At 65.6% G+C, this 57,671-nt stretch carries 39 protein-coding genes, 1 tRNA gene and 6 pseudogenes; 24 read left to right on the top strand and 22 right to left on the bottom strand.

All coding sequences use genetic code 11. From position 1 onward, the window contains the following. The first annotated feature begins 127 nt into the window (after positions 1 to 127). Positions 128 to 1,255, top strand: coding sequence for a hypothetical protein (locus ACIRU3_RS38450; RefSeq protein ID WP_404066860.1), 1,128 nt, complete (start codon positions 128 to 130; stop codon positions 1,253 to 1,255). Between the two features lie 141 nt (positions 1,256 to 1,396). Continuing rightward, complete coding sequence (locus tag ACIRU3_RS38445) at positions 1,397 to 1,681, top strand: VOC family protein (RefSeq protein ID WP_404066858.1); 285 nt, start codon at positions 1,397 to 1,399, stop codon at positions 1,679 to 1,681. Between the two features lie 43 nt (positions 1,682 to 1,724). Here the strand turns inward: ACIRU3_RS38445 and ACIRU3_RS38440 are convergent, their stop codons facing one another. The 3 genes from ACIRU3_RS38440 to ACIRU3_RS38430 all read right to left on the bottom strand — a co-directional run bounded on the left by ACIRU3_RS38440 (position 1,725) and on the right by ACIRU3_RS38430 (position 3,168). Further along, positions 1,725 to 2,051, bottom strand: a complete 327-nt coding sequence (locus ACIRU3_RS38440) for a nuclear transport factor 2 family protein (RefSeq protein ID WP_404066856.1) — start codon at positions 2,049 to 2,051, stop codon at positions 1,725 to 1,727. Positions 2,052 to 2,311: 260 nt separating this feature from the next. After that, positions 2,312 to 2,629: a hypothetical protein gene (locus tag ACIRU3_RS38435; protein WP_404066854.1), complete on the bottom strand. Its 318-nt coding sequence runs from the start codon at positions 2,627 to 2,629 to the stop codon at positions 2,312 to 2,314. Between the two features lie 212 nt (positions 2,630 to 2,841). Then, positions 2,842 to 3,168 carry an FG-GAP repeat protein gene (locus ACIRU3_RS38430; RefSeq protein WP_404066851.1) on the bottom strand — a complete coding sequence of 109 codons (327 nt, stop codon included), beginning with the start codon at positions 3,166 to 3,168 and terminating at the stop codon, positions 2,842 to 2,844. A 326-nt stretch (positions 3,169 to 3,494) separates the two neighbouring features. Between ACIRU3_RS38430 and ACIRU3_RS38425 the strand changes: the two genes are divergently transcribed. Together ACIRU3_RS38425 and ACIRU3_RS38420 are read left to right on the top strand one after the other, a co-directional pair. After that, the gene (locus ACIRU3_RS38425) at positions 3,495 to 4,568 is read left to right on the top strand and encodes a hypothetical protein (protein ID WP_404066848.1); all 1,074 of its coding nucleotides are present in this window, start codon (positions 3,495 to 3,497) and stop codon (positions 4,566 to 4,568) included. Between the two features lie 466 nt (positions 4,569 to 5,034). Further along, positions 5,035 to 5,223: pseudogene (locus tag ACIRU3_RS38420) on the top strand (transposase family protein); the annotation flags it as partial. A gap of 1,064 nt (positions 5,224 to 6,287) precedes the next feature. Here ACIRU3_RS38420 and ACIRU3_RS38415 read toward each other — a convergent pair. Continuing rightward, positions 6,288 to 6,764 carry an ATP-binding protein gene (locus ACIRU3_RS38415; RefSeq protein WP_404066846.1) on the bottom strand — a complete coding sequence of 159 codons (477 nt, stop codon included), beginning with the start codon at positions 6,762 to 6,764 and terminating at the stop codon, positions 6,288 to 6,290. A 949-nt stretch (positions 6,765 to 7,713) separates the two neighbouring features. Continuing rightward, a complete protein-coding gene (locus ACIRU3_RS38410) occupies positions 7,714 to 9,441 on the bottom strand; it encodes a PP2C family protein-serine/threonine phosphatase (protein WP_404066843.1) in 1,728 nt (575 codons plus the stop codon). 209 nt (positions 9,442 to 9,650) lie between these two features. On the opposite strand from ACIRU3_RS38410, the gene ACIRU3_RS38405 reads away from it, so the two are divergent. From ACIRU3_RS38405 to ACIRU3_RS38390, 4 genes are all read left to right on the top strand, one after another. Then, on the top strand, positions 9,651 to 13,985 hold the full coding sequence (locus tag ACIRU3_RS38405) for a HAMP domain-containing protein (RefSeq protein ID WP_404066840.1): 4,335 nt from the start codon (positions 9,651 to 9,653) through the stop codon (positions 13,983 to 13,985). A 3-nt stretch (positions 13,986 to 13,988) separates the two neighbouring features. Then, entirely contained in the window at positions 13,989 to 14,711 is a 723-nt protein-coding gene (locus tag ACIRU3_RS38400) for a two-component system response regulator (protein WP_404066837.1), read from the top strand. Positions 14,712 to 14,943: 232 nt separating this feature from the next. Then, positions 14,944 to 18,531 carry an urea carboxylase gene (gene uca, locus ACIRU3_RS38395; protein ID WP_404066834.1) on the top strand — a complete coding sequence of 1,196 codons (3,588 nt, stop codon included), beginning with the start codon at positions 14,944 to 14,946 and terminating at the stop codon, positions 18,529 to 18,531. Between the two features lie 18 nt (positions 18,532 to 18,549). After that, complete coding sequence (locus tag ACIRU3_RS38390; protein ID WP_404066831.1) at positions 18,550 to 20,229, top strand: allophanate hydrolase; 1,680 nt, start codon at positions 18,550 to 18,552, stop codon at positions 20,227 to 20,229. Positions 20,230 to 20,293: 64 nt separating this feature from the next. On the opposite strand, the gene ACIRU3_RS38385 is transcribed toward ACIRU3_RS38390, so the two are convergent. Both ACIRU3_RS38385 and ACIRU3_RS38380 read right to left on the bottom strand, forming a co-directional pair. Beyond that, positions 20,294 to 23,113 carry a helix-turn-helix transcriptional regulator gene (locus ACIRU3_RS38385; protein ID WP_404066828.1) on the bottom strand — a complete coding sequence of 940 codons (2,820 nt, stop codon included), beginning with the start codon at positions 23,111 to 23,113 and terminating at the stop codon, positions 20,294 to 20,296. 26 nt (positions 23,114 to 23,139) lie between these two features. Next, positions 23,140 to 23,304 carry a hypothetical protein gene (locus tag ACIRU3_RS38380; RefSeq protein ID WP_404066825.1) on the bottom strand — a complete coding sequence of 55 codons (165 nt, stop codon included), beginning with the start codon at positions 23,302 to 23,304 and terminating at the stop codon, positions 23,140 to 23,142. Positions 23,305 to 23,393: 89 nt separating this feature from the next. Here ACIRU3_RS38380 and ACIRU3_RS38375 point away from each other — a divergent pair, with 89 nt between their 5' ends. Together ACIRU3_RS38375 and ACIRU3_RS38370 are read left to right on the top strand one after the other, a co-directional pair. Beyond that, positions 23,394 to 26,195: an ATP-binding protein gene (locus ACIRU3_RS38375; protein WP_404066822.1), complete on the top strand. Its 2,802-nt coding sequence runs from the start codon at positions 23,394 to 23,396 to the stop codon at positions 26,193 to 26,195. Positions 26,196 to 26,710: 515 nt separating this feature from the next. After that, complete coding sequence (locus ACIRU3_RS38370; RefSeq protein ID WP_404066819.1) at positions 26,711 to 28,393, top strand: PucR family transcriptional regulator; 1,683 nt, start codon at positions 26,711 to 26,713, stop codon at positions 28,391 to 28,393. A 242-nt stretch (positions 28,394 to 28,635) separates the two neighbouring features. On the opposite strand, the gene ACIRU3_RS38365 is transcribed toward ACIRU3_RS38370, so the two are convergent. Then, on the bottom strand, positions 28,636 to 29,487 hold the full coding sequence (locus tag ACIRU3_RS38365; RefSeq protein WP_404066918.1) for an FAD-dependent oxidoreductase: 852 nt from the start codon (positions 29,485 to 29,487) through the stop codon (positions 28,636 to 28,638). 641 nt (positions 29,488 to 30,128) lie between these two features. Next, positions 30,129 to 30,587, bottom strand: a pseudogene (locus ACIRU3_RS38360) (transposase); the annotation flags it as partial. Positions 30,588 to 30,882: 295 nt separating this feature from the next. On the opposite strand from ACIRU3_RS38360, the gene ACIRU3_RS38355 reads away from it, so the two are divergent. Further along, the gene (locus tag ACIRU3_RS38355; RefSeq protein ID WP_404066916.1) at positions 30,883 to 31,956 is read left to right on the top strand and encodes an IS110 family transposase; all 1,074 of its coding nucleotides are present in this window, start codon (positions 30,883 to 30,885) and stop codon (positions 31,954 to 31,956) included. A 13-nt stretch (positions 31,957 to 31,969) separates the two neighbouring features. Here ACIRU3_RS38355 and ACIRU3_RS38350 read toward each other — a convergent pair. After that, positions 31,970 to 32,311 (bottom strand): annotated as a pseudogene (locus ACIRU3_RS38350) (transposase); the annotation flags it as partial. Positions 32,312 to 32,586: 275 nt separating this feature from the next. Between ACIRU3_RS38350 and ACIRU3_RS38345 the strand changes: the two are divergent. Further along, the gene (locus ACIRU3_RS38345; RefSeq protein ID WP_404066817.1) at positions 32,587 to 33,417 is read left to right on the top strand and encodes an IclR family transcriptional regulator; all 831 of its coding nucleotides are present in this window, start codon (positions 32,587 to 32,589) and stop codon (positions 33,415 to 33,417) included. Positions 33,418 to 33,780: 363 nt separating this feature from the next. Here ACIRU3_RS38345 and ACIRU3_RS38340 read toward each other — a convergent pair whose 3' ends face one another. From ACIRU3_RS38340 to ACIRU3_RS38330, 3 genes are all read right to left on the bottom strand, one after another. Beyond that, positions 33,781 to 34,236, bottom strand: coding sequence for a potassium channel family protein (locus ACIRU3_RS38340; RefSeq protein ID WP_404066814.1), 456 nt, complete (start codon positions 34,234 to 34,236; stop codon positions 33,781 to 33,783). A 434-nt stretch (positions 34,237 to 34,670) separates the two neighbouring features. After that, the gene (locus ACIRU3_RS38335) at positions 34,671 to 35,408 is read right to left on the bottom strand and encodes a hypothetical protein (RefSeq protein ID WP_404066811.1); all 738 of its coding nucleotides are present in this window, start codon (positions 35,406 to 35,408) and stop codon (positions 34,671 to 34,673) included. Between the two features lie 319 nt (positions 35,409 to 35,727). Further along, on the bottom strand, positions 35,728 to 36,096 hold the full coding sequence (locus tag ACIRU3_RS38330) for a nuclear transport factor 2 family protein (RefSeq protein WP_404066810.1): 369 nt from the start codon (positions 36,094 to 36,096) through the stop codon (positions 35,728 to 35,730). 287 nt (positions 36,097 to 36,383) lie between these two features. Here ACIRU3_RS38330 and ACIRU3_RS38325 point away from each other — a divergent pair. After that, positions 36,384 to 36,460 (top strand) — tRNA-Met (locus tag ACIRU3_RS38325). A gap of 186 nt (positions 36,461 to 36,646) precedes the next feature. On the opposite strand, the gene ACIRU3_RS38320 is transcribed toward ACIRU3_RS38325, so the two are convergent. From ACIRU3_RS38320 to ACIRU3_RS38310, 3 genes and pseudogenes are all read right to left on the bottom strand, one after another. Then, complete coding sequence (locus ACIRU3_RS38320) at positions 36,647 to 36,961, bottom strand: hypothetical protein (protein ID WP_404066806.1); 315 nt, start codon at positions 36,959 to 36,961, stop codon at positions 36,647 to 36,649. Between the two features lie 225 nt (positions 36,962 to 37,186). Further along, positions 37,187 to 38,608, bottom strand: coding sequence for a VCBS repeat-containing protein (locus tag ACIRU3_RS38315; RefSeq protein WP_404066804.1), 1,422 nt, complete (start codon positions 38,606 to 38,608; stop codon positions 37,187 to 37,189). 310 nt (positions 38,609 to 38,918) lie between these two features. After that, positions 38,919 to 39,353 (bottom strand): annotated as a pseudogene (locus ACIRU3_RS38310) (Ku protein); the annotation flags it as partial. Between the two features lie 212 nt (positions 39,354 to 39,565). Here ACIRU3_RS38310 and ACIRU3_RS38305 point away from each other — a divergent pair. From ACIRU3_RS38305 to ACIRU3_RS38280, 6 genes are read left to right on the top strand one after another with little or no spacing between them, the layout of a single operon-like run. Next, positions 39,566 to 40,531: a hypothetical protein gene (locus ACIRU3_RS38305; RefSeq protein ID WP_404066802.1), complete on the top strand. Its 966-nt coding sequence runs from the start codon at positions 39,566 to 39,568 to the stop codon at positions 40,529 to 40,531. Positions 40,532 to 40,587: 56 nt separating this feature from the next. Continuing rightward, positions 40,588 to 40,794 carry a DUF397 domain-containing protein gene (locus ACIRU3_RS38300; protein WP_404066800.1) on the top strand — a complete coding sequence of 69 codons (207 nt, stop codon included), beginning with the start codon at positions 40,588 to 40,590 and terminating at the stop codon, positions 40,792 to 40,794. Positions 40,795 to 40,819: 25 nt separating this feature from the next. Next, complete coding sequence (locus ACIRU3_RS38295) at positions 40,820 to 41,596, top strand: hypothetical protein (RefSeq protein ID WP_404066798.1); 777 nt, start codon at positions 40,820 to 40,822, stop codon at positions 41,594 to 41,596. Between the two features lie 18 nt (positions 41,597 to 41,614). After that, positions 41,615 to 41,965: a CU044_2847 family protein gene (locus tag ACIRU3_RS38290; protein ID WP_404066796.1), complete on the top strand. Its 351-nt coding sequence runs from the start codon at positions 41,615 to 41,617 to the stop codon at positions 41,963 to 41,965. Continuing rightward, positions 41,944 to 46,140: a trypsin-like peptidase domain-containing protein gene (locus ACIRU3_RS38285; RefSeq protein WP_404066793.1), complete on the top strand. Its 4,197-nt coding sequence runs from the start codon at positions 41,944 to 41,946 to the stop codon at positions 46,138 to 46,140. The genes ACIRU3_RS38290 and ACIRU3_RS38285 overlap by 22 nt, the downstream gene beginning before the upstream one ends. Positions 46,141 to 46,142: 2 nt before the next feature. Beyond that, positions 46,143 to 46,712: a hypothetical protein gene (locus ACIRU3_RS38280; RefSeq protein ID WP_404066790.1), complete on the top strand. Its 570-nt coding sequence runs from the start codon at positions 46,143 to 46,145 to the stop codon at positions 46,710 to 46,712. A gap of 250 nt (positions 46,713 to 46,962) precedes the next feature. Here the strand turns inward: ACIRU3_RS38280 and ACIRU3_RS38275 are convergent, their stop codons facing one another. Continuing rightward, positions 46,963 to 47,184, bottom strand: coding sequence for a hypothetical protein (locus ACIRU3_RS38275; protein WP_404066787.1), 222 nt, complete (start codon positions 47,182 to 47,184; stop codon positions 46,963 to 46,965). 335 nt (positions 47,185 to 47,519) lie between these two features. Between ACIRU3_RS38275 and ACIRU3_RS38270 the strand changes: the two genes are divergently transcribed. After that, entirely contained in the window at positions 47,520 to 47,720 is a 201-nt protein-coding gene (locus ACIRU3_RS38270; RefSeq protein WP_404066784.1) for a trypco2 family protein, read from the top strand. Between the two features lie 107 nt (positions 47,721 to 47,827). Here ACIRU3_RS38270 and ACIRU3_RS38265 read toward each other — a convergent pair whose 3' ends face one another. The 3 genes from ACIRU3_RS38265 to ACIRU3_RS38255 form a co-directional block, all read right to left on the bottom strand. After that, complete coding sequence (locus tag ACIRU3_RS38265; RefSeq protein ID WP_404066781.1) at positions 47,828 to 48,937, bottom strand: alpha-hydroxy acid oxidase; 1,110 nt, start codon at positions 48,935 to 48,937, stop codon at positions 47,828 to 47,830. Positions 48,938 to 49,196: 259 nt separating this feature from the next. Continuing rightward, complete coding sequence (locus ACIRU3_RS38260) at positions 49,197 to 50,408, bottom strand: RNA-guided endonuclease InsQ/TnpB family protein (protein WP_404066778.1); 1,212 nt, start codon at positions 50,406 to 50,408, stop codon at positions 49,197 to 49,199. Next, complete coding sequence (locus tag ACIRU3_RS38255; RefSeq protein ID WP_404066775.1) at positions 50,335 to 50,574, bottom strand: transposase; 240 nt, start codon at positions 50,572 to 50,574, stop codon at positions 50,335 to 50,337. The genes ACIRU3_RS38260 and ACIRU3_RS38255 overlap by 74 nt, the downstream gene beginning before the upstream one ends. A 555-nt stretch (positions 50,575 to 51,129) precedes the next feature. Between ACIRU3_RS38255 and ACIRU3_RS38250 the strand changes: the two genes are divergently transcribed. Further along, the gene (locus ACIRU3_RS38250) at positions 51,130 to 51,567 is read left to right on the top strand and encodes a subtilase-type protease inhibitor (protein ID WP_404066773.1); all 438 of its coding nucleotides are present in this window, start codon (positions 51,130 to 51,132) and stop codon (positions 51,565 to 51,567) included. A 586-nt stretch (positions 51,568 to 52,153) separates the two neighbouring features. Here ACIRU3_RS38250 and ACIRU3_RS38245 read toward each other — a convergent pair. Further along, a complete protein-coding gene (locus ACIRU3_RS38245; protein WP_404066770.1) occupies positions 52,154 to 52,645 on the bottom strand; it encodes a cupin domain-containing protein in 492 nt (163 codons plus the stop codon). A gap of 892 nt (positions 52,646 to 53,537) precedes the next feature. After that, on the bottom strand, positions 53,538 to 53,921 hold the full coding sequence (locus tag ACIRU3_RS38240; protein ID WP_404066768.1) for a hypothetical protein: 384 nt from the start codon (positions 53,919 to 53,921) through the stop codon (positions 53,538 to 53,540). Positions 53,922 to 54,699: 778 nt separating this feature from the next. On the opposite strand from ACIRU3_RS38240, the pseudogene ACIRU3_RS38235 reads away from it, so the two are divergent. The 3 genes and pseudogenes from ACIRU3_RS38235 to ACIRU3_RS38225 form a co-directional block, all read left to right on the top strand. Next, a pseudogene (locus ACIRU3_RS38235) lies at positions 54,700 to 55,042 on the top strand (transposase family protein); the annotation flags it as partial. 1,185 nt (positions 55,043 to 56,227) lie between these two features. After that, positions 56,228 to 57,238, top strand: coding sequence for a substrate-binding domain-containing protein (locus tag ACIRU3_RS38230; RefSeq protein ID WP_404066765.1), 1,011 nt, complete (start codon positions 56,228 to 56,230; stop codon positions 57,236 to 57,238). 98 nt (positions 57,239 to 57,336) lie between these two features. Next, positions 57,337 to 57,459: pseudogene (locus ACIRU3_RS38225) on the top strand (IS6 family transposase); the annotation flags it as partial. Positions 57,460 to 57,671 lie beyond the last annotated feature (212 nt).

The raw sequence follows: 57,671 nt of genomic DNA, 5'->3' as shown, positions 1-57,671 counted from the left end.
CCCCCGACGGCAGCCGCTTCCCACGTCGCTTCGGACGTAGACGGCCGACCGCCTTTGAAGTGGAATGGAGGAATCGCTCATGCTCAAAAATCTGCGATGGACTCGGTTCGGACGAACCATGGCTTCAGTGACGGCGCTGACGACGGCCGGGACAGGGATGGTGACGCTGGCAGCGACACAGGCCTCGGCGGCGGACGACGTGATCATGATCGGGCCAACCTACCCATATTCGGTCAATTTGCTCCGGCAGGAAATCCTCAAGTCCTGCTATGCCGATCCGTCGAACTGCACGCTCTCCGGCTCAGTGACCGACGAATGGGTCGCGCCCACGAAGAGCCACGCCTTCCTGGGTGGACCTGTCCTTCTCGAACCGGTCAACGGCCAGTACCCGATCCAGACGAACTGCACATCCTCGCAGACCTCGTTCAGATACCAGACCCAATATACGCGGGGCACTCAGTCCGAAAAGGGCGGCAACGGCAATTTCGAAATTGACCTCAAAGTGATCAAGATCGGCGGCGAGGGGGGAGGGACGAAAACGGAGGTAGAGGAGACTACAACCTTCATAAACATGGAAGTGCCCGTGAAACCTGGCGAAACAGGATTCGCCATGCACATCTTTCCTCAAGTGGAGTACACCGGCTGGTTGTGGTACCACCGCCTCAAGGACACTTCGCCCGATGTCAGAGTCTGGGTGGACTTCATAAAGACCGTCCCCGACGGCACCGACGGCGTGAACGGCCGGAACGTGCCCGTCTCCAGGCCGCAGACCGCCGACGAAGCCGCCGGGTGCAAATTGGCCCAGACGGCAATGATCAAGGCCCCGCCCACGACGACGTACTCGAGCACGACGCCCTTGAACACGCCGACGGCTCCCGCCTCGTCGCACACCATCGCTGCCGGCACCACCCTCAGGGCGGGCTGGTGGACGCAGGGGCCCTACACCCGCCTGGTCATGCAGGGGGACGGCAACCTGGTGATGTACCGCCTGCGTGACGGCGCCGCCATCTGGTCCACCCACACCTCCGGCCACCCGGGCGCGTACGCCGTGATGCAGACGGACGGCAACTTCGTCGTCTACAACAGCACCTCGGAAAGCCCCCACGTCGCCCTGTGGTCCGCCCACACCGAAGGCAACCCCGGCAGCTACGCGGTGATGCAGAACGACGGCAACCTCGTCGGCTACCAGAGCACCGGAGGTCCCGGCAAGGGCGGGGCCCTGTGGTCCACCGGCACCAACAAGACGGCGCAGTGACCACTCGACACACCTGACTCCGCCCACAACCGGGCGGAGTCAGCTCCGCGAACAACTGCCGGTCCCGTCACGATCCGCCCCCACTGCAGGGCTCTTGCAAAGTTGAATGGCTCTATCAGGATTCAGGTGTGATTGACCTGTTTGGCCTACGAGTTGTTCGGTGGGCTGCTCGGCTCACACTGGTCCGGCCGAAAGGCGGCCGTCGAAGAGGACGTCGTGGGCGACGCCACGGTGACCCGGGGCGCACACATCGCGTTCACCGCACGCGACCGAGCCTCGGTTGACGCCTTCTATGAGGCCGCCCTGACCGCTGGTGGCACGTCCCGGTACGAACCCCGGCCTTGGCCTGAGTACCGCGCCTACTGTGCGTTCGTGGACGACCCGGACGGCAACAACATCGAAGCCGTGTACAAGGAGCAGGCGTAGGTCAGTTGGGCGTGGCCCTAGCTCAAGGAGAGCCACACCCAAGTCAATGGCCGTCCTCGGCCAGGGTGACCACGTCCGAGCCGGCGACCGGCGCCTCGCCGTCGGCGGCGGACACCGGCTCCCAGCCGAAGCGGCAGATGTGGTGGTTGCCGTCCACCTCACCCGTCAGCCTGAACTCGAAGCCGGGGAACTGCTCGTGCGCCGCCCGGATCACCGCGGCGATCTGCTCGTGGCCGCGCACGTCGGCCAGCGGGTCGGTGTAGGTGCCGTCCTCGGACCACGCGGCGGCGACGGCCTTGGCGAGCGTGTCGGCGTCGGTGGCGTTCCACGCCTCGAAGCAGCGGGCAACGGCGGCAGCGTAGATCGACATGGCAGGACTCCCGTTCCGGTGAAGTGGCCTGCCGTCCAGGCGTGTTGGCCGGGTTCCGAGCCGGAGTGCGCCGGCCCGGAACCCGATGGCTTCACCTTGCCGCGCCCGGCCCGGCAGCGCGATTACCGCCCAGGTAATGCAGTGCCGGCCGGCTCAGGGCAGGGCTCCGGCCTCGCACTCCGTGCCGGGGCAGCCTGCGGGTGCCCTGCAGGCGTCTCGCGCGCATCCCTCTGCCCGGCCCGTGCCCTGGTCACCCCGGGTCAGGCGAGAGCGTCGCGAAGGCAGGCGGGCAGAATCTGGCAGAGTGCTGGATCCACCGTCCAAGGCCGGCCGGGAAGTTCGTCCGCGGTGACGGTCCAGCTCTCGCCGCCGCTGCCGGTGCGGACCAGGGACCGGAACGTTTCGCCACAGCGAGCCGGACCGCGGGCGAGATAGCCGGCCAGGACGGCACGGCCGAACTCGGCCGGGTCCGCGTCAGTGGTCGCGCGTCCGTAGCCCTTGCTGATCCACACACGGCTGAACGGCTCGTACAGATGCACCTCCCACACCAACAAGGCACCATCACTCTCACGGGACATGACTGCAATCATGCCCCGGCCCACCCGCCGCACCGCCCCTACCAGCCAGTACTGTCCGAAAGGATGCGATGCCGCCCGGCCGCTCGCCCGCGCAATGCCGCAGCCGTCCACGGTGCCGCGCCGCCAGGTACCCCTCGGTGCGGAACAAGGCTCGCGGCGGAGGGGAACCTGGTGCGGGTGGCGGTCGGCCCGCCCGGAGCTGACGGGTGCGTTCACCTGGTTGAGAGGAGTCCGCCGCCGCCGAGGATGGTGGTGTCCTTCTGCAGGAAGCCGACGGACGACGCGGTGATCACGCGGCTGCCCTTGGCAGTAGGGCCGTGGATGCCGCCCGGGAGGACCCAGACCGCGCCGGTGAAGTTGTTCTCCGCCCCGGCGCTGATGAAGAGCTCCGGTCTGCCGTCCTTGTTGATGTCGCCGACCGCCACGGTGGTGCCGAACATGTCGTCGTTCTCATCAGCGCCGGGGATGGAGGCGGTGTCCTGGGTGATCCGCACCGGACATGGCCTGAAGAGCATGGCCACCCTGCGCGGCTTCGCCATGAATCAGCCCCGTGCGGCCGGTCGGACTCCGCACGACAGCCCCTCGCTCCTACGAGCGGCCACTGGCCGTCCTCGGACTCCTGACCTGTGCCAACACACGATCAACGCATGTGCAATCGCTCTGCCAGTCGGGGATGTCCGTGCCGGGTGCGGACCCCGGTACCGGGCAGGCGCAGCTGTAAAAGAATCTTACACGGCATGTCCATTTCTGGTTTCAGCCCTCCTTTCCGTCATCCTCATGGGCACCCCAGGACGACCGGCACCCTTCACGTCACACCGGAGAGAGGCCACTCGTCACCTCCACTGTCGAACAGGAGGGACCGCGCATGTCGAAGAATCAGGCGTGGAGACGGCCCAGACAAGGATTGACTCTGGTAACCAGCGCGTTCGCGTTGGTAGTAGGGCTGGCGACGTCGTCGTCAGCGGAGACGTGGCCCACCACAGCCGAAATCATGGCCGACTGCCAATCGGGCCTGGGTAAGTGCACCTTCGGAGACACCGGCCCGGTCGCGGGCAGCAGCGGCCCCGGTGACTCCGTGTTCACAAAAAGACATTACTATGGCAACTTCGCGAAGGTCTCGCCTGAATTTCCCAACTGCACGCCGTTGACCCAGCGCAACTCGGTAGGCTGGTCCCACACAACGGGCACAAGTAATACCATCGGCGTCTCGGTCAGGACTTCGGTCACCCTCGCGAAAATCTTCGAAGTCAGTGTCGAGACGAAGTACGAACACGAGTGGATGGTCCAGGACACCGAAGCGGGAACCTACAACGTAGACACACCACCCGGCTACATAGGCTGGGTTGAGCGCCAGCAGGTGATGAACGACTTCTACGGTAAGTGGCGGACCCATTACGACGACCCCAAGTGGGGCCACTACTACTGGGCCACCCCCTATGACCACGTCTATACCCCCGCCCGAGAAGGCGAAGACGGCTTGTACAGCAACGTTGGGCAGAAGGTGCGCCCAATGACCCCTGAAGAGCTCAGCAGCAGATGCGGGTGGAGATACCCGAGTCAGGCTATCAAGCCCGGCACCACCCTCAGGGCGGGCTGGGAGACGCGGGCAAGCCTCACCCGCCTGACCATGCAGAGCGACGGGAACCTGGTGATGTACCGCCTGCGTGACAACAAGGCCCTCTGGTCCACCCGCACCTACGGCCACCCGGGCGCGTACGCCGTGATGCAGAAGGACGGCAACTTCGTCATCTACGACGCAGCAAACCGTTTCCTGTGGAACAGCAACACCGCCGACTACCCCGGCGCCTATGCGCTAATGCAGAACGACGGCGAATTCGTCATCTACTGCGCTACCGGGGGTCCCGACGTGGGCTCGGGTCCCGAGGAGGAGCGCGGGATCAAGTGGAGGACCTACACCGCCGCGGCGGCGCGGGGGTGACGACTCGGCACACCTGGCTCCGCCTGGTCCCGGGCGGAGCCACCCGGCAGCACGGGATACGCCACCTGCTCGCTTCCCGTTGGGGTGATCTCGGGCTGCGCCGCGCATGAAGGCAGGGCCGGGCCTCCTGTTCGGCTCCGGATCTGTCGAGATCCGAGTTGGCCAGGAGGCCCTTGTACTGCAGTGCTCCCCCCTCACCCGCGTCGTCCACTCGATTGCCCGATTGTGTGATTGCCTCGCTCACCGGTTCGGAGCCGCGAACGACCTCCGGAGCGCGAACCGCTATCCGTCGGACATGTCGGATGCGGAGTGGGTGGTCGTGCGGGACGCGATGCCAGCCCCGGGGGGTTGAGCCTTTTCAGCATGGCCACCGGTCGGGTGATGCTGACGGGATGCGCAACGCACGAGGCTCCTGTGCCGTTGAGGGAGGTGTTCGAAGTCTCAACCCAATGGCCCAGGGGCCGCGTTGGTTCCGTATTCTGCCGCACTCGACCTGCCCCACGCCTTGGTCGAGTGGGTCACGATGCTCATCGTCACCCGCGAGGGTGACCGCCGCTGCAAGCTGCCACCGCACCAGCGTGCGCAGGTCGGCCTGGTGTACCTGCGAAGGCACAACACGCTCGCGCAGATCGCTGTCGGCTTCGGTATCGCACTGTGCAGGGCACTGTCCCACCGGTAGCGGCCGCCGCCTGACTCCTGTGCGGCGGCCAGGGCCTGCTTGCCCGCCGGACGCACCGTGAGCACAGCGAACCGTGAGGCCGTCCGCCCCTTGCTGCCCTGCCACCAGGTCACCTCGATGAGGGTGTCCGCAATGTGGGCGGCGTGCTGGGACAGGGCACGTGGCGGGGTGCGATGACGCGGCAGGGACGGCGGTCCCAGGCCCCTGTAGGCAAGCCGATGCGGCTCGGCCGTCTCAGGATGGGCGACTTCCTTCCCGGTCAGTGTCAGCACATGCGTTCTCAGCTCCTCGCTCCGGCCGCGGGCAGCCAGCCTCGCCGGGATCCGCGCCCTCACGACACTCCTTGCTGTCCGCGATGAACGCGCGGCCGCCGCAACCAGAGCACACCCGCTCCACCCCGGCATCGTCAACAAGCACGGAGAACACGCGCCCGCCGCACAACATTGCCTCCAGAACCCGCAGTTGTGTCGGGGCGAGCTTGCAGCGGGCACCGCCGGGGCCCTTGGAGGCCAGGGCCTGCCGGCCTTCTGGAGCCAACGCCCGCCGCCAGCCGTCCGCCGACGTCCGCGGTCCCCTGAACCGCCGGGCCACCTCCCGCCGTCACGACCCTCCGTAACCCGCACCGTTAAAGATCTCTAGAGCTGCTCGGCTGGTGGGGCGCGAGTCATGAGTGGGCGCGGTGCGGGCGATAAAGGTCGAGGGGGAGCTGACCAACCACGGCCTGGTCACCTCACGTCAGTGGGCAGGTCGCTCCGTTCGGCACGTTCCGCTCGTAAATGGCCACCGTACGACTCTCGTATCCGAAGCTTTCGGAAAGGCCGCCCTCCTGCTCCCGCACTACACCCGACTGAGCATCATCTCTGAGGGGTCCAACAGTCCGCGAGGCTTCCCACGAACGCTGACATACCCCACTTCGGCCTGCCTGACGGCCCATCACCACCCGCGTAAATCCGCACACCAGGACAGCCACTGCGCTCATCGCCCATGCTCTCAAACCCGTGTGCCCACGGTTGATATCGGTAAGGGCGCGGGGGGGATAGCTACGGAAGGACGACGGCTCTGACGATCTTTCCGCCGATCTCCTGCGGGAGAAAATCCAAACTGTCGGCCAACGATGCAACGATACCCAGTCCGTAGCCACTGCACGCCGGCGCAGCTTCATCGGACGGATCTTCAAAGGCTGCGGGCAGAGTCGGTATACAGGGATCGCTGTCCCATACCTCGACCACTGCTTCCCCTTCCGACACTTCGAGGTTCATCCGGCACGGCCCCGACGAGTAGCGGCATGCATTCGTCACCAGCTCGGACACTACGAGAGTCAGGCCCTCCTGCGCCCCGGAGGGCCAGCCGAAGTTCGCGGCAAAGAATCGACAGGCAGCGCGGGCGTGGGAAAGAGAAGCATGGCCACGTTCGATCCAGATTTCGGCTCTCCCCGACACCGCCTGCAGAAGAGTGTCGTCCTTCACGAGAGTGGCGTCCTCTGCGTAAGTTTCGACCGCTACGAGGGTGTCGTCCACCGCGATCATCTCCTGAATCGCTACTGCGGCTTAATACGAATCAGGTTATGAATGTATAGGCAAGGCCAGCAATAGCTGTTGTCGGCAGCGCAACGCGCTGGCCAGAAGGCGAGCCAGAGATCTTTCACGGTACGAGCTGATCTGCACCAAAGCCCGCCACCGGCCACGGCTGATCTACCGCAGCCACCTTGACCGCGGTTCCCCCAAGGGCCGTCGCAAGGGCTTCACCGAGACGATGACACCCGCCTGCTGGCTGCCCCGAGCTCAGCCCAGACGAGGGCGTGTGGTCGCAGCTGAAGGGGTCGCTGACCGACCTCACCAAACACAGCCTCGCCCAGCTCACCGCGTTGGTGAAGACACGGCTGAAACGGATGTGGTACCGCCCCCGCCTCATCCAGGGACTCACCGCCAAGACCGGGCTCGACCTCCAACCGCCGGAACCTCAGCCGTTGAAGATCTCTAGGGGCTCATGAAGTTCCTGGTCACCGTTGTTGCAGTAGCGGCAACTCACGCTTGGGAGAGGCTGCCGTCCATCGTAGTATTCGCCGGAATGGCCAATAGCGTCCTGGTCGTAGTGCCCTGGTTGCAGGTACGGAACTGCCGTCCCCTTAAGTTTTCCTTGAGCGGATTCCTCTCGCCCCTTCTCCGATGAAGTTGTCAGTTGACAGATATGGTTCGGGCAGCATCGCGTCCCCTACGCGCCACAGATACTGGTCGCCGCAGTAGACGGCCGGAACGTGGTTGCACTCTCGCGTCGAGAAGCCCCCGCCGTGGTGGACGGGCATCGCTCGGCACCGACGCACAGCGGGTGCCCGGGGCAACGCCAGAGGACAGCGATTCATGGCCCCGGCATCAGGCTCCCGAATCAGGGACATCCTGGCTGACGGCCGGAAACACTGCTGCCTCGATGACGCTCGGCAAGCCGTGCCGGCACTGGACCATCAATGATTCATCCGCGGACCATCCGCACACCTGGCACCGTCACCGATCCCTCCTTCGGAAGCGCCTTCAAGACCATCACCGCAAGGTCGTCCCCCACCGGCTCGGTACTGAACTCGTGCACTGCCTGTCGCACCTGGTTCGCGACGGCCATGGCACTCATGCCGGCACATGCACGAAGCGTTGCGGACAGCCCATCACCGTCGTCGAACAGCTGAGTGCCTCTGCGGCGTTCTGTCACACCATCGGTGACACACAGCAGCGTCTCCCCCGGCAGCAAGGTGAAGGAATCGGCGATGAACTGTGCGTCGCGGTCCACACCCAGCAAGATTTGAGGTTGCGCCGCAGGCTTCACCACACCGTTGGCGAACAGCCGCAGGGGCAACGGGTGTCCAGCACTGGCGAGGCGGCAGCGTGCGCCCCCGGTGGTCACGTCTGGTTCCAATTCCCCGTACAGCAGGGTGAGGAAGCGCCCGGATGCGTGTTCCACACCGGCTGTCGCAGCTTCAGCGCTGTCGTCGGTCAGCGCAATATTGAGCCGCTCCAGGACGGACTCCACCCCGTGCCCCTCGCGAGCCAGGAGGCGCACCATGTGGCGGGCCAACCCTGTGACAGACATCGCTTCAGGGTCCTTGCCCTGGACATCCCCCAGGAGGAAGCACCAGCGACTGTCTTCCTTGCGAAAGAGATCGTAGAAATCCCCGCCTACGGTCTGTGCTTCTTCGTGGGGCTCGTAGGCGACGGCCACGTCGATGCCTGGCACAGGCGGCAGCACTGCAGGCAGTTGCCGGCGCTGCAGGGCCTTGCTGATAGTGGTCTGCTGGGCGTACCGGCGTGCCGTTGCGACAGCCTGAGCAACCAGCCGGACCATGTTCTCGACTTGTCGCATCACACTGTTGTCCTGCGACTGGTCGTCTGTGCCCACCACGAGTACGCCTTGGCACGAGCCGCCGGCCAGGAGCGGGAACGCGAAAGCCATGCTCCTGTCGCCAGCCGCACCCGCCCATCCAGGCAGGGAAAGACTGGTCGTGCGCAGGGCCACCGAGGGTGGATTGTGCTCGAGCAGTTGCCGCAGGGCTTCCATGAACCGTTCTTCCCTGTGCCAGACACGCGACAGCCGCATCCGACCTCTGGCTCCGCTCAGCCATACCCCGCACCAGTCAGCCACCCGGGGCACCACGAGTTGGGTTGCGAGCGCGGCGACCAGATCCTCGTCGAGTTGGCCGGCGAGGAGTTCGCTTGCCTCTGCGAGAAAGAACGGACCGAGGCCGGAACGTGGGTTCCTGTCGTTGCCACGACCGCCTGGTGCCGCTGCATCCACCTGCGAGCTCACATCGGACGGCATGGGCATGAGCGCGGTTCGCGGCTTGAGCGTGGCGGCTCGCGGAAAGTGCCTCAGACGGAACCTTGTCGCGAATTCGGCTGGCCCGCCTGTCTGCGGGCGCCCGCAACCGGGATCGCTGAGAGGTACAACCGTCTTCTCACGCCCAACTGCACCTCTCCGGCGCACCTGTGTCAATCGATGGGCGGTGCCGACCCGGCAAATGACTTCGACTTCGGTACCGGTTTCACGACCGATCTCTACCCTGCAGACAACCTCAACTTCGTTGCCGGCATGAATGATGCTGATGCTGATCAGTTCGTCGACGCGGTGCACGATGTCATCAATCGACTGCTCGCCGTAAGTGTCCTGCCTCAAACCCGCTGCCGCGAACTGCTTGGCGAGGAGCGCACGCACGAATGCGCATGCGCCAGTTACTGCCCGCTCCGGCAACAGCCTGGTGGAGGACACCGACACTCGGAGGTGAGGGGAAAAAGCTGGCATAGGCCACCTCGAAGAAGTTCGCTGAAGTTACTCCACTTCAGCCTCTCTTGACTTCAGCCTCTCATGGCCGTCCTACACACTACTAGACGTTCGTACGCGAAACACCGAAGGTTGGCGACGTTATGACTTCGGAATCCAACTCGTTTCCCCCGCTCTCACTGAGCCGTCAGCACAAACTCGCCCTTACCAACTCGCCCGACGCCTCTGAAGAACCTGAGGTGACGCTGGCCGAGCTACGTCCGATACTCGCCGCGTTGCACGCCCTGTGCGACGGAGACTTCACGATTCGTGTCCAAGGCCAGGCTCACGGCGTCGCAGCCGAAATGGCGGGCCTGTTCAACCAGATCGTGGCCCGCAACCAACATCTTGCTTCCGAGTTGCAGCGTGTACGACGCGAGGTGGTGCGTCAGGGCCGGCTGGACGCGCGTTTGGATGCAAGCCCCGGGCAGGGGGCGTGGTCGACGAGTGTGAATGCCATCAACATCCTGTTGGCGTCTCTCGCACTGCCAATGGCGAATGCCACGCGTGTTTTGGGCGCGGTCGCCGACGGAGATCTCACACAGCATGTGGATCTCCACGACGGGAACCGTCAGCTGCGCGGTGACCTGCGCCGTCTTGGACAGGGCGTGAACCGGATGGTCGAGCAGCTCTCCCGGTTTACCGCCGAGGTGACCCGAGTTGCCCGCGAGGTTGGTACAGAGGGTCGTCTGGGCGGGCGGGCAAAGGTGCAAGGACTGTCGGGTGACTGGCGCTACGTGACGGAAGCGGTCAACACCATGGCGTCCCGATTGACCGCACAAGTACGGGACATCGCCGTCGTGACGACAGCGGTAGCCGGAGGGGACCTGACGCGTCAAGTGACAGTGGAGGCGACGGGCGAACTCCTGGAGCTGAAGCTCACCGTGAACACCATGGTCGATCAATTGCGCGCGTTCGCAGACGAGGTCACGCGCGTAGCGCGCGAGGTGGGTACCGAAGGGCAGCTTGGCGGGCGCGCCCAGGTCAGGGGTGCTTCCGGGGTGTGGAAGGACCTCACCGACAACGTCAACTTCATGGCCTCGAACCTGACTTCGCAGGTCCGCAACATCGCCCAGGTGACCACCGCGGTCGCCAACGGCGATCTCAGTCAGAAGATCACTGTGGACGCCAAAGGCGAGATTCTCCAGCTCAAGAACACCGTCAACACGATGGTGGACCAGCTCTCGGCATTCGCCGACGAAGTGACCCGCGTGGCCCGAGAAGTCGGCACCGAAGGGCAGCTTGGCGGACGCGCGCAAGTCCGCGGCGTGTCAGGCGTCTGGAAAGACTTGACGCAGAACGTCAACTTCATGGCCGACAACCTCACCTCCCAGGTCCGCAACATCGCCCAAGTCGCCACAGCCGTCGCCGAAGGAGACCTGGGAAAGAAGATCACTGTGGAAGCCAAGGGAGAGATCCTCGAGCTGAAGACCACGATCAACACGATGGTGGACCAGCTCTCGGCATTCGCCGACGAAGTGACCCGCGTAGCCCGAGAAGTCGGCACCGAAGGAAATCTGGGCGGGCAAGCACAGGTCAGAGGCGTCTCAGGTGTGTGGAAGGAACTCACCGACAACGTCAACTTCATGGCCTCGAACCTGACTTCGCAGGTCCGCAACATCGCCCAGGTGACCACCGCGGTCGCCGACGGTGATCTGTCCAAGAAGATCTCCGTGGACGCGCGCGGTGAGATCCAACAGCTCAAGGACACCGTCAACACCATGGTCGACCAGCTCAGAGGCTTCGCCGACGAAGTGACCCGCGTAGCCCGAGAGGTCGGCACCGAAGGAAATCTGGGCGGACGCGCGCAAGTCCGCGGTGTTTCAGGCGTGTGGAAGGACCTCACCGACAACGTCAACTTCATGGCCGACAACCTCACCTCTCAGGTCCGCAACATCGCCCAAGTCGCCACGGCCGTCGCTCAGGGCGATCTCTCCAAGAAGATCGACGTCGATGCGCGCGGTGAGATCCTGGAACTGAAGACCACCATCAACACCATGGTTGACACACTGGTGTCCTTCTCCTCCGAGGTGACCCGAGTCGCCCGCGAGGTCGGCAGCGAGGGGCAGCTGGGCGGCCAGGCTCGCGTCGAGGGGGTCTACGGCACCTGGAAGCGACTCACCACCAGCGTCAACGAATTGGCGTCGAACCTGACCACTCAGGTCCGGGCCATCGCTGAGGTCGCCGACGCCGTCGCGCAAGGCGACATGTCCGGATCCGTTTCCGTCGAGGCGAAGGGTGAGGTCGCCGAGCTGAAGCACAACGTCAACCTCATGGTCGCGAACCTGCGCGAGACCACACGCGCGAAGGACTGGCTGGAGTCCAATCTCACCCGCATCGCCGGCCTCATGCAGGGTCACCGAGATCTGGTCGAAGTCGCAGACCTGATCCTGCGCGAGCTGACCCCGCTGGTGAACGCACAGCTGGGAGCGTTCTTCCTCGCCAGAGAAGGCGCCAAGCCTGGCGAGGGGCTGGAGTTCATCGCGGGGTACGGCACACACGCGGCTAACGACGAACCTCCCCCGAGCAGCCTGGGTGGCGGACTGGTTGCCCAAGCCGCCCTGGAAAAGAAACGTATCCTCATCACCGAGGTCCCGCCGAACTACATGAACATCAGTTCCGGTCTCGGAGTTGCGTCGCCTCTCAGCATCGTCATTCAGCCCATCCTCTTCGAGGACCGGGTGCTGGGAGTGATCGAGCTCTCCAGCCTGAGCAAGTTCAACGAGGTTCACGTCGCCTTCATCGACCAGTTCGTCCACACCATAGGCGTGACGATCAATACGATCATCGCCAACGCACGCACCGAGTCGCTCCTCTCCAAATCTCAGCGTCTGACCGCCGAACTACGCAAGCGCAGCGACGAGCTGCAGCGTTCCAACGCCGAGCTGGAAGAGAAGGCAGCCCTGTTGGCCATCTCCTCCCAATACAAGTCCGAGTTCTTGGCGAACATGTCCCACGAGCTCCGCACTCCCCTCAATTCGCTGCTGATTCTGGCCCGGCTACTGGCCGACAACCCTGACGGTCACCTCTCCGAGCAGGACGAACAGTTCGCAGCCACCATCTACCGCTCCGGCTCCGATCTCCTTCAATTGATCAACGACATCCTGGACCTGTCCAAGATCGAAGCCGGCCGCATGGACGTGCACCCCAAGAAACTGCCGCTGACCAAGCTGCTCGACTATGTCCGGACCACATTCCGGCCGCTGACGATCGACCGCGATCTGGATTTCGACGTATCGGTCGATGAAGGCGCACCGAACGAGCTGTTCTCCGACGAACAACGGCTCCAACAGGTGCTGCGAAATCTACTGTCCAACGCAGTCAAGTTCACCGCGGCGGGCGGCAGCGTGAGCCTGCGCGTCACCCGCGCAGCAGGGCCGTTCGAGGAGGCCACTCTCCACAACGCGGAAGCAGTCATAGCCTTCTGCGTGACGGACACCGGCATCGGCATCGCACCGGAGAAACTGTCGGTGATCTTCGATGCCTTCGAGCAGTCCGATGGTACGACGAGCCGCAAATACGGAGGCACGGGTCTCGGCTTGTCCATCAGCAGGGAAGTAACGGGTCTGCTCGGCGGGCGCATCGTTGCAGAGAGCGCCGAAGGCGTCGGATCCCAATTCACCCTCTACATACCGGCACGCCATCCCACCGTTGCCGCCACTTCCGAACGTACCGGCCCCCGCACCACGCGCACCCTCGCGCTCCCGCCAGTGTCCAACTCACCGGGAACACCCGAGGCCACCGCGCCCGAAACCCCGGCACCCACTTCCGGTCGTGCCTCCCCTGACGAGCCCCGAAATGTCCCAAGTGGCATCCGCATCCAAGAGATCAACATCCCGAGCACACGAGCTGGGGACGACTCCGTCGACAACTGGCTCGAAACTGCACCGCTGGCCGAGTGGCGAAGCGGCCGCACCGGACAGCTGCTGACCGGGCGCCAAATACTCATCGTCGATGACGACATCCGCAACGTCTTCGCCCTCACTCACATTCTCGGTCGCGTGGGGATCACGGTCAGGTATGCCGAGAACGGGCGTGAGGGACTCGAGGTACTCGATCTACACCCACAGGTGTCCCTCGTCCTGATGGACATCATGATGCCCGAGATGGATGGCTACGAGACGATCCAAGCCATCCGACGCATACCCCAGCACGCCGATCTGCCGATCATCGCGCTCACCGCCAAGGCCATGCCCGGAGACCGGGAGAAGGCCATCGAAAGCGGGGCGTCGGACTACGTACCCAAACCGGTCGACGTCGACAGACTGCTGTCCGTGGTGTGCGCGCTGCTGGCCCCCGAAGACGATCCAAGGACCGAACCCGACGAGGCCACTGCACCGTGCATGCCTGGAAAGGACTCGTCTGATCCTGTCGACGAGCCGACGAAGGGCTCCGGGACGCACGCCCCGGAGCAGCCCGACGACGTGGAGCCGAGGTAGGCCATGAGCACTGACCCGTCGAGCAAATCACTCATTTTGATCGTCGACGACATGGAGGACAACCTGATCGCGCTCGAGGCCGTCCTCGACTCACGCGATCAGGTCGTGCGCGCTCGGTCAGGTGAGGAAGCACTCAAGGCGATGCTGCGCCAGGATTTTGCAGTTGTTCTGCTGGATGTATTCATGCCGGGCATGGACGGCTTCGAAACCGTGGCCAACATCAAACGACTGGACCAGACGAGAGACGTTCCCGTCATCTTGCTCACGGGCGCGGATGCCGCCGGCGACTTTGCTTACCGTGGGTACAGCGTTGGTGCCGCCGACTTCTTGACCAAACCGGTCGACCCATGGCTGTTGCGCACCAAGGTCAACGTCTTCTTGGAACTGCACCGCAACAACCGCCAGCTCACCGCGCAAGCCGAGCAATTGCGACGACTACTGGTGAGAGAAACTGACTCGCCAAATACCATCAAGCCACCAACAACAGGTGCTACCACCCAAAGCGGTATCAGGAAGGGATCTGGATGCGACGCCGAAGACCCCTTCCCGGCAAGCGAGGCCACAACTGCGAACGACGAAGACTCGTTCGCCGAGATCATCGAACGACTGAACCAGATCGAACTCCTCCTGCGTGAGGCCAAGGGCGATGCCCCTGTCGGCCTCGCAGACCGCATCACCAGCCTCGAGCAGGCCGTCGAGTCACTGCACCGCAGCAGGAGCAGTTGAAATCGCCTTCGAGCAGGACGAAGCCAAAGACTCGAGTGTGACGTGCGCGCCGGACCGCTTCCTCGGAGGGCGGAGCGTTCAGGCGCCAAGTAACCTTGAAGACAGGAATGTCGCTGCTAGGCCACAACCGGCGCCGCGTCATGATGAGAGCCGGTAGATAGGAGGCCCCGGCGGGCCCGTCCTTCCGGAGGTGTCTCAGCAAAAAATCCCCTTGCTTCGGTCGAGGTCCTTCATGTTCGGCACTCTTCTAATCGCCAACCGGGGGGAAATTGCATGCCGTATTATTGCTGGCGCGCAAGCTCATGGACTGCGCACGGTGGCAGTGTATTCCGATGCCGACCGCTCAGCCCCTCATGTGCGGATGGCAGACCACGCAGTGCGACTTGGACCGCCGCCTGCGAGCCAAAGTTATCTGTCAATACCGCGCATTCTGCAGGCTGCCGCGGACTTCGATGCCGATGCCGTGCACCCGGGGTACGGCTTCCTTGCGGAGGACCACCGATTTGCCGCTGCGGTCGAAGCCGCGGGGATGTCCTTCGTAGGTCCCAGTCCTTCACACCTCAAGGTTTTCGGAGACAAACGAGTTGCACGGCAAGCCGCCGAGCGCGCCGGCGTTCCCGTGATACCCGCTTCCCCACTGATCAATAGTGATGAGCAGGCACTCCGCTCAGCTGAGTCACTGGGGTACCCGCTCATGATCAAAGCTGCTCGTGGAGGGGGCGGCATCGGCATGCGCCGCTGCGATGATCCTCGGGATCTTCCTGCAATGTTGCGCCACGTCGAGCGTCAGGCCGAAGCCGGCTTCGGGGGTGGCGGGATCTTCCTCGAACACCTGGTGACACGGGCACGCCATGTGGAAGTGCAAGTCTTCGGTGACGGCGCCGGAGGGGTCAGCCTCCTGGGCACTCGGGATTGCAGTCTGCAACGGCGGCAGCAGAAGGTTCTCGAAGAGGCCCCGGCGCCTCTCCTGAGTGATGCGATCCGCTCTCAACTCCACTCCTGGGCACGGCGTCTGTGCCAGGGTCTGGCCTACCGGTCCGCCGGAACCATCGAGTTCATCTACGACCTGGATACCGAACAGGCCTGGTTCCTGGAAGGAAACCCTCGCCTTCAAGTCGAACATCCGGTGACCGAAATGGTGACTGGGCTCGACCTTGTTTCCTGGATGCTGCGCCTGGCCGGCGGCGAAAGGGGTCTGCTCTCTGATCTTGGCCCCGGCCCCCCGCCCAACCTGTGCCATGCCGTCGAGGCACGGCTGTATGCAGAAGATCCCTCGCACAACTTTCTGCCCAGTTCGGGGCTGCTCACGCTCGTGCAACTGCCCGCCGATGTTCGTGTGGACACCGGGGTGGAAACCGGTCAGGAGATCACCAGCGACTATGATCCTCTGCTCGCAAAGATCATCGCTTCCGGCGCGGACCGACGCCAGGCATTCGATGCGCTGTATCAAGCCCTGCAGCGCACCCGAATTGACGGAGTAGAGACCAACCTCGGTCTGTTGCGTGAGGCGTGCCGCAGCCAGGAAGTCTTGGAGGGCAGGGTCACCACCACAACGCTCTCCCGAATCAAGGACGGGCGCCCTCGGATCGAGGTGGTCCGGGCGGGAACCTCGACCACTGTCCAAGACTGGCCCGGCCGGACTGGCTACTGGCATGTCGGAGTCCCGCCCAGCGGCCCCATGGACAGCTTGTCCTTCTGCACAGGCAATCTGGCACTGGGCAATGCCGAGGGAGCACCGGGACTGGAATGCACATGGGAAGGACCCATCCTGCATTTCACGACAGAGACCGTCGTCTGCGTCACCGGAGCCCCGGCGCGTGTCACCGTTGACGGCCGTCCTGCCCCGCAGTGGGAACCTCTGTCCGTCGGCCCAGGCGCCCTTCTGGAAGTCGCTGCTCCCGACAGCACGGGTATGCGCACCTACGTCCTGGTCCAAGGTGGCGTGAACGTACCCGATTATCTCGGAAGCGCGGCCACCTTTCCTCTTGGACGCTTCGGCGGCCACGCAGGGCGGCCTCTGCGCGCCGGTGATGTGCTGAGGCCCGGGCACAGCGCCGGCAGGTTGGACTCCTCACGCTCTACCCAGCCCGCTGGTCCACCCCCCGTGTTCACTCATGACTGGGATCTCGCCGTATACGAGGGGCCGCACTCGGCACCTGACTTCATCACCCGTGAAGGCATGCAGGAGATCTACGCCACTCCGTGGGAGGTCCATGCCCATTCCGCCCGCAGCGGCGTGCGATTGATCGGACCGCGCCCGCTCTGGGCCCGTAGGCACGCACACGAAGCCGGCCTGCATCCCTCCAACATCCACGACACCCCCTACTCGGTCGGTGCGGTCAACTTTTCTGGCGACACCCCCATCATCCTCGGACCAGATGGCCCCAGTCTGGGCGGGTATGTCTGCCCCATGACGGTGGCCACTGCTGACCGATGGAAGATCGGTCAGATGCGACCGGGCGACACCGTCCGCTTCCGCCCTGTGCCCGCACCAGATGCCCGACCTCTACTGCAGCCTCACCGCGGTACAACCTCGCGGCGATCATCAGCGCGCAAGAGTAATGCTGAGGCTGTCATGGCGCGCGGTGAAACGGCGGACGGCACCAGCGTGGTCTACCGCCGTGGGGCGGAAGACAACCTCTTGGTCGAGTACGGGTCCACGGCCTTGGACTTGGGGCTCCGTCTTCGGGCGCACGCGCTGCACGAGCACCTGATCGCGATGAGGCCACGCGGGCTCATCGACATAACTCCCGGCACCTGTTCCCTGCATCTGCATGTCGATCCCGACACTCTTTCGTTGGAGACTCTGCTGGGCGCTGTCATGGAAGCCGAAGAGCTCCTTCCGCCCACAAGCGAAATCACCGTGCCCAGTCGCGAAGTGCACCTGCCGTTGTCCTGGGACGATCCTGCTGTCCGCGAGGCCATCTCCCGCTACTCGGCGACGGTGCGGGCGCGATCTCCATGGACGCCGTCCAACATAGACTTCATCCGGCGCACCAATGGATTGACCAGTCCGGAGGACGTACGGAATCTCGTGCTCGATGCTCAGTACTTGGTTCTCGGATTGGGCGACGTCTATCTCGGGGCACCGTGTGCCACCGCGATCGATCCTCGTCATCGCCTCGCAACTGCCAAGTACAGCCCTGCCCGCACCTGGACGCCGGAGGCCGCCGTAGGTCTTGGTGGCCCCTACCTGTGCGTATATGGCATGGAGAGCCCCGGGGGCTACCAGCTCATCGGCCGCACCGTGCCCATCTGGAGCAGTCTGCGCCAGCCTCCGTCCTTCGAGCCTGATACGCCATGGCTCCTGCGCGTGTTCGACCGTCTGATATGGCATCCGGTCAGTTCCGCTGAGCTGCGAGACGTGCGGGCGGACCTCGATACGGGGCACGTCAGTCTCGACATCCGGGATGGGGTCTTCGACATGGCCTGGTACCAGCAGTTCCTGTCGGACCATGCCCATTCCATTTCGGCAGCTCAACATCGACGTACGGCGGCCCTTCTGAGTGAACGTAATAGCTGGGACGAAAGCGATACCACCAGCGAAGCAGAGCCAGCGGCTGCTGTTGCGCACGAGCAGATCCCGGACGGGGAAGGCGTGATCACCGCTCCCCTGACAGGGACCGTTTGGCAGATCCACGCTGGTCATGGCACACCCGTCACCGCAAGCCAACCCCTGCTGAGCCTGGAAGTCATGAAGCTGGAGGTCATGGTTCGGGCCCCGTGCAACGGCGTCGTGGACCGAGTCATGGCCCGCCCCGGCCAACAAGTGGGCGCCGGAACGCCCTTGATGACACTCGACGCCGGCGAGGGGGGCTAGCTCATGCCTCCTCTGCCCGTGACCTCAGCCCAGAAACGCGTTCAATCCGCGTACCAGAAGATCAACATCTCCCGACGCCCGGACATTTGGATCACCTTGCGCCCCTCCTCAGCGGTGAACGCGGAAGCCGAGCAGGTCGATCAGCGGGTGGAACGGGGAGAAACTCTCCCCTTGGCCGGAACCGTTGTAGCCGTAAAGGACAACATCGACGTCGCCGGCATCCCCACCACGGCCGGGTGCCCGTCCTTCAGCTACGTCCCGAGCACCACGGCGCCTGCCATCCAGCGTCTTGTGGACGCCGGTGCCCTCGTCCTGGGGAAAACCAACCTTGACCAGTTCGCCACGGGACTGGTCGGAATGCGCAGTTCCTATGGAATAGTCCGCAACGCATGGCTTCCCGAAAAGATAGCCGGCGGTTCAAGCGCCGGGTCCGCGGTGGCTGTCGCCCTCGGGCTGGCCGATATCGGCATCGGCACCGACACCGCCGGTTCGGGCCGAGTCCCGGCAGCGTTCAACGGCATCGTCGGGTTCAAACCCACGCGCGGCCTCATTCCGATCACAGGCGTTGTCCCGGCAAGCCGTTCTTACGACTGCGTCACCGTGCTGACGCGCACGCTGGAACTCGGGCAACGAGCCCTAGCGATCATGTCGGGCCCGGACAGTCACGATCCCGCAAGCCGCGCATGGCCCGACTTCGTGCGGCTCGCCGCCTCCACTCCCCCTCACCTGGCCGTCCCCCGTGCGGCCGACCTTGCGCCTTTGTCCCCTCCAGGGCGTCGCGCCTTTGCCCGTACGGTGGAGCGATTCACCACAGCCGGGGCACAGACCACCGAGATTGACATCAGCCCGTTCCTGGACGCAGCAAAGCTCCTGTACGACGGAGCACTCGTCGCTGAACGATACGCGGCCGTCGGAGAGTTCATCGCCGGCCACCGGCAGGACGTCGACCCGTCCGTTGCTGCCATCATCCTCGAGGCCGCCCACATCGCTGCCCATCAGCTGGCGACCCACCAGGGTGTCGTGGAAGAGACCAAGGTGATCGCCGCAGCCGCCCTCAAGGGCTGTGATGCTCTGCTGCTGCCTACAGCTCCCGAACTTCCGGAGGTGACAGCCGTCCAGCAGGATCCACTGGGCATCAACCGGCATATAGGGACCTATACAAACTTTGTCAATGTCCTGGACATGGCGGCACTCGCCGTTCCTGCCGATGAGCTCGAGGAGGGCCCTTTCGGCGTCAGCATCATCACCCACGCGTTCGGCGACCAGATCGCGCTCGACCTCGCAGCACTCCTGCTCAGAGAGCCGCCGCCACCGCCCTATGTCGACACCGCCCGATACCTCCTGCTTCCCCCGGTCACGCCGGACCCTCGGCTCAGACAGCAACTAGTTGTCCAAGGGGCCCGGCTTCTGGGCGAACACCGCTCCGCATCAGCCATTTCCGAAGGCACACCCGTACAACTGCAAAAGAGCGGGACGACACCCGAAACCACCGAGCTGTGGGCCATCTCGCTCGGGGGCCTGTCACGGCTTCTCACCGACCACCCTGGCCCCATCGTCTTGTCCACCGTCTCACTGAACGACGGCTCGACGGCGCTGCATCTCGACGTCTGCGGGAGGGCGCCGGCCGAGTCAACGGAGGCGTCCAGCGTGATCAGTGTCGGTCACTGTGGAGGTGAAACAAGGGGAACTGAGGAGTGACTCAGGTTTCGGTGTCGGCCGTCCTCGAAACGTCGTTGACGTTCGTTGATACAGCAAGCGGCGCTCAAGGGGTTTGACCGATTTTCCTTCGCAGGTCACGCCGACCAGTGAGTCCGAACCGCGCATATATGTTGCCGAGGTGGTACTCCACCGTTTTGGGGCTGATAAGGAGCGCGCCGGCGATTTCATTATTGGTCATGCCTCGGCCTACCAGAACTGCAATGTCTCGTTCTCGTTCGCTAAGTGCAAGCATTGCACTCCGGTCAGGACGATAGGTACTGCTGGGCAGGGTGAATCCCAGAGCGGCCCGGCAGCGGTCTGCGTATGGAACGGCGTGCAGAGCCGCAAAACCTCTCAGAGCCTGCTGAATCCATTCAGTCGCTTCTTTGCGTCGACCGCCGGAACGCAGCGCAAATCCCAGGGCCTGGTGGAGACGTGCTCGTGGCAGGGGCGCCTCATTCACAGTGATAGCGATACTTGCGCCCTGCTCGTACAGAGCGATGGCGCGATCCGGCTCTCCGTTGCATTCGGCGAGCAGCCCCTGCACATGCAGCAAAGGGAGTTGGAAACACGGGGCCGTTTCATGGAGGCCATTCAGTTCGGCCAGCACTTCACCAGCGTCGTCCAACGCATTGGTTTTGATGAGCGCCTCTGTGAGCAACGGGCCCCACCAGCGCAACCAACGAGCGTAACCTCGCCGCTCTTGGTCATCCGCTGGGCGCCACAGAGGTTCAAGAGCAGTCAACATGCGAGACGCGTCGTCACTTGCCTGAGCCATGAAAGCCTCGGCCATGGAGGTGTAGAGGACGTCCAATGCTGTGCCGATTTCGCGTGTCTTGCGCTGCGCTGCTTCGAGATGGCGGTTCGCTGTCGACCACTCACCTCGCCCAGCCGAAACGTAACAGGCTGCGGCGTGGCTGCCGGCGACTTCCATGCCCCGCTCCCGGGATGAGGTCGTGGCGATGGAAAGACCACGCTCCGCGATAATGGCTGCGTCATCCCAGGATCCGCGCATGTACATGACGAGTGGCTGAATATAGTAGGCCCACATGCCCCACCGCAGCTTGGCACCTGATTTACCACGAGCAATGACGACGGATAGATCGTCCTCCGCCTGTGCGAGTTCACCCGCCATGGCGTTTGCCATTCCCCGGTATGTCAATACTTCTGTGCTTCGGAGCGGGACATCCCGACTGGAGTTCGGCAGGAAGTTCAGATGCTTCAGGCAAGCTCTCGGGCCGTCGGTAAGAGCGTGTCCGCAAGCCAGGATGTACTGGATGGAATCTGCCATGCTAGGGCTGAGTTGATTAGAAGCGAGGGCGCGCGTTGCAGCGTCAACGCAATCCTTTCCACGATTTTGCAGGACGTATGCATAGGAGAGGAATGCTGCCGCGTATGCTTCGATCCAGTCGAGTTCGGCTCCAGTTACTGGTTCCGTATCGCGTACCAACGGGGCGACGTACGGGATAAGAAGCTGTTCAGCCAGGGGTGTGTTACCTCGAATTACCGCCATGATGCCACGTACGCAATCCTGCAGCTTACTCTTTCCGCAAGTCTCGATTTCTTCCTGTCGGCGTGCAGCCCACGTCTCACTAAGAGTCGAGAGCGAATAGAGACACGCAGTCAGTAGACGCTCCTCATACAGTGCCCGGTTATCGGACAACTGGGCAGCCCACAAAAGGTGTGTGGCGGCCTGCAGCCATTCGCTCCGGCCGGCTTCTGTGGTCGCTTGGACTTGCAGCGACTCGGCCAGCTCCGGATCTACGTGATCGGCTGCTGCCACACGATGTGCCCAGGCAGCATTGGCATCGACTACCGTTGCTGCGGCCAGATGCAGTTTCCGCCTTCGGGATGGGGCAATACCTGCGTAGATGGCTTCGCGTTGCAATGTATGAGTGATGGCCACGGGGCAACTGGTTTCCATCGGCCACCACTCGACCAGGCCTTTGGCAAGGGCTGGTTCCAGTGCTGACCCGCCGTCCCGAACTCCTGCCACCTGCGCGGCTCGGACAAGCGGTACGCGCGTATCCAGGACAGCGAGCGATTCGATGAGATGCTGGCTGTCCTCAGGCAATTGGATGAGTATATCGCGTGTTACCGCGGCCAGCGAGGGCGGCACTCTCAATCGGGCTTCCGCTACGTCGCCCGCAAGCTCAGTCAGTAGGGAACGGGCATAGAGGGGATGCCCGTGCGTGTATGCGTACAAGCGGTTGAGGACCTCACCCTGTACGGCATCCGTACCGAATGATTTGGCCATAACACCGATCTCGTCCAGCGAAAGTCCATCCAGGGAGATTTCCAGAGAGTGATCGACATCTTCGATCAGTCTGCGAGTCGAAGCCGCTGCCGAGTCCTTGCCGCTTCGTGAGGTGAATACCAGGAGGATGCGGTCGGCGGCTAGCCGCCTTGCCAAGAAATTAAGAGTGCGGATAGACGGAGGATCCACCCACTGGACGTCATCGATCACCAATATGATGGGACCGTACTCCTGAAGATCACCCAGCAGGAGAAGCAATTCTGCACCTACTGCATAGGTGGCCGGCTCGGCGCGCAGCTCCTTGGACAGCAGGGGGAACCGTTTAAGTTCCTTTCGGTCTACATAGCGGAGAAGGCTCGCAATTATCTCGAAAGGAAGCTCACTTTCGGAGTAGTCGCCTCGGGCAGTCAGAACGGTGAACTTCTTGAGAGATGCGAGCCAGTGTCGGATGAGGGTTGTCTTTCCGATTCCTGCCTCGCCCTGCACCCATACCAGCCACGGAGTTCCTTTCTCGACCTCTTTGGCCACCTGGGCGAGTTGTGTCAGCTCTCTCTGACGTCCGACAAATACGTGACCGCTGCTAATCTCGTGGTTTTGTGGCCGTATGGAGGAAAGATGATCGTCCATTAGCTCACCCGTCCAATCGTCGCACTTCAAAAATAGCCGATACTGGGCGCGAGCGCTGGATACGTGATGCGGTCCCCGATGAAGTCGCGCTCGCCCGTACTGCGACGCTTGCCCTTGCCCGCGGGGTGGGTGCGCAGGCGGTGGTACAGCCGAGTCCGGGAGCAGGGCCGCACGGCGATCAGTCCGGCCACCGACAAGCATCCGGATCGCCGGCCGCCGAGGCATCGGCAAGGGCTTCGGGCGATCATGGAGGAACAGCGGGACGACGACCGGCGCGGTGATGCGGATGACGTGGCAGGAGGGTCAGGCCTTTGTCGGGCGTGAGGAAGAACTGGGCCGGCTTCGCGGATGGATGTCGGATGTCCGCGACGGCCGTCCTTGGGTGGTGCTGGTCGAAGGGGAGCCCGGCATCGGGAAGACGACGATGCTGCGCCGTTGGCTTGCCGCTCCGGAGCTGACGGGCGTGACCGTGCTGCGAGCGGGGTGCGACCCGGACGAGGCCGACGTGCCCTTCGGGGTGGTCGGGCAGTTCCTGGCCCGGGTGGACCGGGCCCGCCTGCAGGAGCTGGGGCTGGGGCTGGCCGAAGCCTCGATCCCTCCAGGCGCGACCGCCTTCCAGATCGGCGGCGACCTGGTACGGCTGATCGACGCGCTGCAAGGGGCCGGGCCGGTTGCGGTGGCCGTCGACGACGTCCAATGGGCGGACGCCCTCTCTATGCAGGCCCTGCGCTTCGCCCTGCACCGCCTGGAGGCAGACGCCCTGCTGATCCTGCTGACCCGGCGCTCCCAGCCGGGAACCGAAGGCCAGGCTCGCGTCGATGAAGCCCAGGGCCCGATCGAACGGACGATCCGAGCCGCGGAGCGCTCCGCCCACATCACACTCGGGGGCCTGGACCTGGACGCCATCAGCGAGCTCGCGCAGGAGCACGCCGGCCGTCGCATCGAGGACAAGACCCTCACCCGGCTCGCCGAGCAGACCGAGGGCAACCCGCTCTACTTGAACATGATCCTGGCCCAGACTCCCCACCCGGGCCCGCTCGGCGACGCGATGACGGTGCCCACGACCTTGGTGGCCGGCATCCGCCGCCAGCTGGAGAGCCTGCCCGAACCCGCCCGGCACCTCGTCGAGGCCGCAGCCGTCCTCAACACCCCAGCCCCCTTGTGGACCGTGGGCCGGATCGCCGCCGTGCAGGACCCCGCCGCCGCCCTCGCCCCCGCGCTGGAGGCCGGCCTGCTGCGATGGCGGTCCGCCGAACCCACCACTCCCGTGACGATCGCTCACGCCCTGCAGCAAAAGGCGGTCATCCACGCCACCGCGCCCGCCCGGCTGCAGCAGCTGCACGCGGCGGCCGCCCAGGTCGTCGAGCGAGACGCCACCTGGGCCCATCGCATCGCCGCCTCGGCCAGCCCCGACCCGGGGCTGGCCGAGGAACTGGCCCGCGAGGCCGAAACCCAAGCCGCCGGCACGAACCTGGAACGCGCGGCCACACTCGGCCTGTGGGCGGCCGACATGGCCGACAGCCGCCCGGAACAGGAGCGCCACCTGTGCACCGCCACGGCGCGCCTGCTGTGGGCGGACGACTTCACGCGGGCCGCGCCGCTACTCACCCGCGTCGAAGCCTGCGGTCCCTCTCCGCTCAAGAGCCTGGTCCTGGGTGCCTACGAGAGCAGCCGCAGCGTGACCGGCCCGGCACAAGCGCAGCTGACACGCGCCCTCGAAGAGGCTGAGCACGAGCCGGAACTGCGGTGGGCCGCTGCCATGGCCGGCACCTGGCTGGGACTGCTGTACACCTACCAGGGCCGCGGCACCCAGGTCGCCGCCACCTTGCAGCAGGTCCTGGAACTCACCTCGATCCCGGACAGCCTGCGGCTTCGCGCACGCGGCTTCCTGGGCCTGGGACTGGGCTTCGCACACGGCGCCTCGAGGGGCCTGGCGCTGTTCGCCGAGGCCGTACCCATGCCGGACGCCGCCACCGTGACCGCGGGCGACGCGTTCCCCTTGAGCATCCGCGGCGCCCTGAACGGTTGGGCGGGGCGTTTGACGCAGGCCGTCGACGACCTGACTGCGGCACTTGGTCTGGGCAGTCGGCACGGCGCCCCGGTCATGGCCGAGTACACCTACGCCAACCTGGCCGCCGCCCAGTACCTTCACGGGGCATGGTCCGAGGCGACGATCAGCGCGAACCACGCGCTGGCCGTGACCGACGCCGAGGACAAGCCCTGGGCCAAGCCGCCCGCCCACGCGATCGCGGCGTGGCCGCTGGCCGCGCAGGGCGATTGGGAGCAGGCCGAGGCCCACATCCGTGCCGCACAACAGTGGGCTCCCTCCTTCGGCCCGGGGATCCTGCCCCATGTCGCCACCGCGAAAGCGCTGCTCGCGCAGGCTCGCGGCGACCACACGGGCATGCGCAAGGCCCTGCGTCCCCTGCCGTCGATGCTCGGCCAGGGCATGCCCCTGCTCTCCCGCCTGTGGTGGCTTCCGCTGCACGCGCACGCCCTCATCGCCACCGGAGAGCTCGCGGAGGCTGGCCGGGCCCTTGCCGAGCTCGCCGGTCTGGCTACCGACACCCCGCCGCTGCTGGTACCCGCGGGCTGGCTGACCGGCCTGCTCGCCGAACGGCAGGGCGACCCGCGCACCGCTCTCGACCGGTACCGGAGCGCCGTCGCCGTGCCGCCCGGCCCGGACGACATGCCCCTGTACCGGGCACAGCTGCAGCAGGCCCTCGGCCAGTGCCTGCTCAGCACGGGTGAACACGCCGAAGCCGTCGCCGCACTGCGCGCGGCACAGCACGGATTCCAGCAGCTGAGGGCGCGCCCCTACCTGGAACGCTGCGAGGCCGCTCTGGCGGCCGCCCAGGAGCGCGCTCTGCATCCGGCCCTGCACGATGCGGCCTCCGAGATGACCGTCCGCGAGCTGGACATCGCCCACCTGGTGGAACGCGGCATGACCAACAAGGAGATCGCCGCCGAGCTGTTCATCAGCACGAAAACCGTGGAGTACCACCTCGGCCACATCTTCACCCGCGCCCACATCACCAGCCGCCGACAACTGCGCGAGCTGATGCGAGCGGCGTCGGTGTAGCTCCCAGACCCCGCAGGTGTTGTGTCGACGACAGTTGTGTTTTCGACACTGGTGGAGAGGTGACCGACCAGATCAAAGGCTGTCGGCTCTACTCGGCGCGAGGGCGGGGACGGGGACGGGGCACATGGCCAGCCCGGGGGGCGAGATGGAGCGCGCTGAACAACCGAGCCTGCTTGCCTGCGAGTTGCAGACTACTCGTGACGAAGACGATCCTGCCGGTCCGTATGCACACCACTACGTAGAACCCACCTATCCGCTGCACGCGATATGTACCAACCATGCCAACCCCAGTTGCTCGCTTTGCTTCGCAGCCTGATGTTGGACGCACGGTAACGGAGCCCTACTCCGCGGCCCATAAGGGTTGCTGCCGCCGCATCCAAAAACGGCGTTGCAATCTCAGCAACTGCAGTTGGGGCATCTTGTGCCGGTTCCTAGACTCTGTCCGGAACAGAGCACCCAGGGGGTCGTAGCTGTGAACCGGCCGAGGTGGGAGCGGGGCGTAGTTGGAGCGAAAAATGCTGACCGTGGCGGATGTGCTGGGCCTGGAAGTCATCGTGCGCAGTGCGCCCAAGGTAGTAGTCGGTGAGAATCTCCTCTCTGCGCCTGTCCGGTGGGTTCATGTCAATGAGTTGGTGTGGCACGGCTACATGCCGCAGAATAAGCAATTGATCATGACTTGTGGTCTCGCCCTCCCGGACGACGCCCACGAGATCGACGCACTCTTTGCGGCCCTGGCGAATTCCAATGTGTCCGGTCTGGTAATTCAACTCGGGCCCCGATATGCAGTATCTCTGCCATCAGAACTTGTCAGCGCAGCTGAGCGACACAAAGTTCCCCTGATAACGCTGCAAGTACCCGCTCCCCTGAATCAGATTACGGAGACCGTCAACCTCGTCATCGCCGACGAGCGACTGGAGGTTCTGACGGCGGCAGAAGATGTGCATCAAACCTTTACAGAGCTCGCGCTGGAGGGTGCCAGCCCATGGGAAGTCGTGCGTCAGATAGCCCTGCTCTCCGGACGCCCGGTAGTCCTCGAAAACCTGTCCCACCAAATGCTTGCCTACGATTCTGCAAATGAGGACCCGAATCGGCTTCTCCTGGGCTGGGAGGAACAGTCCCGCCAGATCCCATCTATCACGAAGACCGGTGACGCCGAGCACTGCGGCTGGCTGATCGCCACGGTAGGAGCGCGGGGTAAGGACTGGGGGCGCCTCCTTCTCCTACCTCCAGCACAGAAAGACCAAATCGCGAACTCTGCGACCTTAAGGTATCGGTCAGAGCTTACGTCACTCACCTTGAAGAGGGGAGCAGAAGCCCTCGCATTGAACCAGCTCATCGGAGCTAGTGAGGAACACGGAGAGCGACAGGCACACGCAGTATTGCTCAATGGAATTCTGACACATTCTCTGACGTCTAAAGAAGTAGCCTTGCGTTCGCGCGCAATGGGCATTCCACTCGAGAACTCCCAGATCCTTGGTGTCGTCATCCGCCGGCGCGGCAGTCATAAACTCTCGCCCGCAGATGTACGGCGCTTGGAAGACATCGTCGTCACAGCACAGCACCGCCAACGCATCCGCGCTCTCACGGCAGCGTTGGACAGCGGAGTCGTTGCCGTGCTCATGACGATCAAACGTCAAGATGACGCGACCAAGATAATCGAGTCCCTCTCCCGCATTCTTCACGGCCTGGCCAAAGATTATTTCGGCTCGCTCGACGCCGGCAGACGCAACGGATCAGAGCTGATCATCGCAGTAGGTCCGTCAGTGAATTCCATCTGCGATGCACGACGCAGTTTGACATCCGCCCATCAAGCGTTGGGCGTGGCGATGAAAAGTGACCACCCGATAAGCACCCGCCCCTATGTGAGAACTCAGGACATGCGACTTACGGGTCTGCTGCGCCTTCTGCACGACGACAGCCGTTTGCAGAGTTATGTCGAGAGTGAAATTGGCCCGCTGCTCGAGCACGATGCCCGGCACGGTACCCGTCTCACATCGGTACTGGCTTGCTATCTCGACGCTGGACGGAACAAGACGGCCGCAGCCGAGGCCGCTCAGATGTCACGCCCGTCGCTTTACGATCGGTTGGAGCGCATCGAGCGCATCCTCTCCGTAGACCTCGAAGATCCACGGTCTTGCCTTTCCCTGCAGGTGGCCACGCAGGCTCTCCAGGTGGTGAGGCAGAACAACGTCTTGTAAAGACCATGTCCTACATGGTGAGGCGGACGAGCCGCTTGCAGCAGCAGAGGGCTGCGACGAGACCCAAGACCGTGGAACTGGGGGACAACCGCAGCCAGGACACTGTCGAGCAGGCGCAGGAGGTGGGTGACGTCGTTGCGGTCTCCACCGCGCAGTGGCACCGCGAGCGGTGCCCTGCGGTCGACCGGGCCGGAACAGCTTTGGGCACCACTGTGCGGGCGCCACGAGGGTCTTGCGGCACATCAGGCTGACATGTTCGAGATCAACTCGGCCGCATGCTCCCCTTCTGCGATTGCCTCGTCCAGCGTTCGGGGAAACACCGCATCGCCGATCCGTGTAACACAGTGCGACGCGTGAGCCTCAGCCCAAAGCCGGACACGAGACGCTCGCGGTGACGCAACCACGAAGGCGCCAATATATGAAGGAAGAGGGAACTCATTTCCGGTGACCGTATTGTGCAATATCGGCCCTTCGCATCTAGGGATGAACTTCACTGCACTGCCGGTCAGGATTCGTACGCCCTTTTCCAAGAGGCGCTCATGGTAGAGCTCCTGCTCACTGCCGCTCAGGCGGTGTGCCACCGCGGCTGCCGCGGTCACCATGGTGACCGCATGCCCGTGTGTTGCGAGCGTCATGGCAGCATCGACAGCAGACCACTCCCCTTCCAGGTCCAGGACCACGACACCGGCTGGGAGAGGGGAAGGCCGCATGATGGCTGTCCATGCGTCCAGAACGACCATGCGGCCGGATGGCATCAGGGGCCAAGGCCTCAAAGCGGCACCGGTCGCTATAACGACGTGGTCATATGCACCGATGCCATTGACACGAACTGGTGTGTTCAGCCGCACCTCTACTGCGCCGGCCCGTAGCTCCTGGCATGCTTCCGCCAACCATCCTTTTAGGCGCCCCCGCCGCAGCATCGTGAAACCCGCGACTGCCAATTGCCCACCGAGGCAGTTCGAAGCTTCGGCAAGTACGACACGGAACCCTGCGCGCGCCGCCGCTACCGCCGCTGCCACGCCTGCTGGTCCCCCTCCCACGACGAGAATGTTTTTTCGCCGTCCACCCACTGATGGCGCTGGCACCCTCTGCATGTGCAGGGGAACAGTTGAGGTATGGAGCTCATGGTCCTGTTTCATGAGCAGTCTCCTCGGTCTGCGATGGGCTCGAGTGGGGCGGATGTGAAGGCTCTCGGCAGGCCCTGAACCGCCTTCCCTAGCTGTGGCACACGGCTACTAGCGGCGCACCGGGCAGAATTGCGGATCACCATCCACACCAGGCGGGCATAGAGACTGGGTCGCATCCTGCGACCGAGCGGCCTATGCACACTGCCCATCACTCACCCGTCTTGTTCAGGCCTTCCTCCGGTCAGCGTCGGCGGGCTCCTAGGCCAGACGACTACCGTGAGCGCGTCTCGGAGACTGGGCTGGTCACTAGGGACATTCACGGGCCACTGGACTGCACCCGAGATCCCTTCTTCCGCAAGCCTGTCCCCCCGGACCAGGTGAGTCACCAGGACATATCCCCAGTCCGGGTCTGACGGTCAGGGCATCTCCCTAGGAACAGCGCATGCCAACCGTGGCAAACCAGGGAGGATTCGTCTTGACTACAGGCACGATGATGTGTTCAGGCCATGCTCTGGTGAGGTGCTCGTTCGTACGTTCCATGAGACGGGAACGTGAAGCTGGATTGTGCTGGAGGGCTATGGAAGATCTCCAAGCCCGATCTCCCCGGAGCGCTTGTCGATCACGCTGAAGTCGTCTCGGACGAAGTGAACCCGGCAGCGTTGCCAGGCCGCGCCGAGGAAGACGGTGCGGATCGCGGCCACCGGTCCACTGTGGCTGTCGGAGATCACCAGCTGGACATTCTCCAGGCCACGGGCCCGTAAGGAGCGCAGGAACTTCGTCCAGAACGGCTTCGACTCGCTGTTGCCGACCATCAGCCCGAGGATCTCGCGGTGGCCGGTGGCGATGACCACGGCCTGGGACACGATCCGGTGGTTCACCCTGGCCTTGCAGTAGGTGGCGTCCAGGAAGACGTAGGGGAAGACGGTGTGGTCCAGCGGCCGTTCCTTGAACGCGTCGAGTTCGGCGTCGAGTTCACCGCAGATCCGCGACACCTCGGACTTGGAGATCCCTGAGTCAGCACCCAGTGCTTTGACCAGGTCATCGATCGAGTGGAGGGCGACCCCATTGCGGAGCCACCAAGAAGGTAATTGTGATAGTCGACCTGCGGCCCGGGATGGGTTGCTGTCAGGCTGGCGTCGACGTTCCGGTATGACCCGCAAGGTAATTGGCGGCTCGTCAGAGCCTGCCGTGCCCCCGAGATGTCTACCGGGCGTCGGCGTCGGCCTGGCCCACCCCGTTGGCTTGATCAGCAGCTTGTCCGCCATTTCGACGTGACTCATCACAGTTCTGCCACGCGGTGACTCCACCCAGGCCGGCGCCGACCACGGTCGCCCAGCTCTGAAGGAGAACAACCGCGTGACCATGCTCGCAGAACAGGTCGACGGCGTCATCGGCGTCGACACCCACCGGGACACCCTCGCCGCAGCGGCCGTCAGCCCCATCGGTGCCGTCCTCGCCACCACAGACGCTCCCGCGAACGCGCGGGGCTACCGGCGCCTGCTGGACTTCGCCCGCCAGCAGGTTCCCGGCCGCCGATGCTGGGCTCTTGAAGGAGTCGGCAGTTACGGAGCCGGCCTGGCTGCCTTCCTCGATCAGGCCGGCGAACAGGTCGTCGAAGTACTGCGTCCCAAACGGACGGCTGTCCGTGGCGGCCGCAAGACCGACATGATCGACGCCATCCGGGCAGCTAAGGAAGCTCTGGCCAGCGAGCACCTGATCCAGCCCAGGCTGCGAGGCGAGCGCGAGGCCCTGCGTGTCCTCCTCGTCACCCGGCACGGCGCCGTCCTTGCCTCGACTGCAGCCATCAATCAGTTCAAGGGCCTGATCGTTTCCGCCCCCGACGAACTGCGTGCCGAGCTGCGGAAACTCAAGCGTCCTGCCCAGATCGCCCGCTGTGCTCAGCTCAGGGACCGCCCGACGCAGGACATCGAGCACCGCATGACCGTTCGCGCTCTGAGATCCACCGCCCAGCGGGTCCAGACACTCCAGGCTGAGGCCAAGGACCTCGAGAACGAGATCCTCACGCTTGTGCGTCAGATGGTTCCCGAACTGCTGAACCTGCAAGGAGTCGGGCCCATCACAGCCGCCCAGGTCCTCGTCAGCTGGTCACACCCCGGCCGCTTCCGCTCCGAGGCGGCATTCGCGTCCTTCGCCGGTGCCTCGCCAATCCCGGCGTCCTCAGGGCTCACCAACCGCCACCGGATCAACCGCAGCGGCGACCGGCAGCTGAACCGGGCCCTGCACACCATCACGCTCATCCGCATGCGGCTGGACCCCGCCACGAAGACCTACGTCGCCCGCAGGATCAGCGAGGGCAAGACCTCCCGTGACGCCCAACGGTGCCTGAAGCGAGCCGTATGCCGTCAACTGTTCAAGATCCTTGAACGCTCAGACCAAACCACGAGGATCTCCTCGGAACCGCTTGACGCGATATAGCAGCCTCGGGGAGAGAGACCCCGTGCACGTACGCCTCCATCACCACGGCGAACAGCGCGCGGTCGATCCGCCGGCGCCGCTCCAGAAGGGACGGGAAGAATGATCCGGTCCGCAGCTTCGGGATCTTCAGGTCCAGATCGCCGGCCTGGGTGGTCAGCAGCCTCTCCCGGTGGCCGTTGCGCCAGGTCGTGCGCTGGTCCGAGTGCTCGCCCAGGGGCAGCACCGATGGCCTCGGTGGCCTCGGCCTCGATGGGCTCCTGCAGGATCCGCTCGCACAGCACCTGATCGTCTCAACTCCGTCGGCCGTACGCAGTGACTCCAGCAGCCGCGTCAGGTCGGACGGGGACAAGGCCATCGTGCGCTCCTGCGGTCGAACTACGCGTTCACCAGGGAGAAGGGAGACTCGCGCGATGGCCTGCCCATGAGCCGTCACCGACAGTGGATGCACGCCCCGAGCAGACACCCGCACATTCACGGCCTTCGACCGACTGCACCAGGGCCGGGACACCGTCACATCGAGGGAGAAAGGCGTATTTAGTGATCGTGACAACGCCCTGGAAATAGGGCAGATCGTGGCATATGGTTGCAGCAACGACAGTTGCCTGTGGCGCAACCAAGGGGTGAACTTCAGTGAGTGCAGGACGAACAGCCGTCGGTCTCCGCCGAGATCTGGAGATCCTTGAGGTTCTTCGCAGCCCTGAGGCCACCCGAGGTCCGGGACTGAGCATGACGCGCATATCCGAACTGACAGGGCGCGAAAAGAGCCAAGTGTCGCGTGCCCTCGCGGGCATGCGCGAGGAAGGTCTGGTCGATCGAGATCCCGAGACATTGGCCTATCGGTGCGGCTGGCGCCTGTACGCTCTTGCAGCGGCAACCGGCGAGAGTCGACTGGTGCACACGGCAAGCCCCTTCCTGCGTCGACTTGTGTCCCAAGTCCGCGAAACCGCTTACCTGTGCGTCCTGCGAGGGAACAACGTGATGACCCTCCTTACCGAGCCCTCGCCGCATGCCTTTCGCAGCCTCGGGTGGGAAGGCCTTACATTGCCCGTAACGCAGACATCAGCCGGACGTGTCCTCATCTCCGATTGGGACGATGACGTGGTGCGTGCATCTTTCACTGACGAAATGTTGCAGCAGGCCCCTCCGACGCAGCAGCTGCGCACGGTTGATGCCCTGGTCAACGAACTAAGAGTGATTCGAATGACCGGGTATGCAAAAGTTGATGGCGAGCTGGAGGAAGGTTTGGTCGGCGTCGCCGCACCGGTACGCGACTTTCGAGGTCATTTGATTGCCGCCGTTAACATCGGCGCCCCCCGCAACCGTCTTCAGAACCAGCTGGATGCCGCAGGACGACTCGCTCTCCGATGTGCAACGCAGCTGTCGCGCACTCTCGGATACTCCAGTTCATCCATCGACGTCGGCGCCGAAAAGGCTGACGCAATGCTCCATGCAGGAGCATGAGTTCCAGGGCAGGACTTCGCCACCCAGCCGCTCCTCGAATTCCTCACGCGTATGCTGGTCAGCGGCTGCGCCGATTACACGAGTCCGTACTCGAAACTGGTACCTGCAGGTGCCTCTCGCAGACCACCAGGCCTTGATCGCTGACGGCATCAACGCCTTGACGAGGCTGCTCTCTACGGCTGTCGTCCTCGCTGCGGCACCAAAGTCGTACCCTGGCCGCCAACGCCGCTGCGCACACCGGCCTGTTCGCCCCTCCCCTGCCCGGCCAGTCACCCGCCCAGAGGCGCGGTCCGGGCGGGAGGGGGGGAGAACGTCGAGTGCGTGTCTTCCACGGGACGGGGACATCCGCCAGGCGGCAGGCTCTCAGTCACCGTGCCGGTCGCCCGTCAGCAGACGCTCGAGCCGGTCGAAGCGTTCATGCAGTGCCTGAACGGTCTCGTCACGCAGATGGTGCACGCGGCCGCGTCGCCGCTCCTCCCGGCCGACGAACCAGGTCGCCAGCGCAGCCGTGACCATGCCGTACGTCGTGATCCCGACGACCATGACAAGCGAAGCAACGACCCGGCCCCACGGCGTGACCGGATAGAGGTCCCCGTAGCCGACCGTGGTCGCCGTCTCGATCGACCACCACAGCGCCCTCGGGTACGACGTCAGGTTCGCACCACGCGCTCCCTCCTCGGCGGCCACGACCGCCCAGGAACCGCCGAGCATCACCAGCACGAGAACGAGCGTCGTGCCGCCGGCCGCCTTCAGGTGCAGCGACCGTCCTTCCCTGCCGAGCAGCACGGCGACCGCCCTGGCGAGGAATCCGGGAAGCATGATCACTCCTTCCGCCCGCGGCCAGTGTCCGCGCGGACGGGTGCCCCCGCATGCCAGGCGAGCCGTTTGGGTCGCCGCCGAGAACCGGCTACGCGTGAACAGGGGGAAGGGATGTGGGTGCCGCCGTGGCATGCCGATCCGGTGGAGGCTGCGACCGAGGTGACGCGATCACGCAGGACGCAGAAAGCCCCTGGCCATCGCCTACAACCTGCACGCGCACTCACGGATCCGTCGACTGCGCCCGGCAGATGGCAGGTCGGCCGGGCCAACCGGCAGATCATCGCCTCGCCTTGGGGATAGCCGCGGTGCGTACGATGCGAACGCCCCGTTCCCGGTAACTGGCTTGCCGGGGACGAGGCGCGATTTTTGGCGGGTCAGGCTGGGCCCTCTCGCGAATGCGGATCCCGCAATTTGATCACGCCTCAATGCGCGCTCTAGAAGGGGCGAGCGTGACTTGCGTGGGATCGGATGAAGTCCGGGTCGGAGGGTGGCTGAACGGAGGCCTTCAGTGAGGTGATCGCACCCGGATCGAGATGGATGACGTGGGCGTGCCCGTCCGCGTCGAATTTCTGGTAAGTGCGTCGGTAGTGCGCCTTGTTGTGGGCGTCGACGGTCGAATCCGCGTCGCCCTTCACCTCTTGTGCCACGAGACCCGTGTGCAGCTTGTCCGAGTAGTCCGAGTTGAAGATGACCACCACGTCGCCGGGCTGAGCCTTGGCGGGACTGTCGCCGACATCCTTGCCGAGATCGTAGTCCATGATGAAGTCGTAGAGGCTTCGGTAGCCGATGACGTCCGAGATCAGCAGGAGATCGTATTCCTTGCCGTTCGGTGCCTTGTAGTGGTAATAGGAGTCCTGGGGATCATCCGGCTTCAGTCCGGGGACAAGGCCGCCCGCGGCAAGGGCGCGAGCGACGAACTCGGCGCACTCGAAATACGGCTGTACCTGGCCGTCCTTCGCCCGGGGGGTGCTGTCGTCCCATGTGGTCCAGTTCCAGTGGGCGTCCGCGTACTGGACGGCCGTCTCGCGCCATTTGTCGGAGGTCCGGGCAGTTTTCTGTGTTTTCTGGTGCCCGACTGGAACCGCTTGCACGGGACCGGCGCTCATCCCCAGAAGTGCAACTCCGAGGGTGACGACGGGGAAAGTACGAAGGGTTTTCCCCAGGAAGGACATGGCGGTCACCTCTCGGCAGTTCCAGGTATCGCGCGGTCGTGCACTCGTGTGGCGACACGCTGCCGCGCCTCACGACGATCTTGTTTCCGCGGAGCGGCCTTTTACCAGGGGTCTGGATCGAAATCTCACTCGGTAGAGAGAAGGAGATCCCCTCCGCGTACTCTCAATGCCGCAAGGCTGCTGCAAACGAGATCTCGGCAGATGCGGCTCCGCCCTTGCGGACCGGCTCCGGCCGGCGCCGGGTGCGGCCGGTGCCTGGAGCACTGTGCCTGGAGCACGGTGACGGGCCCCGGGCCTTGGCACTATGCATCCCGATGTCTCATGCCTCAGGGATCCGGTCGAGGAAGCCGAGGACCGAGGTGATCCGGCCGTCCCCGTCCAGGGTGATGGTGTCCGAGCCGGCGACCGGCGCCGAGCCGTCTGCGGTGGACACCAGCTCCCAGCTGAAGCGGGCGATGTGACGGTTGCCGTCCACGTCACCGGTCAGCTGGAACTCAAAGCCGGGGAACTGCTCGTGCGCCGCCTGGACGACCGCGGCGATCTGCTCGTGGCCGCGCACGTCGGCGAGCGGGTCGGTGTAGGTGCCCTCCTCGGACCACGCCGTGGCAACCGCCTTGGCAAGTGCGTCGGCGTCGGTGGCGTTCCACGCCTCGAAGTAGCGGGCAACGGCGGCAGCGTAGGTCGACATGGCGGGGACTCCGTTCAGTGAGGTGGCCTGGTTTCAGGCCTGTTGGCCCGGGTTCCGAGCCGGAGTGCGCCGGCCCGGAACCCGATGGCTTCACCTTGCCGCGCCCCGTCCGGCCGCGCGATTACCGCCCAGGTAATAGGGCGCGGGCCCGCTGAGGCAGCTCACCGGCCCCGGACTCCATGCCGGGGCGACCTGCGAGTCCCCTGCAGGCATCTCGCGCGCGCGTTCTGCCCGGCCCGTGTCCGGGTACGCCCTGCCCGGCGCATGACGTAGGCTGGGCGTACCGACGCGGGGTGGAGCAGCTCGGTAGCTCGCTGGGCTCATAACCCAGAGGTCGCAGGTTCAAATCCTGTCCCCGCTACCAACGCACCGGCCCCCTCGACACCAATCGACGTCGAGGGGGCCGGAAGCATGTGGGGCATCGGTCCTGTGGAGTGAACTCACCGTCGCCCATGGGGCCTGGCCGGGCCAGGGCGTACGGGTTCGGTCCTCGCCTGATCAGCCACAGGCATGGTGAGGCTCTGTCGTCGCCGGGCCGGCCGCAGCGGGGTCAGGCGAGAGCGTCGCGGAGGCAGGCGGGCAGCATCTGGCAGAGTGCTGGATCCACCGTCCAGGGCTGGGCGGGAAGTTCGTCCGCGGTGACGGTCCAGCTCTCGCCGCTGCCTGTGCGGACGAGGGACCGGAACGTTTCGCCACAGCGGGCCGGACCGCGGGCGAGATAGCCGGCCAGGACGGCACGGGCGAACTCGGCCGGGTCCGCGTCGGTGGTCGCGCGTCCGTAGCCCTTGCTGATCCACACACGGCTGAACGGCTCGTACAGCTGCACCTCCCACACCAGGCAGGCACCATCACTCTCACGGGACATGACTGCGATCATGCCCCGGACCACCCCCCGCACCGCCCCTACCAGCCAGTACTGTCCGAAAGGATGCGGTGCCGCCCGGCCGCTCGCCCGCGCAATGCCGCAGCCGTTCCTGCGGGCGTCCGGTGGTGTCGCGCGGCCAGGTACCCCTCGGTGCGGAACAAGGCTCTCGGCGGAGGGGAACCTGGTGCGGGTGGCGGTCGGCCCGCCCGGAGCTGACGGGTGCGTTCAGCTGGTTGAGAGGGGTCCGCCGAGGAGGGTGCTGTCCTCCTGCGGGAAGCCGACGGACGACGCGGTGATCATGCGGCTGCCCTTGGCAGTAGGGCCGTTGGTGCCGCCCGGGAGGACCCAGACCGCGCCGGTGAAGTTGTTCTCCGCCCCGGCGCTGATGAAGAGCTCCGGTCTGCCGTCCTTGTTGATGTCGCCGATCGCCACGGTGGTGCCGAACATGTCGTCGGTCTCATCGGCGTCGGGGATGGAGGCGGTGTCCTGGGTGAAGGCGTAGGCGCCGCCGCCCAGAGCGCCGGTGCGGCGGCCGGGGACGACCGTCACCTGCCCGGCCCTTGACTTGCTGGTGTCCTCCATCGGCGAGCCGATCACGATGTCCGCCAGTCCGTCACGGTTCAGGTCGGCCACCGTGAGGGCACCGCCGAACTTGTCCCCCTTCTCGCTCGAACCAGGGACACCGGCGGTGTTCTGGGTCAGCTGCACCGGTTGCGCGTCCTGCGCGATGCCCTGCGCCGAGCCGTACCACACGAGCACCCGGCCTCCGAGCGCACCGTCGGCTCCGGCCCGGTGCGGCTCGTCCGGGTCTCCGACCACGAGATCGGCGTATCCGTCGCCGTTGATGTCCCCGGTGGCCGCGATCAGGCCATTGCCTCTCAGCTGCTCGCCCTCCACATTGGGGTCGATGTAGACCGCACCGCCGCTCAGTTCGCTCAGCCGGACGGAGACGACCACCTCTTCCGGAAAGCCCCCGTGGTGGAAATCGCCCAGCGCGACGCTTCCGACGGAAGGGGTGTCCCGGTTCTCCACGGCCCGGCCGTAGGTGCCACGGCGGCTGAACGGCCCAGTGAAGGCCATCGACCCCTCATACCCACCGACGAGCACCTCGGTCTTCGCGCCGGGGCCGGTGCTCAGCGCTGCCACGTCCAGGCCGTAATAGCTGCCGGCAGTGGTCGCGGGCAGGTCGGTGCCGGCAGTCAGCCCCTTCGCGCTGCCCCACAGGACCGTCACCGTGCCGGCGTCCTTGCCCCGCGTGGTGTCCTCGTACGGGGCGGACACCACCAGGTCCGCAAAACCGTCCCGATTCAGGTCGGCCGTCGCCGTGGCCGCGCCGAAACCGTCGTACGACTCGGCCGCTCCCGGCACCCCCGCGCTGTTCTGCGTGATGGTCGCCCGCCGGGACGTCGACAGCCCCGACTTCGCTCCGTAGAGCACGACCACCGCTCCGGCCCCCTTCTTGCCCGCCACGTTCGCCCCCGGCGCGGGCAGCACGGCGTCGCGGTAACCGTCGCCGTTGAAGTCACCGGGCACCGCCCCGTGTACGGCCCCCGCGGGCGCGGCCGCCACCAGCGGAGCGCCCACGACGACGGCGACCAGGAGCGCTCCTGTTCTCCAACCGCCGTGCAGGACCTGTCTGTTCCCCATGAACTGGATCCCCCTCCCACCCGACGCACCGGACGTGCGCCGCAGTCAAAAGATCGTAAGGGTACCCCCGCGAAGCGTCCGGAACACCCCGGGCCCGATAGCACCCCGGGCCCGATTCACCACCGGCTGTGCAGCCCGGCAGACGGGCAGCCTCCCGCAGCGGCGGCGCAAGCGGCGCGCGGCCCGTGCAGCGGTGGCACCTGCGCAACCCGATGCCCGAACCGGGCACCGTCACCCCCGAGGACTGCTACCCCGACGCCTGCGAACAGGTTGCGGAGCAGCGCAAGCAGGACGTCCTGCACCCACGATCGAGGGCGCGCTCGCCCTCCTGCTCGTCGACGTCGACGGCCGGCGGGTACAGCTCCTCCGGCGAGCGGATCTCGTCGGGCCAGCGCATCGCGTGCAGTACCAGCACGTCCTCGCGGACCCGCAACAGGCCCAGCCGTTCCCGCCCGCTCCACACGTACTTTGCGACGGCCACCCACGAGGACCTGCCGAGGGCCTGCACCAGTAGTTTGTACGGCTTCGCCGCGACCTGCCCGCTCGGCTGCAGGTAGTAACCCTCCCCGATCTTCAGTGGGTCTACCGATTCCAGCGGCACAAACCCCTCGATCTCGATCGCCTTCGCCGTCGGAAGGGGCAGCTGACGCAGTTCTTCATCGGTGATCGGGATGATCTGTTCCGGGACGTCCTTGGTCCCCCGCACCCACTTGTAGCCCTTGCCGATCTCCGCGTTCGAGACTTCTCCGAACTACGGGAAGCAGCAACGGCTGACGGCGAGTTCTGGTGTGCGACATCCCGCAGACTGGTGAGCTCGCATGTTGCGATGTCGCATATTCGGCAGCTGCGGATGCGCCGGACACGGTGGAGTGATCGCTTGGGCATCGTGGCGGCCAGGCCCGCGGCAGATGACATCCATGCCGTGTCAGCAACCGCCGTAAGGGGAAGAGAGCACGCGTGGTGGAGCTGTGGGCGGTCATGGGCGACATCGCCGTCAGTGTCTCGACGCCAATCGATCCGCGCGTGGGTTACCGACGCCTGCGCGACACCGGTGCACAGCCGCTGTTCTGCCTGAGCTCCGTGCCGGTGCCTGCCCAGGCCCGCCTCGTCCACTCGGACGTCGCCGAAGAATCGTTCTGCACCGTCCACACCGCCCCGTACCTCATCGAACTACGCTGCTCCACTGACCGCCTTGGGCACGACGGCACGGCGCTCCTGCAGGTGGTGCAGATGATCCTGGAGCGGCTCTTGCAGCGATCGGGCGCTGCCTCCCTCGTGGCGGCATGTGTCAGACTGCCCTCCGGCTGCGGCGCGCTGCTGCTCGGCGGCCGCGGGGCGGGCAAGACCTCGACCGCGATCGCCCTGTGCGAGACGGCGGGGGGACGGCTGGTGGCCAACGATATGTGCGTCGTCGGCCTGTACGAAGGGCAGCCCGTCGCTGTGGCGGGCAGCCGCGAACTGTGTATCCGTCATGAGGCGGCGGTCCGCAATTTCCCCTGGCTGCTGCCGCGGCTGCCGATCGCCCGGCCTTCCGGTTGGAGCGGCAAGATCCCGATTCGCCCGGAGGACGTGGGACTGTCGACTACCCGCGAACCGACCCCCGTCACAGGCGCCTACGTCCTGCGCATCGACGCTTCCGTACCGTTACACACCATGGAAGCCGACCCCCGTCGGATGCGATACGAGCTGTACGAAAATACCGCCCGCATCGTACGCGGCAGCGCCACCCCCTTGCTGCGCGGGGACGGACACGGTTTCGCCGCCTGTCTCCCCAGCCTGGACGATGAGGTGTGTCACAAGAGCCGGGCGGGGCTGGTCGAAACCCTGGTCACCACGGTTGGACTGGTCGAGGTGACGGGACCCGCTGGAGACGCCGCGCAATGGATCGCAGCCGACGCCGCGAGCCGGGTCGTGCGCCCTTGACTGCCGTCTGCTGCCCACCGACAGTGGGAAACCAGCCCCCTGCAGAAGGAGCTGCAATGGAACGCCAGATCCAGGACATGCCTTTCCGGAAGTCGTCGTACTCACCCGACGCCAATACCTGTGTGGAGGTCGGCGTGCACGACGGTCTGATCAAGGTCCGCGACAGCAAGGACCAGGAGACGGGGCCACGTTTCGCGCTGCGGGCACGCGCGTGGGACGCGTTTGTCGACGCAGTCAAGACCACTTCGTTCAGCGCGTCGTAGTCGGCCTCGTCAGTCTGGTCGGCGCGTGTTTTCGGACGGACTGCTCAGCGCCGCCGCAGGGTTCGACTACCAGCGACTGCTGGGCGAGTACGCCCTGTACGACGACGGCTGGCCGTGTCGCCTGGTCCTGAAACAGCACGGCGACCGCCTCACCGCGGAGTTCGAGAGCTACGACCGCACCGAAGGGCTGTTCGCTGCGGTCTGCGCGGCCGACCCGGTGCTTCTCCACGGATTCCGTCTCACCGTCCAGGACTTCAACGAGGTCAGCCACCAGGTCTACCGGGGTTACGCATTCACCCGCGGTGTTGTAGGCATCACGGGCTTTACGGAGTGGAAGGGAGAACCCTACGGATTCTTCGGTCGGCGCCATCCGCCCCACACCATCGGATCGCCCGTGCCGGGAACCGTCGTGCCCTCCGATTTCCTCGGCCACTACCACCTGTACTGTGACGGGTTGCACGCGACCGTACATCTCAGCTCTGTGGAACAAGGCGCTGTCGCCGTTCTGACGGGCAGCCTATGCGAGACCACGGCCCCGAACGCCCTGACGAGCGGGGGCGGCGGCGGGTTGGAACTGCCTGTGCGTGCGACGGTCGATGCCCATGTTCCATACCGGATTGCCCTCGTCGTGGAGGGAGTAGTCGTGCCGGATACCACCCCGCCACCCACCATGGACCTGCTCATGTTTTCCCGCCCGAGAACCGCGCTGGCCGGATCGATGCGGTGGGGCGGCACAGAGCTCGGCTGTTATCTGACGAAGTACGGAAGGCCCGACCACAGGGCTGCGAATCACACCCGCTAGACACATGAGGGGACGCAGGTGGCGCAGTACATCGAGTTCGGGGCGGGCGAGGGTGAAGCAGTACTGATCGAAGTCTCGGGCACCGAGGACACACGGTCCGACGGCACAGTCAAGGCGGGGGTCAGAGACCGGCTGCAAGGCGCCGTGGCTATCGCCCAAACTACCCTCGACGAGTCTCTCACCTGCTTGGTCCGTGCCAACGCCCGAGTGTTTGTGGAGGCTGTGCGCGATGTGGACCCGCGGCCCGCCGAACTAGAGGTCAACTTCGGAATCAAGGCCACGGGCGAAGTCGGCAACCTCGCCGTCGCCAAGGCGGCTGGTGAGGCCAGCTACAGCGTCCGGATGCTGTGGCGCAACGATCCCTCGTGACTCCCCCGCCACCCCACCACGGCGTCGTCCGCGTACTCGACCGAGAAGGGGCCACCGCGGGTACCGGTTTCCTCCTCACGGACGACGGTCTGATCGCCACGTGCGCCCATGTCGTGCACAGCGCGGAGTCGGGACCGGGCGACGTTGTCGAGTTGGTGTTCGTGGTCGGCGGCGAGCGGATGACGGCGACCGTGGATCCCGACCACTGGTGCGGTCCAGACGCCGAAGACGTGGCCGTACTACGGCTGGAAGGCACAGCGCCGCGGACGGCCGTACCGCTGTCGTTGCGTCGGGCAGCCGGCGGCGCGGGCAACCGCTTTATGACGTACGGCTTCCCCGACGGCCTTTCCGAGGAAGGACTGTGGGGGTACGGAACCATCGGCCACCTCACGACCGACCGCAGCGGTGCCCCGGTGCTCCAACTCACCGCCACCACGGAGACGACGCGCGGCTTCAGCGGCGCACCCGTTATCGATCAGCTCAGCCAGCGTGTCGTCGGGATGGTCACCACCATCACGGCCTCCGACGCCTATGGCCGACTCACCGCCACGGCGTTCGCGACGCCCAGCGAAACGCTGCGGCGGATCTGCCCACGCCTGCAGGTCTCGCAAGTGTGTCCGTACCGCAGCCTGGACTTCTTCGATACCGAGCACGCGCCCTACTACTTCGGCCGTGAACGGATCCTGCGGCGCGTGTTGGAGCGGCTGCGCGGCCAGCCCCGGCTTCTGGCCCTGCTTGGCCCCTCGGGGAGCGGGAAGACCTCGTTGCTGCGGGCTGGGCTGATTGCCGGGTTGGCCGGGGGCGCACTGCCCGGGAGCGAGCGGTGGCACCTGATCGTTTGCCGCCCGTCGGACCTGGCTGCGGATGCCTCCCTGTTCGATCTCCGGCAGTCGGACGACACGCACACGCTCCTGGCCCTCGACCAGTTCGAGGATCTGCTCATCCAGGACGAGACAGCGGTCGAACGATTGGGGATGCAGCTTGTGCGACTGCTCGCGAGCCGGGTGGCCGTTACCGTGGTTCTGGTCATGCGGGACGACTTCTACAGCAAGCTGGCTGGCGCCCTGCCTGATCTGATGAGCCGGTGGGTTGTCCCGCACCTGATCAACGTGCCTGCAGTACTGGATGTCGAGGAACTGTCGGACATCGTCCGAAAGCCCGCTGATCGGGCTGGGCTGGTTCTGGAGGACGGACTGCTGGAAGCTGTGCTCGATGAAGCCGTCGCAGTCGCACCAGCAGGTCGCCCCGGGGCCGCGCGCAGTACGGTGCTGCCGTTGCTGGAGTTCGCCCTGACCCAGTTGTGGCACCGCCAGGAGGATGGGGTGGTGCCGCGGGCGGTTTTCCGCGCCATGGGGGGCGTTGCCGGCGGCATCGCACAATGGGCCGACGACGTGTACGGGCAGCTTACGCTGGCCATCCGTCCGCTGGCGCGTATCATCCTGACCCTCCTCGTACAGCCCGCGGACGACCGGTTGGGCGTTCCAGAGGCCCGGCGCCGACGCTTCCTAGACGAGATTGACGCCCAGTACGGCCACTTCTCCGCCCGCGCCGTCCACGATGTTCTGGGGCATCTGGTGTCCGGACGTCTGCTGGTCACCAGTCGCGACGATGCGACCGGACGGGTCACGGTCGAACTCATCCATGACGTGCTGCTGCGCGAGTGGCGGCAAATGCGCCTATGGCTCGACGAGGACGCGGAGTTCCTGCGCTGGCGGCAGAGCCTGGAATACCGGTTGGGTCCTGTGCCCATGGCTGCGGCCGGTCCAACCGCGCAGCTCCCCGACTCCGGGTCGGCAGCGGCAGGACCCAGTTGGCTCGATGGGCGGGAGTTGGATCAGGCTCGGCGGTGGTTGGTCACCCGGCCGGGCGATCTCGACGCGCGCCAACGTGCCTACATTGAGAAGAGCTTGGCCGCTCGTGAACGTCGGCGTGACCAGGAACGGGAGCTGTACGCGCGTGCCGAGCGAGCGGCGCAGGAGGCGGAGCACCAGCGGCAGATCGCCCAAACCCTCGACTTGGTCGCCAGGCTGCGGGGGGAGGCGGAGGACGCCGTAGCCCGGCTCGCGTTGGAACCTGCGAGGGCGCTGGCGTCTGTGATCGCCACGACCGCAACCAGCCTCGAGGGACTCGGTGGAGAGCCCATCGCAGTCGTGCAGGCCGGCCTGCACGCGGCCGTGCGGGCCTCCAAGGAAAGACTCGTGCTGCCGGGATCCGGCCACGCGGTGATGTCGGTTGCGTACGGTCCCGGCGGCGCCTGGCTCGTCGGCGGCGACGAGGGCGGCTCCGTCCGTACTTGGTCCATGGCCGGGCCCCCGGGGGAGGGTAGACGGCTCTTCGGCGCGGGCGATGCCGTGCTGAGCGTGGCTGTTCATTCGGGCAGTGGGTTGCTTGCAGCAGGAGGGCGTGACGGCTCGGTACTGCTGTGGCGGTCCTCCGGGGTTGCGCTCCAGGAGCGTCTGGCCGGACCGCTGGACGCAGTACTGGGTCTCGCGTTCTGCCCGAGTGGTCTGCTGGCAGCCGCCTGTGCCGACGGTGGACTGTATGTGTGGTCAGCGGAAGGCGAGCTGCTGACCCGGCTGGAACACAACAGCTGGGTCGCGTCCGTGGTCTTCAGCGTCGACGGACAGCTGATCGCCTCCGGGGACGGAACCGGTCGGCTGAGGCTGTGGCGGTGTTCCGGATTTCGTCTGGAGGCCGAGACCGAGACAGGACAGTCCTTCGTCACCTCGGTGGCTATGAGCCCGAGTCAACGTTCGATTGCCGCTGCATGTGGTCGTACGGTGACCCTGTGGCGCCCAGAGGACGGGCGCCAAGACCGGCCGTCGGCTGGCACGGTCACCGAAATCGCCCAACACCAGAGCCTGGTGACCGCCGTGGCGTTCAGCCCGGACGGCACGGTGCTCCTCAGCACGGATGAAGGCGGTACCGCGCAGCTGCGTGAGGTATCCGGCGCGCCCGCGCACGCGCCACTGGTCACCGGGGGCGATCCGGTGACCTCAGTCGCTTTCAGCCCGGACGGGCGGGCCATCGCTGGAGCCTGCGGTGGGCAGATCAGGGTATGGGACTGGCTCCCACCCGGTGCCGCCATGCCCACACCATCGCCGATCGGTGGGTCCGATGGCGACAGATCCGTACGCCGGTGGGACGGGGGCGGTGGGCAAGCACGCCCGGCCTGGACGGGGCACAAGGACATCGTCACCGCGGTCGCGTTCAACCACGACGGGAACCGTGTGGTCAGTGCGGGAGCCGATCGGACCCTGCTGTTCCGCGATCTCGACGGCCGTGAACTGGCCCGCGCTACGCGCGCCCACGATGGCGGTATCACGGCACTGGCCTGCTCGCCGCAGGGCTTCCATGTCATCGCGACCGGCGGCCGCGACAACACTGTCCGTCTGTGGGATCTGTCCGGCAGTCCCCTGGCCGAACCGTTCACCGGGCACACCGCTGACGTCATGGCGATTGCGTTCAGCCCGGCGGCGGATCTAGTGGCGAGCTCCGGCCGCGACCGCACAGTCCGGCTGTGGCGACTCGACGGCGCACCGCACGGCCGGCCCTGGACCGGCCACAGCCACAGTGTCGTCGCTGTCGCGTTTAGCCCCGGAGGGGACCTGGTGGCCACAGGTAGCGGGGATGGCACGGTCAGGCTGTGGCGACCGGATGGTTCGCCCCACGCCGAACCCCTTGTCGGACACCTGGGATATGTGCACGCCGTAGCCTTCAGTCCGGACGGCCGGACGGTTGCCAGTGGAGGCGCCGACCGGACGGTACGGCTGTGGCACCTCGACGGACGCCCGGCTGCCAGGCCCTGGCACGGCCACCACTCCGCTGTCCGCTCCCTCGCCTTTCACCCCGATGGGCACATGCTGCTCAGCGCCGGAGATGACGCGACGGTGCGCAGCTGGGAGCTGCGCAGCGGGCCACTGCTGCGTCCCTGGCAGGCGCACACCGGCTCTGTCTTGGCACTTGCGGTCAGTCCGGATGGGGAATGGGCCGCCACGGCGGGCGAGGACCGCACGGTCCGGCTCTGGAGGCTCGGATCCTGGCGTTCCTGGCTGAGGGAGGGCTGTGACCGACTGGATTGGCACCCTCTTCTGGACGAAGACACCGAAACGGCGCGCGCCGTACGGCGCGTCCGGGCGAATGCGCCCTGGCTGAACGGGATGGAGGGCCCGTAATCATGACCCGGTGGCACCGGATCGCCCCAGACCTGATGACCGTCGACGAACGGAACCGTTTGTACAGGGAGGCTGGCCAGTACCGTCCGGACGCAGAGCTGAAGGACCGGCGCGGCTACAGCGTTGTGAACGGGACGCAACTCCTGAGCCCCGCACGCAACCGATTCGCCGAGGCTGGCGCTCACCGCGACGACCTGCACACCAAGGTCCTACCCCGCCGCCTCGCCCGTCTGCTTGGCCATCCTGTGCGGCCGTCAGTCTCGTGCTACCTGTACTACGGCCCGGACGACCACCTCGGCCTGCACACAGACCAGCGGGTGTGCCCCTTGACGGTCCTGGTCCTGCTGTCCGGGGACGCCGGACCGCTGCACACGCACCCGGAGTTGTCGGACGTACCCGTCCAGACCCTGCTCCGGCTCAGCCGCAAGCACGGCGGCCATCCGCCGGGGGGAAATCCGCTGAGCCTCCAAGACGGCCCCCTGCTTCTCCAGGGGAGCCGAATCCCCCACCACCGTCTTCCCCACCGCGGGCCGGGTGAACTGTCCTTGGCGACCTTCTGCTTCGGGACCTGACCGCTACTTTGTGAATTGGGACAGAGACGGGACTCGGGGACGCCCGCTGCGCGACCGGCTGACGCCCCGCACGGCGTCACCGCTTCTTCTTCTGGTTCTTCTTCGGCAGCTGAACTCCCGCTTCTCCACGTCTGCACCATCAACTACTGGACGCGCATACGGTCAGGCGCCGCGGCGCGCCGGTTTGTCAGCCGGCGGTGGTGGAACGTCCCGTGGTTGTCTCCGGCAGGCCGGCAGGGGCGGCAGCGTGTCACGCGACTCCGAAGCCGGGCAGCAGGTCCTCCTGCATGGGTTGTATGCCGGGGAAGAGGCGGATGCGCTCGTACGGCAGGCCGTGCCGGTCGACCGCATCTCGCACGCCCCAGGGCGCGTCGGGCAGCCTCACCGTCTGCGTGTACGCGTTGCAACCGTGGGTGCAGGCGAAGGTGTCCTCCCACACGGTGCCGTCCTCGGTGCTGCCCGGTAGACGCATGGTGTGGATCAGGACCGGGCCGTCCTTGCAGTCGCATGTCTCGCCGTGCAGCCCGTCCGAACTCCCGCACGGACGTGGTCTGCCGGGGCTCCTGCTCCGGGTCGTCCCACGACAGCTGAGTCTTCAACTCCCGCCGTGCCGCTTCCTCCTCGTCGACGGCCTGGCCGGCCGCCGCCCGGTCCCCCTGATGCATCGTCACGGCAGCGACGTTGCACGGGCTTTCGTTTGCTCGTCAGTCCTCGCCCATGGGTGGCGATCTTCGACGTCAAACGGTCTTCCGTGACTGAGAACCGCCCGGCACGCTGGGCCCGCCGGTGTAGTGATCAGGGGGAGACATGGAGTTAGAGGCCACCGAGCTGTCGGAGGCCATCAAGGCGGTTCGCGCCGGACTGGCTGCAGCGCAGCAGGACGGGGACGGCTCCCCGATCCGGTTCACGGTCAAGGACATGCTGGATCTTGGCATCGAGCTGCGCCAGACCGCCTCGGCCGGGGGCGGGGTGAAGGCATTCGTCGTTTCCGCAGATGCCCCGCGGTGAACGCGCGAGCGCGGCTACGCACCGTGTGACCGTCACGTTGCAGGTCGAGTCCGGCCCGGGCAGTCGTGACGTGCTCATCGTCTGGTTACGGTGTCCTGGAAGGGGCGCTAGGACGCCGAGCGCACCAGGCTCGCGTCCACGGATGCGAGGTCCTTACGGCCGCAGAGCGCCATGGCGGTCTCCAACTCGGCGCCGAGGATGGACAGTACGTCCCGTGCGCCTTCGGCCGCCGAGACGGCCATACCCCACAGTACGGGCCGACCCACCAGTACTGCCCGGGCGCCCAGGGCCAGGGCGATGAGCACGTCCGAGCCACGACGGATGCCCCCGTCGATGAGGACCTCACAACGTCCGGCAACGGCCAGGACCACCTCGGGAAGAGCGTCGAGAGCGGTGACAGAGCCGTCCAGCTGGCGGCCGCCGTGGTTGGAGACCACGATCGCGGCCACCCCCAACTCGGCTGCGAGGGCCGCGTCCTCGGCGGTGAGCACGCCCTTGAGGACGATCGGAAGCCGGGTCAGCGAGCGCAGCCAGGCCAGATCGTCCCAGGTGAAGGCGGGATCGATACGCCGGGCCAGCTGCGCGGCCAGCTCGGCCGAAGAGCCGTCGGCAACGTCGGGGAAATTCGCCGGTGCCAGCCCCGGGGGAAGGGCGAAGGCGTTGCGCAGATCCCGTACCCGGCGCCCCCTCACCGGGGCGTCCACAGTGACGACGAGCGCCCGGTACCCGGCCGCCTCGGCCCTCTTGACCAGATCCTCGCTGACCGTGCGGTCCCGGAAGACGTACAACTGCATCCACAACGGCCCCCGCGCCACCCGAGCGACATCCTCCAGTCGCCTGGTGGCGAACGTACTGACCACCATCAGCGCGCCCGCCTCTCCCGCAGCGCGGGCACAGGCAGACTCGGCTTCCGGCGTGACCAACCCGTGAAAGCCGGTGGGGGCTACCGCGATGGGCAGGGCGACCGGAGAGCCGAGCAAGGTGGTGCGCATGTCGCAGCGGGAGACGTCGACGAGGACACGCGGACGCAGCCGGTAGCGCCGGTAGCCGGCCAGGTTCTCGCGCAGAGTCGTCTCATCACCGCTGCCGCCGTCGATGTAATCCCAGACAGAGGAGGCCACCGTGCAACGCGCCGCCGTGCAGTAGTCGTCCAGCGCGACCATCCTCCGGCCGCCGACACCAGGAGAGTTGCCAGAATTTTCCTTGTCCGCCGCCACGACGCACACCTCACCAACACCGCCCGCCGGACGCAAGCCCGGTTCCGGCCAGCCCCAGCCACGCCTCGTTGTGCCGACCGGGCCCGCAGAGACAGCCACGTCGGCCCTTTCGCACTGGGGTAGGCCTGGTGTCCGCGCCGGCATCCACGCTGTGGGCGAGAGCGCCCGGGGAGCCCTGGAGATCAGCATGCCCAGGGCGAGCAGAGGCGACCGTGACTCCTCCCCCCGGATGAATCCGGGGGGCTTCTCCTGTCGGTGGCTAGGCCACGTCGGGAAGGACCAGCCCGGCCCTGATGGCGACGTTGAGTGCGCCGACTTGATCGGCGTTGGCGGTGGGTCCGCAACTCGTGCACTCGAACTTCTCTTGTGTGACGCGGTTCTCGCCGGACACGTGCCCGCAGGCGGGGCAGGTGCGGGAGGTGTTGCGGGGGTCCACCGGGATCAGTCGACGACCGGCGCTTTCAGCCTTGTGCGCGAGGATGCCCAGGAACACCCCCCAGCCCGCGTCGTGGACGCTCTTGTTCAGCCCGGCCTTGGCGGCAGACCCGTTGGAAAGGAACGCGCCCGCATTGTCGGGGTCAGGCTTCGGCTTGGGTGCGCGGACCATGTTCGCGATGTTCAGGCGCTCGTGCGCTATGACGTCGTAGGTGCGGACCATCGCCAGAGCGGTCTTGTGTGCGTGGTCGGTACGCCGTCGGCGTACTTTGCGGTAGAGAGCGGCGACCTTCTCCACCGCCCGGCGGTGCTTCGCGGTGCGGTTGTCCCGTGTGCGGCGCGGGAACGCCTTGAGGGCGCGTTGAGCGTCGGCGAGGGCATCGGTGTTGCCCTTGCTGTGCCTCGGGTTGGGCTGGTGCTCGCCCCCGGAGGTAGTGAGGAAGTGGGCTACGCCCATGTCGATGCCGGTCACCGCGCCCGTGGCGGGGAGCGGTTCGGCAGGTACTTCGTCGCAGGCGAGGACGACGTACCACTGCCGTCCCTCGCGCTTGACCGAGACCGTCTTGACCCGGCCGCGCACGGGCCGGTGCTGGTGCACGCGGACGTGCCCGACACCCTGCAGCCTCACGCGGGTGACGCGATCGTGCGGGGTGGAGTCCCACCGGCAGCCGTCCCCGTCCTTGGGGAACTCCACCGTGTCGAACCAGTTCACCCCGCGAAAGCGCTGGTAACCGGGCTTCTCACCGGCCTTGACCCGGCGGAAGAACGCCTGGAACGCCCTGTCCAGACGGCGGAGCGTCGCCTGCTGCGACGAGAACGACCAGCGGCCCTGGCGCTCCGGATCGAACGCCCGGATCTCCTTGAGCTGCGCGGACTGCCGGCCGTACGTGATGCTCGTCCTCGAGGCGTGGAGGTAGGCGTCGCGCCGTTCCTGCACGGCCCCGTTGTAGAGCGAGCAGTGATCACGCAGCATCTCGGACAGCGCCTGTGCCTGACGGACAGTGGGGCGCAGGAGGAACTTGTATGCGCGGTGCACGCTCAGCGTCCTCCTTCCGCTTCCTCGTCCAGGGGCGTTCCCACTGGGCGTTGATGTACTTCTCCACCGTGTCCGCGCTCACCGCACCGACCGAGGCGACGAAGAACGACGACGACCACAGTGTGGGCATCTGCGACTTCAGGTGCGCGAACTCGGCCCGCAGCACGCGGGAGGTGAAGCCCTTGAACTGGTTTCGCAACGTAGGACGCGGACGCCTTCGGCTCGTGCTTGACGAACAGGTCCACGTGATCGGGCATCACCTCAAGGGCGATGATCTCCCAGCCCTTGTCTGCGGCCTTGGCCTCGCAATCTTCCGTCGCATCGCGCAGGCGGGCGCGGGCACGGATCTGAGCGTTCAAGGACCGCGTCACCCCGTGCGACCGTCCCCGCTCTCGGACGAGGACCTACGCGGCCTGTGCGCCTCACGGACGGGCTGCCGGCAAGTCGGCAGGGCTCTCTGACTTCCGGCCATTTTGTGCAGCGTGGCGACCACGTCGACCTGGGCTTTCCTCTACCTCGGACTAGTCGAATTCACCTGCGTTCGCTGTGAATGCAGATCTTCATGCCACCTGGGCCCGCTTGCGACCTGGGCACATGGGATTCACAGCACACACACAAGTCCAACACGTCTGAATCATGTTCCGTCAACTGGCCTTGCCCCGTTGCTCAGGCGAAGCTGCTCCCGGCCCACAAGGCCCCCGACCCTCATGAAGGAGCTTCCATGCGCATGAACCTGCGCTCCGCCGGTGCCGCCGCAGCCGCCGTCAGCGTGATCGGCGCGGCATTAGCCGCCTCCTCGGTCGCAGCCACCGCAGCCCCGTCCAGCCTCTACGCGCCCTCGGCACTGGTCCTGACCGTGTCCTACCCCGGAGGATCAACCGACACCGCAGCTCGCGCCGTCACACTGAGCTGCGCACCCGGCGCCTCCGGCACCCACCCTGCCCCTGCTGCAGCCTGCGCGGATCTACGCAAGGCCGACGGTCGCCTCGACTCCCTGCTGTCCACGGCATCCGGTCAGGCCTGCACACAGCTCTGGTCCCCCGTGACCATCACCGCCGACGGCGTTTGGCAGGGAACGCGTACTTCCTGGAAACACACCTTTGCGAACTCCTGCGAAATGAACAACACGGTCGAGCAGAGCAGCCTCTTCAGCTTCTGACCGCACCTGCGTACACAGACGACACACGGTTCCGAGCGAGACACAGACCTCCTCGGAACCGTCGGCTCCACGACACCGGAACACACGGCCCGCCATCACGGACGAGGACGACACTCCGAGACAGCACGCGTCCTGCACGACCTCACACCGTCCAACTGGCCGCCCCCTCAGGTGAGCAGCCAGTCGGCTGGTGGCGGCACCGGCCCAGCAACTCCCCCTCCTCGCCGACGCGGACACCGCGCCGCGACAGGTCCATGCCGCGCGCCGTCGCAGTTGTCGCGCTGCTCCAGCCCGGTGCCCGGCACTCGCCGGCCCACCGGCCGGACCGGCCGGCATCTCGCCGACGCCGCCACCCCGGCACCATGAGCCATCGGGCCTTTGGCCGGCTCCTGCTCGAGCACCTCAAGCCGTCCACCGCACAGCCGGTCGGCAAGCGCGAGAGTGCGTGCCCTCGCCCTCCACCGCCCTCAGCGCAGCGTCGGACGGACCGAACACGTCCGGGGTGTTCGCCTTGCCTTCTCCACGGTCAAGGCAACTGGGGACAGAACGCTCGGGTTCCACGCAACAGCACATGGCCACCGCCCGGCTAGGACCGGTCCGGGGGAACCGGGTAGGAGCTGGTCCGGTACCGGCTGCGGAATTCGGCCAGCAGCTCATCGGTCGCCTCGGCCCCGGCGCTCACCGTGGCGTGGACGTCGCGGAAGTAGTTCTCGTAGCCGGCCGGGGTGTAGAGGCACAAGGCGCGTGCGGGGACAGGGCCTGCGTTGCGGAAGCCGTGCGGGGTGCCACGGGTCGCGGCGAGCAGATGCCCGGGGCCCACCGTCACCTCCTCGTCCCCGGTGTGGAGCGTCAACTGGCCCTCAAGGACGTAGAAGTACTCGTCATGTCCTTCATGCACATGCGGCCTGGCACCGATGGTGTCGGGGGCCAGGGTGAACTCCTCGAAGGCGAAGTGCCCGCCCGTGTGCTCGCCGGTGAGCCGGAAGAAGTGCGCGACGCCGGCGACGTCTATGAGCTCACCGTCCCGCGGGCGACGCAGCAGCGGGCGGGCGGGAATGCGCAACTGATCATCGGTCATGGGGGCATTGTGCCCGTGGCAGTGCCCAGACCCCGTTCGACGTACCTCCGAGCCGCAAGCGGTCCCCGGCGGTCGGGGCCGGTGCCCCAGACCCGGCCGCGCAGCGGCTGCTCATCGTGCTCAGCCACTGACCGACGCCCTGCTGGGCTGTCCTCACAGTGTTCAGGTCCGGAATCGGGAAAGCCGGCCGCCGGCCTTCCGCGCGGCGGCCTGTGCCTCCGCTTCCTGGCGGAGGCGTTCCGGCTCCTGACGCTCGCGTTCGTCGGCTTCAGCCTGCTGCTGGGCTGCGCCGGCCCGGCTCTGACAGTCGTCGCACACGTGCGGGGGCCACTCGCGCGGCTGATCCCCTCCCCCGCGCCTCGATCCGCTCCCACCGGTCGTCGGTGAACGTGCGCCCGCAGCCCTTGCACACGGGCCGCCGTGCCTGCCGTGCCGCGGCGTCCCGCTCTGTGCGGCGACGTTCCTCATCTGGGCGGCTGCGTGGCAGCCGGCCGCCGCCTTCGGCGCGCAGACGGTCGTGACCTCGACGTTCTCGCCGAGTTGGTTCCGCGAGATGCCGGTGCATTTTCGATGCGAGAGAGCCGTACGGGCCAAGGATCGCTCCACAACTCTCCCAACTCGTACGGCTCTTCTCACGTCACGGTGCAGCCACATCCGCTGCCGTGCACCACGTCGCGAGCGTGTACGTTCCCACGCAGATCCTTCCGACAGAACAGACCTGTGAGCCGCGCGACGAAGCCTCGAACCACTCCGCCCACAACTCCACATCACGCAGCGTCTCCCACGGACAGACCAACGAGTCATCCCGCCGGCCGACACGAAACGCCCCTGCAGTACCGGCAGGGAGGCGGGTTTCCAGGGCGACACCGGCGCATTTCACCGGCGGAGATCGTTACGGGCAGGGCCGGTTGACTACCTTCCACTCGCCGTCTGCCGAGTCGGTCCCCGGAAGCAGCACCGGGGTTGCCGTTTTGTACGTGCCTCTCCAGCTGAATGAGTTGTGGGTAAGCTCCAGGTAATCGGCTATCACGGTGCCGGATACCTGCGCGAGGTAGGGCCGCCACTGGACATAGCCGATCGAATTGGGATTCACGGACAGGTTGTAGGTCGTGCTCTCGGCGTAGGCGGTGCCGCTGGACACCGTGTGCGAATTCTGCCAGGCATGATTGATGCCCAGCTTCAGTGCCTCGCCGAGCTGGAGGCCCGCCTCAACCTGCGTCGAATACCCGGACATGTCTGACACTTCGTTCGTGACTGTGGCGGTGAAGTTCTTCATGATGTACGAGGGTGCTGTCGCACCGCAGTTGTTGATGTCCGCGGACTTCTTCTCCGGCGCCCCGAGCACCATTTGCGGCGTGCCGGACGGATTGAAGTAGCACTTGGGGTATTCTACGTAGTCATACCCGTGCGGGTCCGTCCCATTGGTCGCTGTGACACTCGGACCGGTCGAGTGGTTGCAGTCCCATATATAGTTCGGCACCCACGGGACTATTGCGGGGTAGCCCTTCGAAGTCGGCAGACGGTTCGCTTGATCTGCCTGGGCGGCGTAAGCGGACGTGCTGGCAAGGGCTGTGAGCACGGAGGCGCTGAGCAGCGACAGTGCAGCAAGGCGACCTCGCCGCGAAAGTGCTGGTCTGAAGTGTGTCACGTGGACTCCAGTCCTGCCCGAGCAGGGCTTATGAGCGGCTCGGGCCGTTGCAGAACAATTGGCCTGCGGCCATACCTCAGTAACGCCGGGCATGACCAGCTAGAAGAGCTACGACGTACGACGTGGGAATGCCCGAACAGCCGACCACACCATCGGCTGCCTGCGCGCGGGCAGCACACCATGTCGCGTGCCTCCATAATCAGCCGCCACCACGCCACCACAACGCCCAAAAGGGCAGCACAAAGAACCTGACAGAACCAACGGCACCGTGAAGGTTATTCAGAACTCGTTGATCAGTTGGGCTCCAGGTGCGGAGGAGTTCGAGCTGGACGGTGGTGTCGAGGGTCTCAGGGAAGCGGTCCAAGGTTGTCGCGTAACTGTTGGTCGCGGGTGAGATGTTCTTGTCGTGTCTGGTGTGATCACGGCGTCGGAGCCGTCCTGGCCAGCACCGTTCACCGGGCTGAGCCCACGTCAGTTCGGCAAGCTGATCAGCCCGTTGGGTCGTGAAGGTGTGGATCCGGTGCGCAAGGGCCGACTGTGGAGCCTGTCGCTGGAGGACCCCGTGCTTCTGGGTGGCCGCGTACTGGCGGACGAACCTCACGCTGCGCCAGCCGGCGCCGCTGTTCGGGTGTCCAAGTCCGCGGCCGACCGGATCGTCGCTGGCGCTGCCGCCGCGCAGACGGTTCCGTTGTGATGCCGTGCTGATCGTGGACGGCACCCTCGTCCTCACGAGCGATCACCAGGTCGCGCTCGCCGTCGGCCGGTCCAAGGGCAGCCACCTGTACGCCCAGCACCACCGGCTACGACCCCGGCGCGGAGAGAAGCGGACCATTGTCGCGGTCGCGCACAGCATGCTCGTATCCGCCTACCACATCCTCTCCAACGACGTTCTCTACCAGGGCCTCGGACCCGACTACTTCACCCACCGCCTCGGCGAGGAACGACACCGGCGACGCCTCATCGCCCCACTCGACGAGCTCGGCTACGACGTCACTCTCGAACGAGGGGACGCCGCATGACCCAGTCACGTCATTTTCAAGGGAGCATCGTGATCTGGGCGTCCTGACGCCGGACAAGCGCGATCAGCTCGTCTCGGCACAGCACTTCAAGATCGGACATGGCAAGATCCAATCACAGCCACATACGCTCGAGCTCACACGGCCGCGCAGGCAACAACCGTCACCCTCCGATTACCCACTGAAGGTTTGCCTGGCAACGCCTCACCGCGGGTTGTTTGGGACCTGTCCAGGGCCCCGCATGCGGCTGCCCGAACGCGCAGATGTGGTGACCGCTCGTTGACGCCGACGGGAAGCGTCTTTCTAGCATGCATGTAATCAGCTGGCGCACATAGGCAGGGTGACGACGTGAATTCCAATTACATCGGAACCCGTCGCTGGTGGCACAACTCATTGATCTGCCAGGGGTATGTCCACAGCTTCCCGGACTGCAACGGCACCGGTGGTCTGATTGCGACCGGGGCCGGACCACCGTGTCCAGCAAGCTCGACGTCGACTGTATGTGGCGGAGTCCCGGCTGAAAACTGGCCGACTGCCTCGCCCACGAAGCGTGCCGGTAAGGCGAGTTGGACACCCGATCGGGCGGCACCACCGTCCCTGGCCTGCGGATTCCGATGTCTTGATCCCCTACACCACCGGGCGGGACGCCGTCCTCGCCCGGTCCGCCCTGCTGAGGGTGACCGCCCAGCGCCTGGGGCCGACGTGGCGTAGCGCCTTACCCCGGGACGGCTGTTCCCATCAGCACTCTTCCTTCCCCGTATTTCTCACCGGCAGCTCCGGCAGCCGCGACCGGGGCTCGCCGACAGCCGTCATGCCGGCGGCGCAGCTGCCCGACGGCTGTTATCCCGTGTCCGTCTCTCCCGCAGATTCAGAAGCGATCTGCCTTCTTCGTTCTCCCCCACCGTAAGGTCTTTGGCAATGAGCAGTTCCATCAAGTTCAGCAAGGCAGGCATCGTTGCGCTCGTATGCGGCGCGCTACTCGTCGCTGTGGCTGCGGCCGGCTGCGAGGAAAAACACCCGGAGGCATCTGGTGCCAGTCCAGAGGCATCTGGTGCCAGTCCGTCTATGACCGGCAGCGCCGAGCCCCACATCAAGGTCCGTATGATTTATCAATCCGACCCGTCTGAGCCTTCCCTGCGCATGATCCTGAACGGGATACAGCAAGCCGGATCCAGCGACGTCGACGTCAGTTATGCCCGCGCCTCCTCCACGGACGAACAGGCCGACTCGATCCAGAAGGCGATTGACGACAAGATCGACGGCGTTGCCCTTGTGCTGACGAATCCGCAGCCTCTCAAGGAGATCATCAGCAAAGCCCAGAAGGCAGGCGTTTCAGTCGCCGGGCTCGAGCCCGGATCCTGGAAGTCGATGAAACCACCGGTGCTGTTTGTCGGGATGCCAGACGCCGCAGTGGGCTCGTCCGCCGGTGCGCAGCTCAGCAAGGAAGGCTTGAAGCACGTCATCTGTGTCATCCAGGACGCTGCCGTGGAAGATCGCTGCGCAGGTGTCCAGAAGGCCTTCAAAGGAAAAACGGAAACACTCCGCGCGGGCACGAATGACACCTCGCTGACGAAAGTGATTTCCGCAAAGCTGCAGCAGGACCCGTCAATCGATGCAGTGTTCACCGCCGGGTCGTCAGGTGCACTTCCTGCCACTCAGGCAGTGGCCGAGGCGCGAAGTCGTGCGCGGGTGGCGACATTCGGCCTCAATGAGGAAACAGTCGCAGCCATTCGCAGCGAAAAGATCGACTTCGCCGTCGATATACACTTTTTCATGCAAGGATGGTTGGCCCTCCGTCTGCTTCAGGGGCAGGAGCACTTGAAAAATGATGAAACGCTACTGAGTCGCCCAGCGATTCCGCAGATTTTCGATCGGAGCGCTCTGAATAAGATAGACAAGCTTCCTCAGATCAAGCCCAGCGCACGGTGATCAGGATCTTCAAAGTTGAGCGGTGCAGAGGGTGCTGTCACGTTGCCGGTCTGGGGGGATGATCTTCGAGTTGTCCGTGTCCGGGGAGGGGATCGCTCGTGTCGGATGTGCCACCGTCCTACAAGAACCACCGCTACCCGGTGGAGATCGTCTCGTACTACGTGTGGCTGTACTTCCGCTTCCCCTGTAGCCACCGCGAGGTCGAGGAGCTCGTGCTCGAACTCCAGGCGTCTCGATCCTCAGGGCGTCGTGATTCGAGTCCTGTGTCCCTGCCCTTTGACGCCGCTCCACGCATTCGGTCACCCCGCGAACCGTATTTCGTCGATTCCCCTGTACCCGGAGGCCTATTCACGGAGGTCTCGGCTCGCTGTACTTGATCGTGAGGGCGGCCCTGCTCGGTAGCGTGACGTTTGCGAGGACGTCAGTTTTCCAC

The sequence above is a fragment of the Streptomyces sp. NPDC101151 genome (assembly GCF_044768335.1).
Classification (GTDB): Bacteria; Actinomycetota; Actinomycetes; order Streptomycetales; family Streptomycetaceae; genus Streptomyces.
Note: the sequence above shows the minus strand (reverse complement) of the source record. Positions and strands in the feature narration are given on the sequence as shown.

Coding starts and splice junctions, on each gene's coding strand:
- ACIRU3_RS38440 (WP_404066856.1), bottom strand. CDS start 2,051: ATGTCGATCTACGCTGCCGCCGTTGCCCGCTGCTTCGAGGCGTGGAAC.
- ACIRU3_RS38435 (WP_404066854.1), bottom strand. CDS start 2,629: ATGTCCCGTGAGAGTGATGGTGCCTTGTTGGTGTGGGAGGTGCATCTG.
- ACIRU3_RS38430 (WP_404066851.1), bottom strand. CDS start 3,168: ATGGCGAAGCCGCGCAGGGTGGCCATGCTCTTCAGGCCATGTCCGGTG.
- ACIRU3_RS38425 (WP_404066848.1), top strand. CDS start 3,495: ATGTCGAAGAATCAGGCGTGGAGACGGCCCAGACAAGGATTGACTCTG.
- ACIRU3_RS38405 (WP_404066840.1), top strand. CDS start 9,651: ATGACTTCGGAATCCAACTCGTTTCCCCCGCTCTCACTGAGCCGTCAG.
- ACIRU3_RS38400 (WP_404066837.1), top strand. CDS start 13,989: ATGAGCACTGACCCGTCGAGCAAATCACTCATTTTGATCGTCGACGAC.
- uca (WP_404066834.1), top strand. CDS start 14,944: ATGTTCGGCACTCTTCTAATCGCCAACCGGGGGGAAATTGCATGCCGT.
- ACIRU3_RS38385 (WP_404066828.1), bottom strand. CDS start 23,113: ATGGACGATCATCTTTCCTCCATACGGCCACAAAACCACGAGATTAGC.
- ACIRU3_RS38375 (WP_404066822.1), top strand. CDS start 23,394: ATGCGGATGACGTGGCAGGAGGGTCAGGCCTTTGTCGGGCGTGAGGAA.
- ACIRU3_RS38370 (WP_404066819.1), top strand. CDS start 26,711: ATGCTGACCGTGGCGGATGTGCTGGGCCTGGAAGTCATCGTGCGCAGT.
- ACIRU3_RS38365 (WP_404066918.1), bottom strand. CDS start 29,487: ATGCAGAGGGTGCCAGCGCCATCAGTGGGTGGACGGCGAAAAAACATT.
- ACIRU3_RS38355 (WP_404066916.1), top strand. CDS start 30,883: ATGCTCGCAGAACAGGTCGACGGCGTCATCGGCGTCGACACCCACCGG.
- ACIRU3_RS38340 (WP_404066814.1), bottom strand. CDS start 34,236: ATGCTTCCCGGATTCCTCGCCAGGGCGGTCGCCGTGCTGCTCGGCAGG.
- ACIRU3_RS38335 (WP_404066811.1), bottom strand. CDS start 35,408: ATGTCCTTCCTGGGGAAAACCCTTCGTACTTTCCCCGTCGTCACCCTC.
- ACIRU3_RS38330 (WP_404066810.1), bottom strand. CDS start 36,096: ATGTCGACCTACGCTGCCGCCGTTGCCCGCTACTTCGAGGCGTGGAAC.
- ACIRU3_RS38320 (WP_404066806.1), bottom strand. CDS start 36,961: ATGTCCCGTGAGAGTGATGGTGCCTGCCTGGTGTGGGAGGTGCAGCTG.
- ACIRU3_RS38315 (WP_404066804.1), bottom strand. CDS start 38,608: ATGGGGAACAGACAGGTCCTGCACGGCGGTTGGAGAACAGGAGCGCTC.
- ACIRU3_RS38300 (WP_404066800.1), top strand. CDS start 40,588: ATGGAACGCCAGATCCAGGACATGCCTTTCCGGAAGTCGTCGTACTCA.
- ACIRU3_RS38280 (WP_404066790.1), top strand. CDS start 46,143: ATGACCCGGTGGCACCGGATCGCCCCAGACCTGATGACCGTCGACGAA.
- ACIRU3_RS38275 (WP_404066787.1), bottom strand. CDS start 47,184: ATGCGTCTACCGGGCAGCACCGAGGACGGCACCGTGTGGGAGGACACC.
- ACIRU3_RS38270 (WP_404066784.1), top strand. CDS start 47,520: ATGGAGTTAGAGGCCACCGAGCTGTCGGAGGCCATCAAGGCGGTTCGC.
- ACIRU3_RS38250 (WP_404066773.1), top strand. CDS start 51,130: ATGCGCATGAACCTGCGCTCCGCCGGTGCCGCCGCAGCCGCCGTCAGC.
- ACIRU3_RS38245 (WP_404066770.1), bottom strand. CDS start 52,645: ATGACCGATGATCAGTTGCGCATTCCCGCCCGCCCGCTGCTGCGTCGC.
- ACIRU3_RS38240 (WP_404066768.1), bottom strand. CDS start 53,921: ATGAAGAACTTCACCGCCACAGTCACGAACGAAGTGTCAGACATGTCC.
- ACIRU3_RS38230 (WP_404066765.1), top strand. CDS start 56,228: ATGAGCAGTTCCATCAAGTTCAGCAAGGCAGGCATCGTTGCGCTCGTA.